Origin of the sequence: Archangium violaceum Cb vi76, assembly GCF_000733295.1 — a bacterium.
Taxonomy (GTDB): Bacteria; Myxococcota; Myxococcia; order Myxococcales; family Myxococcaceae; genus Archangium; species Archangium violaceum.
In genome coordinates, this window is the sequence record NZ_JPMI01000305.1 from 1 (window position 1) to 57,002 (window position 57,002).

The following is a 57,002-nucleotide window of genomic DNA, read 5'->3' on the forward strand; positions in this document are numbered from 1 at the left end:
CGTGGAACACGGGTTCAACCCGGGATGCGTGGCACCCTCACCCCGTCCCTCTCCCGGTGGGCGAGGGGATATGGGCGCAGTGGCAGCGCATTGTCCGGGGGCACACCTTCGCGGACCTACTGGTCAGGTAACGACCCTCACCCCCCGCCCTCTCCCAGAGGGAGAGGGAGCACCGGCAGGAAGACCTGGAACGTGGTCCCCTTCCCCGGCTCGCTCCTCACCGCGATGCGCCCGCCCAGCTCGGTGATGATGCCGTGGCAGATGGACAGGCCCAGCCCCGTGCCCACCCCCGCCGGCTTCGTGGTGAAGAAGGCATGGAACAGCTTGTCCAGGTTCTCCTCCGGAATCCCCACTCCCGTGTCCCTCACCTCCACCACCACCTGCCCCTCCTCGTACCGCGTGGACACGTGGATCTCGTTCCCCCCGGCGTCCCCATGCGGAATCGCCTGCGCCGCGTTGATGAGCAGGTTGAGGAAGAGCTGCCCCAACCGTGACTCGTTGGCCCGCACCGGTGGCACTCCGCCGTAGTCCTTCACCAGCTTCGCGCGGTGGCGGATCTCGCTCCACGCCATGTTCCCGCACAGGTCCAGCACCGCCTGGATGTCCACCGGCCCCCGCTGCTCGTCACTCCCCCTCGAGAACGTCTTCAGGTCCTTCACGATCTCCACCACGCGCTGGCCGCCGGACAGCGCCTCCTTCAGCGCCTCCCGCACCTCCTCCCCCCGCGCCCCCTCGAGCCCCTCGCCCGAGCCCGCCATCGCCGACAGCTCGTCCTCCATGAAGTTCAGGTTGCTCAGCATGTACGACAGCGGGTTGTTGATCTCATGCGCCACGCCCGCCGCCAGCGTCCCCAACGACGCCATGCGCTCGGCGGCCATCAGCTTCTCCTGCACCTGCCGGCGCTCCGTGATGTCGCGCGCGATGGACACCGTGGCCGGCTGCCCATCGAACCGCAGCGGAATCGTCACCACCTCGCCCAGCACCCGCCGGCCCTCGTGGTGCCGGAAGAGCACCTCATGGGGCACGCTGACGGGGGACGGCTCGGTGAGCCCGGCCTCGCTCCCGGGCTGCACCAGCTCCGCGATGGGCCGGCCCCGCAGCGACTTCCCGCCTGCATGGCCCAGCAGGCCCGCGGCCGCGGAATTGGCGAAGACCACCGTACCCTCCCGGTGGATGAAGATCGCCTCCGGGCTGCGCTCGATGAGGGTGCGGAAGCTCTCCGCCGAGCGCCGTTGCTCCTCCTCCGCCTGGCGCCGCCGCCGCTCGCCGCGCACGCCGTGGAGGATGGCGCAGCACGTGGCCAGCAGGGGCCTCAGGAAGGTGATGACTCCCTCGTCGTAGCCCTCCGGACGGTTGGCGATCCCCACCACCCCCACCAGCTCCGTGGCCGAGCGCAGCGGCAACCCCAGGAAGCCACGCGACACCACCGGCTCGCCGCTCGTCATCACCGCCTCGAAGAGCGTCTCGAGGTGGGAGGGCTCGATGTGGGTGCGCGCGAGGGTTCGCAGGAAGGGCGTGCCCTCGGACGTGCGCAGCACTTCGCCGATGAAGCCCTCCTCGCTGTCCGTCACCTTCAACAGCACCGACAGCAGCTTGTCGAAGAGCTGGGGCACCTCGCCCCCCTGGATGAACTCCGTCTGGACCTCCGTGAGCGCCTGAAGCAGCAGATGGCTCCCCGCCCTCCAGAAGGAGTGGGGCCACTCCCTCCGTCCGCTCAGCTGCTCCCGCTTTTCCCGGCTTCCCTGAATCTGATGGCGGACGTCATGCATCGAGCACTCCCCCTCCTTCCTCTATTGGCGGTTGGGGAACATTCTGGATCTGAACAACTAAAACCTTAGTTGCGAATCAACTAAGACCTTAGTAGTTTGGTCTCCGGGAGGTGACGGAGCGTGTCCAAACCGCCGCAACACGAGGAGTCCAAGCCGCTCACGCCGGTGGAGCTGGAGCTGATGCACATCGTCTGGCGCAAGGGAGAGGTGGCCGTGACGGATGTGCTGGAGGCGCTGCCGCCGGAGCGCAAGCTGGCCTACACGTCGGTGTCCACGGTGCTGCGCATCCTGGAGCAGAAGGGAGTGCTCCAGAGCCGGAAGGTGGGCCGGGGGCACCTGTACTCGGCGCTGCTGCCGCGCGAGGCCTATGAGGTCCAGAGCGTGCGCCACCTGGTGGAGACGGTGTTCGACGGCACGCCCTCGGCGCTGGTGGAGCGGTTGGTGGAGGCCGTGCCGCTCTCGCCCGAGGAGGTGGAGCAGCTGCGCGCCCTGCTGAGCAAGAAGGGGACCCGCTCATGAGCACCGCCCTGCGGGCACTGGCCACCGGCTACGTGAGCGTGGCCGTCCTCCTCACGGTGGGCTTCGTGCTGCTGCGCGCCGCCCTGGCGCTCATGGGGCGGTGGGGACTGCCCCTGTCGGCGCGGCAGACGCTGAGGGCCGGGCGCGCCACGCTGGCCCTGGCGCTCCTGCTTCCTCCCGTGTGCATGGCCGTGCGAGGCCTGGTGCCCACCGGTCCGCTCTTCACCTTCGAGCGCTCCGTGGTCCGCCTCACCACGCGGCTGCCCGAGCCGGCCTGGAGCCCGCGTCCGGCCGCCCCCGCTCCCCGGAGCCCCGGCACGCCCGCGTCCTTCCCCGTGGGCACGGCCCTGGCCCTGTTGCTCGGCACGGCCTCGGCGGGGCACTGCGCGCGGCAGCTCCGGCAGCACGTGCGGCTGATCCGCCGGCTCGAGTCCCAACCCCGCCTGCGCCAGGTGGGCCGCGTGGCCGTGGTGCTCCGCGACACCGAGGGCACCGCCTTCTCCACCTGGTTTCCCCGGCGCGCGCCCCACCCCAGCGCCTGGGTGGCCGTGCCCTCGAGCCTCCTGGAGGACGCCCAGGGCCTGCGCCTGACGGTGCTGCACGAGCTCCAGCACCACCGCCAGCGCGACACCGTGCTCGCCTACGTGCGCCTGGCGCTCGGCGCGCTCTTCTTCTGGAACCCCGTGGTGCGCGCCTTCGAGCGGTGGCTCGCCACCTGCCAGGAGCTCGCCTGCGACGAGGCGCTCGTCCGCGGCGGCAAGGCCTGCCCGCATGACTACGCCCGGTGCCTGATCGAGGCCGCGCTGCGCGCCACCCACGCCCCACCTCTTCCCGCCGGAGTCACCGGCATGGCCCATCCCACCAAAAGGAGGATCGAAATGCTGTTCCAGCCGCGTCCCAGCCGTCCCCACCGCACCGCCGGGCTCGTCGCCGCCGTCGCCCTCACCCTCGTTCCGCTCGCCCTCTGGGCCCAGAGCGCCACGCGCGGCCGCGCGGTGACGCTCGCCGAGGCCCAGGCGCTCGCCCGGTCCTCCCAGCGCCAGGGAGACCTCCCGGTGGTGGTGGACGAGCAGGTGGTGGAGAAGCTCAACCAGCTGGTGACCACGCCCAAGGGCCGCGCCTTCATGAAGAAGGCCCTGGACAACCTGGGCACCCACCGCGAGGCGCTCACCCGCACGCTGCATGCCCGCAAGCTTCCCGAGGGCCTGCTGGCCGTGGCGATGATCGAATCCGCGGTGACCAACATGCCGGAGGCCTCGAACCTGCCATCGCTGGCGCCGGGCATGCGGGGCGCGGGGGTGTGGATGTTCATCCCCTCCACGGCGCGTCAGTACGGCCTGCGGGTGGACGCGGAGGTGGACGAGCGGCTGGACGTGGCACGTGAGACGGAGGCCGCCGCGGCCCTCTTCTCCGACCTGCACGGCCGGTACAAGGACTGGCGCCTGGCGCTCGCGGCCTACAACCAGGGCGAGAAGAAGGTGGACCGGGTGCTGAGCGAGACGGGCGTGCGCGACGCGAGCGAGCTGGCCCGCGCCGGCCACCTCAACGACTACGTCAGCACCGTGCAGGCCGGGCTCCTCATCCTGCGCAACCCGCACCTGCTCGACTGAGCCCGTATCCGGGCGGACGCTCCGGAGGGAGCCCGGCGTTGATACTCCGGGCTCAAAGCGTCTCACGGTGGGTGCCTGCGAGCACGGGGGGCATTCACCGGAGCCCCGGGTCCCGTCCTAGAATGGGCGCGTTGAGCCCCCTCATGGACAGCGTGCCCTCCTCTCCGATGTCGAACACCTCCCGTGGTCAGTCGTCCGATGCCCTCGACGAGCTGCTGCGCCACTTCCAGGCCACCTTCGAGCAGGCGGCCGTGGGCCTGGCGCACGTGGGCATCCAGGGCCAGTGGCTGCGCGTCAACTCACGCCTGTGCGACATCGTTGGCTACCCGCATCAGGAGATGATGGGGCTGACGTTCCAGGACATTACCCACCCGGATGACCTGCAAGCGGATCTGAAGCAGGTCCAGCAGGTGCTCGCCGGCGAGCGCTCCACCTACTCGATGGAGAAGCGCTACTTCCACAAGTCCGGGGAGATCATCTGGATCAACCTCACGGTGTCCCTGGTGCGCAAGCCCGATGGCACCCCGGATTATTTCATCGCCGTCATCGAGGACATCTCCCGGCGGCGCCGTGCCGAGCTGGAGCGGGACGCGCTGCTCTCGCGCGAGCTCCAGGCCCGCACGGAGGCCGAGGAGCAGGTGCGCCGCCGTTCCGCCGAGTTGGATCTGACGCGCAACGCGCTCATCCAGGCCGAGCGGCTGGCCACGGCGGGCCAGCTCGCGGCGGGTGTGGGGCACGAGATCAACAACCCCCTCTCCTACGTGCTGGCCAACGTGTCGTTCGCGCTGGAGGAGCTGGCGGAGCGGGAGCTGGACGAGACGATGAAGGAGGTACAGGACGCGCTGCAGCAGGCCCGCAGGGGCGCCGAGCGCATCCGGGGCATCGTCCGGGATCTGCGCACGTTCGCCAGCAGCAAGTTCGACTCGCTGGGGACGGTGGACGTGCGGGATGCGTTGGAGTTCGCCGTCTCCATGGCGGAGCACCAGTTGCGCCTGCGCGCCCAGCTCCTGCGCGACTACACGCCGGTGCCCGCCGTGGTGGGAAACGAGTCGCGCCTGGGCCAGGTGTTCCTCAACCTGCTGCTCAACGCCACGCAGGCGATCCCCGAGGGGGCGGTGTCGAGCAACCAGGTGACGCTCACCATCCGGCCCCACCAGGAGGCGTGGGTGGCCATCGAGGTGCGCGACACGGGGTGCGGCATTCCCTCGGAGAACCTCCCCCGCCTCTTCGAGCCATTCTTCACCACGAAGCCCATTGGCGAGGGGACGGGGCTGGGTCTCTCGGTGTGCCACGGCATCGTGGTCAGCATGGGAGGCCAGCTCCAGGTGGAGAGCACGCCGGGCCGGGGGAGCACGTTCCGCGTGCTGCTGCCAGTAGCGGGCAAGGCCGTGGCCACCGAGCCCTCCGGTGACGGGCGCGTGCGGCGCCCCGGGGAGCCTGGCGCCCGCCGCGTGCTGTTGATCGACGACGAGCCCGAGGTCCTCGAGGCACTTGCCCGGACCATCGGTCCATCACACACCATCGAGCGGGCGACCAGCGGCACCCGCGCCCTGGAGCTGCTGGCGCGGGACACGGGTTATGACGTCATCTTCTGCGATCTCATGATGCCGGAACTGACGGGCATGGACCTGTACGAGGTGATCGCCTCGAAATACCCGGAGCTGGTCGAGCGGATGGTCTTCATGACGGCGGGCGGATTCACGCCACGTGCCATCGCGTTCGTGGATCAGCACGCCCCGAGGTGCATCGAGAAGCCCTTCAGCCCGGAAACAGTTCGCGCCTGCCTGCGATAGTCCATTGCCGAAGGACCGGCGTTGATCTTGAGTGCCCGGTCCCATGGTTGGCCTGCTCCTCACCCTCGTCCTCACCACCACCGCCGGGCAGCTCCCGGTACCCACCTCGCCCGGGGAGCTCCTGGGAGAGACGGTGGAGCTCACGGGGGACGTGCGCGTCGAGACCGAACCCGGCGTCCTCGTCATCGCCCGGAAGAACGCGGTGCTGCGCTCGGGAACGTCGGTCATCCGCGCGGATGAGATCTCCTACAACCACACCACGCAGGTGGCGGAGGCCCGTGGGAACGTCCTGCTGGTGATGCGCGGCCTGGTGGGCTTCGCCGAGCACCTCACCCTGGATCGCCAGACGCGCACCCTGACGGCCGAGAACGCCAACGGCGAGGGCGCCGCCTTCGTCCAGAAGGAGAACGTGAGCCCGGAGGCGCTCGCCGGCCTGGAGACCGCCGAGCAACTGGCCAAGGCGGGCAAGAACGCCTTCTCCTTCACCACCCGGGGCCTGCACATCCGGGAGGATGGCGCGTACGAGCTGGAGGGTTCGTCCTTCACGCCCTGCGACTGCGACGTGCTCACGCCGACCTGGCGCATCTCCACGAGCGGCGCGAAGTTGACGCCCGACGAGAGCGCCACCCTCACCCTGCCCGCGGTGTACGTGTACGGCGTGCCCGTGCTCCTGCTGCCGTGGGTCTACCTGCCCCTGTCCCAGCGCGCGAGCGGCCTGCTCCTGCCCGAGATAACGGGCTCGGGACTGAGCGGGTTCCAGCTGGACCAGCCGCTCTTCCTCACGCTGGGGCGGAGCTACGATCTCACGCTCTCCCCGGGGTACGCGTTCGGCACCGAGCCGGTGGATCCCACCCAGGGCTCGCTCGGCGTGAAGGGCCCGCGCCTGTCCACCGAGTTCCGGTACGCGCCCCTCGCCGACCCCGAGGGCAATCCCGCGATGGAGGGCCGGCTATGGACGCAACTCATCTACGACCTGAAGCCGGAGCGGGATCCGCTCAACTACAGCGTACTCGCGCCCGGCGCGCCCCAGCGGGGACTGCGCGGCTGGGGCCTGCTGGAGCACCGGCGGAAACTGGGCAACGGCTTCTTCGCGCGGGCGGACGTGAAGCTCTTCTCGGACGGCTTCCTCTTCGCGGACACCACGACCAACTCCGCGTTCGCCCGCTCGTACTATTACGTCCCCTCCACGGCCACCGTGTACCACCGGGGCACGGACGACTACGCGGGGCTCGCCCTCGCCTACCGCCAGGACATCCGCTGGGGCTACTCCCTGTTTGGCGCCGGTGACGTCCCGCGCCCGCCCGTCTTCCAGGAGCTGCCCACGCTGCGGTACGCGCTGCCCACGAGGCCGCTGTTCGGCCCGCTCAACGGTGGCGTGGAGGTGGAGCTGTCCCGGCTCTCACCGCTCGATCAGCTGTTGGGGGACGAGGGCACGGATGGCATCTACTGGCCGCTGCTGCCGGATGCGGATGGCACCCAGGGCAATGGCCGTTTCGATCCGGGCGAGCGTCAGGCCCGCACGCGCCTGGACGTGATGCCACGCGTGAACGCCACCTTCGACCTGGGCGGTGTGCTGCGGCTCACCCCGTACCTGGCGGTGCGCGAGAGCCTCTACCTCCATGAGGTGACCCGGGAGACGAGCCACCGGGGCTACGGGATGGTGGGCGCGTACATGGACACGGAGCTGTCGCGGGTATTCGGGGAAGGAGCCACCGCGATCCGCCACAGCATCATGCCCTCGGTGGAGGTGCGCGCGGTGCCCCATGTCTTCGGCCAGGGCTCGCCCCAGATCTATGACGAGGTGGACGCCGCCGTGCCCGAGAACGGGTTCTTCCAGGGACAGGTGGCGCTGCGCCAGAAGCTGCTCGCCCGCGCCGGGCCCTCGGGGACGCGCGAGCTGGGGCGGTTGGACGTGGTGCAGGGCGTGGACTTCCTGGAGCGGCGGTTGGGCGAGACCTCCGGGCGCATCCTGGCGGTGCTGGGCCCGGTGACGGCGGAGGCCCGGGGCCGGTTGGATCTCTTCACCCCCGACACGGAGGAGCGGCTGACCCAGCTGTCGGCGAGGATCGGCTGGAGCATCATCCGGGACAGGCTGAGCGTGAGCGCCGGATACGAGCGGGCCCTGGCGAGCTCGGAGCAGGTGCGCCGGCCCATCGACATGCTGCTGCCCCCTCCCCTCGCGCCCCAGGTCGCGGACCCTGGAACGGCGGTGTCCTGCTCGAGCGATACCGCGTTCGCCAACAAGCCCATCGACCGCGTGCTGCTGGGCGCCGAGACGCGCCTCCCATTCGGCTTGAACCTGGGCTACACGGCCGAGGTGCAACGCAAGGATCCGGCGCGCTGCGATGTGACCGAGCTGTTCTCCCAGATGCTGAGCGTCTCCTTCAGCCCCTCGTGCGACTGCTGGCGGCTCAACGCCTGGGCGCGGGTGGGAGTCGGGACGACCTTGGACGGGGGCCTGAGCGTGACGATCCTGAACCTGGGCACCTTCGGGCGCTGAGCCCGGTGGCCCCGGAGCGCGCCCGGGAGGTCCCTCCAGCGGTCACGCGACGGACTGGGTCGCCCGCTTCTTCCGGGAGCGGCCCCGGCCACCCTCATCGCGCGGACCGAGCACCCGGTCGGCGGGCAGGCCCGCGTCGAGCGCCTCGCGCAACCCGGGAGATAGCCCGTCCATCAGCAGCACCACCGAGGCGTTCGTCCACGCGAAGCCCAGCGTCCGCTCGGACCTGGGTGCCATGAGCGCTCCGCGATCCGCGCCCTGGTTGCCGTACTCGACGGCCACCTCGGCCGACCGCCTCACCACGTCGTACTTCTCCTTGATGAGGCCGTTGTGACTCCCCGCGATGTCCAGCACCATCGACAGCCAGCGGTAGGCCACCGCGTCCGCCTCGGCGTGGAAGCCGTAACGGCGCAGGCCCTCCACCGCGATGATCTGGTGCGGCGCCCAGCCGAACGGCCAGTCCCACTGCAGATCCTCTCCGCCCGCCGCCTCGCGCGAGGCGCGGCTGCTCGAGGTCAGGCCTCCGTCATGCAGGAAGCGCGGAAGCGCCGCGGCCACCATGGCGGCCTCCTCCCTCGAGGCCCAGCCCGTCCACAGCGGATAGAAGGCCGCCAGGCACTCGTAGCGGGAACGGCGTCCGGACACGAAGTCGTAGTCGAAGAACAGGCCGTGCTCCGCGTCCCAGAAGCGCGTGCGCATGGTGCGCACCCGGGCCTTCGCCGCCCGGGCGTACCGGGCCGCCTTCAACGAGGCCTCCCCTTCCACTTCGCGGAGGATCCCCGCCACGTCCATCTCGTACTGGAACAGCAGCGAGTTGAGGCACACCGGCTCGTGGTGGTGCGTGGCCTTGCCGAAGCGGTGGCACATGTCCCAACCGCTCTCGCGGATGGCCCGGTCATGGCGGTGGAACCCGGCGTCGTCCGGCCGCGCGTCCGCGTAGAACCTCGACAGGTCCTCGGCGTCGGGCCCCTCGGCGTCGTCCTTGTAGCGGGAGAGCCCGCTCTGGGTAGCACGGGGCCCCGTGCGGAAGACGGTCTCGAGCTCCTGCTCGGCCGCGCGGGCCACGCGCTTGAGCAGGCGCCGGTCCGCGCGCACCGCGTGCAGCGCCAGCGCCAGCCGGGGCATGAGCGGCGGCTGGGTGCGCGACAGGTGGTAGCTGAGATTCGAGTTGGGAATCTTCCCGTAGTGCTCGATCTCGTAGAGCTGGTTCTCCAGCATGTCCCTCGCGAGCCCGTAGTGGCCGGAGGTCAGGGCGCCGCGAGCGTTGAAGTAGCTGTCCCAGCCGAACATCTGCACGAAGCGGCCACCCGGAACGATGTACGGGCGCGGGAGGTAGAGCATCCCGGGCTGGCGCATGAGCGCCTCCCAGTCCCCGGTAGCGCGAGGCTTCTGGAGCGGCACCATCTCCAGGCCACCGGAGCGCCGGGCCTCGGCGCGCAGCTTCTTCAGGGCCTTGCGGTCGCGCGCGGGCACGTACACGCGTTGCTTGCCGTCCGGCTCCTTCACCGGCATCACCTGAAGGGCCTTCTTCAGGTCCTCGGCGCGATCCGAGCGGCGGACGAGTCCCCGCCAACCGTCGTCGATCAACCGGCGCAGCGTCTGGGTGCGCGGCTCCAGCATCCGCTCCACGGGCAGCCCGATGGCCTCGCCGCGTCCCGCGAGGATCTCCTCGGCGAGCACATCCGCGGCGTGCGAGAGCCGCTCCGCTCCGGCCAGCTCCAGGCGCGCGCCCGGGGCGAGCTCCAGGTCCACCGCGAAGCGCAGTCCATCCTCGCGGGCGCGTCCGGCATCCCGGTCCGTGAGGCGGCCGTCACCATCGAGATCCAGCGCCATCAACACCTCGAAGGCGAGGCTCGCGGTGGACGTGGTGGCGGACAGGACCCCTGGCGTGTCCAGGGTCCGCGGGGCGCGCTCGCGGGCAAGCCGCTGCGACAGCCGATTCTGAAGGGTGATGGGGGAACGGGAGAGGCGCGAAGACGGCGTCCGGGTAGGCACTCTGTCGACCTTCGGAGAGGAAGCTCCGTGCAAGGTACACGAGTCCGTCCCGGCGCCAACATGCACTGCGTGAAGCCGCCCGCTTCTCCGCCGGACGGATGCCTGAACTCATTTGAGTTCAAACGTCTCAATGCATACACAGCCGGAGAGAGGGCGCCACGGACGCATGTGAGCACCGCGCGCACTGATTACCCTGGTCTCCGTTCCACCCCGACCCCACACCCTTGGAGACCCACCGTGGACCTCCTTCCGTCCTTCCTCCGTCCCTTCACCACCTCCGCACTGCTCCTGGCCGCCGTGGTGCTCGCCCCACCCGCGCGCGCCGACGAACCCCCTACCCCGCTGGAGGACAACCAGCGCATCACCGAGGGCTACATCGAGATCGCCTATGAGCTGGGCGGCCTGCTGGATCCAACGCTCCAGCCCGGCGGGAGCAGCAACGTGCGGCCCAACTGGTTCGTCTTCGCACCGCACGCCTCCCGCACCGGCGGCGAGGGCATGCTCGCCGCGGCCCTCGCGCGGCGGTTGATCGAGACGGCCCGGGGCCAGCCCTCGCTGTCACTGCTCCACGCGCTCGACCGGCTGGGCCTCGTCGGCACCGTGCGGCTCACCGTGGAGAACCTCTCCCTGGAGCTCATCCTCCGGGGACTGCCCACCGACGCGGCCGCCTCTCTGGCCTCGCTCATCACCGCCATGAATGGCGGGGCGCTCGCGGATTCGCGCACCCTCACCACCACCGCGTCGCGCTTCGCCTCGCTCTACTGGAGCGCGCCGGGCTCCCTCCCGCTCGACAAGGCGGAGTCCGTGGTCATCACCCTGGAGCGCACGCTGCACGAGGGCAACCTCGCCATCTTCACGGACATCGGCGGCTCGGCGATCCTCTACCTGGACTGGCGCCGGAGCGTCACCGGTGCCATCACCCCCGCGCGCGTGCTGTCGGAGTTCTCCCTCCCGGACGCCGTGTCGCAGGAGGCCCAGCTCGCCTACACGTACGCGGTGGCCCACGCCAACGACACACCCCGGCCCTACCAGTTCGCCAGCATCTTCCCGGGCATGCACTGGAAGAGCCTGCTGGTGGCGGCCTTCGCGCTCTACGAGGAGGCCCGCCTGGCGCCGACTCCGGCCGCGCGCGACGCGCTCATCGCCATGGGCAACAACTACGTGGCCTGGCGCGAGCAGCATGACATGGCGCAGCCCGTCTTCTCCCCGGCCGTGGCCTACCCGGACGAGGTGTCCCGCTCCGCGCTGCTGCAAGCCCTCACGCCCATGCTCAGCACGGACTTCGGCACCCTCACGTGGAACTACTCCGACTACGCGTACAGCCAGCCGGATCGGGACGGCAGCATCCTCACCTCGCCGCCCACCGAGTACAGCTGGGCCGTCTTCTGGGATCGCTGGACGGGCATCCTCTACGCCTTCGAGCAGGCCTACGGCTCGCCCTCGGCGCTCTGGGTGATGCCGGAGCCGATCGTGGATCCCACCACGGAGCCGTCCGGCACCTGAGTCCCTTCAGGCGCTCGGATGAGCGGAACAGTCTCCGTCCGCCGCCCGCCCGGAGTCCATCCAGGCGAGCCCGGTCCCGGGTGGGAGTAGACCCGAGTCCTCGAACGGACACGCCGCCCCGGCCGGGGTGTCCAGGAGACCCGCACCGGTGGCAAACTGGAGTAGACCCACATCTCTGCTACCGTTCCCTTCATGCTGGCGTCTCCGCCCCCCCGCTTCCGGCTGCTGTTCCCCGCCCTCGTCTGCGCCCTGGTGATCCACGGCGCCTACGGGGCCAGCCGGATGGGACCCCCCGCGTTCGCCGCGTTCGTGCTGCTGGTGCTCGCCATCGCGGCGATGCGTTGGCGCCATGGGGCCCCCCTCGCCTTCCCGGCTCGCGGCGCGCGCGGGAGCGGTGCCCTCCCGGAGCACGCCCTGGCGAGGCTCGCGCATGAGGAACCGTCCCGGCAGTATCCGGCGCAGCGCGGAGCCACCTCCACGTCCTTCCCCCCGCGGCGCACCTTCTGGTCGCGGGTGAAGATCTGGTTCAGCAGCGCGGGCCTGCTGGTGTGCGGACTGTGGTGGATGCTGCTCGGCGCCATGCTCTTCACGCCGGATCCGTCGCCCGCGCTCGATGGCCTCTTCACCAACTCCAGCCTGACACTCATCACCGTGTCCCTGCTGCTGACGGTGCTCTTCGGGGTCATCCTGCGCTCGGGTCTGCGTGGGCCGTCGGATCCGCTCGCGCCGAAGGACTGGCGCCACAAGGACGGCCTGCGGGATCAGCCCTACGTGCCGCACTCCCCTGGCGCCTACCCGAGCGCTCCGCGCCACGGAAAGCGCCACCTGCGGCTGGTACGCGGCAACGCGCCCTGACCTCGACAGTCACGGGGGTGGCCACTACTGTGCCGCGCCATGACTGGCTCCGTGACCGATCGCAATCTGTTCAGCCCCGACAACCTGCGCAATCCCTACCCGCTCTACGCGGAGCTGCGGGAGCACGACCCGGTCCATTTCGTGGAGCCGATGCAGTCGTGGTTCATCACCCGCCATGACGACGTGATGGAGGGTTTCCGGGACCCGCGCCTGAGCGCCGCCCGAGGGCAGCTCTTCGAGTACCAGCTCCAGGGGGTGGACCCGAACGTCGCCCGGGAGTTCCTGGGGACCATCCAGCACCAGATGTTCATGAAGGATGGCCCGGAGCACGTGCGGCTGCGCCGGCAGACGCTCACGGGCTTCTCCAACCAGAAGCTGGACGACATGCGCCCCACCGTCCACCGCATCATGCGCGAGCTGCTGGACGAGGTGATTCCCCAGGGTCACATGGATCTGCTCAAGGACATCGCCTTCCCGATGCCCGCGCTGGCCCTGGCCGAGCTGCTCAACATCCCGATCGCGGATCGTGCCCGCTTCAAGCGCTGGTCCGAGTACCTGGCCGATTTCAGCGCCCCCGCCGTGGGCGCCAACCCGGTGGAGCTGGCCACCCGCGCCAACCAGGCCATGGTGGAGATGAAGCAGTTCCTGCTGCCCATCATCGAGGATCGCCGCCGCAACCCCGGGACGGACTCGCTCAGCCTGATGCTCCAGGCGGAGGCCGAGGGCCGGATGACGCCGGAGGAGCTGGTGGCCAACATCTGCCTCATCATGTTCGCCGGGCACACCACCACCACGGATCAGCTCTGCAACGGCGTCCATGATCTGCTCACCCACCCCGGCGAGCTCCAGAAGCTGCGGGCGGACATGGGGCTGATGAAGTCGGCAGTGGAGGAGATGCTGCGCTACACCACGGCGGTGCCCTCCATCACCCGGGTGGCCGCCGAGGACTTCGAGTGGCACGGAAAGCGGATCCGCAAGGGCCAGCTCATCTTCCTGGTGATGGCCTCGGCCAACCGGGATCCCTCCGCGTTCCCGGAGCCGGACCGCTTCGACATCACCCGGGACAGCACGAAGCAGAAGCACGCCTCGTTCGGCTTCGGGGCGCACCACTGCATGGGGGCCGGCCTGTCCCGCCGCGAGCTGGAGATCGGCATCACCCTGCTGCTGGAGCGCTTCCCCGCTCTGCGCCTGGACGAGACGCGGCCGCCGAAGCTCAAGTGCCACAGCCTGACCTTCCGCGGCTTCGACTCCCTGCCCCTGCGCTGGTGAGGAACTCACCGATGACCAGGGCGCTCCTCCTCTGTCTGGCGGCTGTTCTGGGGCCAGCCCTATCGACTGGTCGAGTGCAAGGCCCGCCAGGAGATGTCCCTCACCGGCAACTTGAAGGCCATGATCGAGTACGTGGAGCAGTACGGTGGGCACCTGGAGCTGTGGATCCGCTCAGCGAAGCATCCCGAGGGCGCAACGAAGCTTTCCGGCCCGCTGCGAAAAGCCTTGGATGAGCTTCGTCGGCAAGGCAAGGGCTTGATCAAGAGTTCCCCCTGAACAGCCATGCGCTCACGGCCATTCACCACGTACATCAACCTGCCACCGGGCCCACTCGAGAGTGACCTCTTGCGAGAGGTGCTTCATCTCATCCTTTCCGAGTTCCGCTGGTTCGAACCCAGACGCTTCGGTCATGCCGACATGGAGTACCCGATTGTCACAGGCACGCTCGATCTGGCCCCACTCCTCGCCTACTACGAGAAGAAGAAGGGACGACACCTGTTCGTGGGAGCCAGGACGGACCGCGATTACGTCTGCTTCTTTCCATCGGGACCGAACGACCTGCCCTACGTGAGCTACTTCTCCTGGACGACCTCGCTCGCGGACACCGCCCAGCCCGCCTGGCGCCAGCGCCACATCGAGCAGGTCGCGACCTTGATGCGGCTCGTGCGCTCCCCGCTCGCCACGGCCGCGACGGAAGACGACTGGGACCGGAAGACCCAGTACGAGGTGCAAGAGGAACACTCCAGCTATCAGGAATTCACCATCCGGGACTACAGCGAGGGTCTGCCCGGTCTCTTCTGGCGCAACTTCCTGGGCCCGCCCTTCGTGCGCCTCTTCGGCGAGCGCCTGGACTCCCTCCCGCCCGGTCGTGCACAACGCCTGGGGGATGACCTCGTCCTCCTCCAACCCTACGAACTCCCCTCCCAGGCCAGCTCTCCGGAGGCCGATGCCCAGGAACGGGAGTTGATCGCCCTGCTCGGTTCCGAGTGCTTCTACGACCACGAGCGGCGGCAGAAGCCCACCCGCCGACCGGTGCTCGACGAGATGGCCTCAACGAAGGCCTGAACATCCACGGCTCAGAGATCCACGAGCCCCGCGCGCAGGGCCAGCACCACGGCCTCCACGTGCGAGTTGACGCCCATCTTCCGGTAGATGTGCGAGAGGTGCGTGCGCACCGTGCGCCGCTCCAGCGTCATCACCCGCCCCACCTCGGCGTTGGACAGGCCCTTGGCCACGTAGCGCAGCACGTCGAACTCGGCCGGCGTCAGGCCCCACGGGTTCTGCTTCTCCGCCTCGGGCGGCTTCGCCTGGATCGACTGGAAGTAGTTCCAGAAGCGCCGCGCGATGAGGGGCTCAAGCACCGTGCCCCCCTCCATCACCTCGCGGATGCCCGAGCGGATCTTCTCCGGCCCCACCCGCTTCACCAGGTACGCCCGAGGCCCCCGCTTGAATGGCCTCGTACACCTTCTGCTCGTCCTCGAAGGACGTGAGGATGAGCACCTCCACCCCGGCCGCGCGGCGCTTCACCCGCCGCGTCACCTCGATGCCGTTGAACCCCGGTAGCTCCAGGTCCAACAGCACCAGTTGCGGCATCACCCGCACCACCTCCTCCACCGCCTGCTCTCCATCCTGCGCGCTGCCCACCACCTCCAGCTCGGGAAAGCTCCCCAACACCTTGAGGAGGTTGCGCAGCAGGTTCGGCTGATCCTCGACGACGAAGACGCGGGTCCGGTCCATGGCCTCAGCGATAGGGTGAAGTCTTGAAGATCTGCTCCAGCTTCTTGTGCTCGCCGCGCTCCAGGCGCACCTCGAACAGCTCGCGCTGACGCGGAGTACCGATCGTCTCGATGATGATCTCCCGGTTGCCCGGCTTCACCGGATAGCGCACCAGCGGCAGGTTGCGCTTCACCCGCACGCCGTCGATGTAGACGCGCGACAACTGGTTGGCGCTGATGGACAGGTACGCGAGGCCGCTCCTGGGCGTCTCCTGGGCCCCGTCGGAGGAAGCGTCCACCACGGGATCCGGCGGTGCGGTGGGCTTCGACCGCCCGGGCTCGGGAGGCGGCGAATCGGGCATCTGGAGGTACTGCTCCACGGCGCCACTGACCGCGGACACCTTGGGATCCGTATCGAGCTGGGGCCGTTGCGAGAACCGCCACACCGCGAAGGCGAAGCACACCACCCCCACCAGCGCGATGCCACCGGCCACGGCCAACATCTTCCGCCGGTGCCGCCGATCCGCCAGGAGGTTGCGCTCCTCGGTGAACAGGCGGCGCTGGGCCACCGCCGCCTTCACCTCGGGCGACGTGGGCGGCGGCATGGGGATGTACGAGCGATCCGGCTCGGCCGCCGACGGCTGCTCGGACACCTGGCCCCGCACCAACGACGGAGGAATGCGCGCCCGCGTCTGCGTGCCCTCGGAGGGCGGCTGGGGAATGCGCGCCCGCGCCTGCGTGCCCTCGGAGGGCGGCTGAGGCATACGCGCCCGCGCCTGCGTGCCCTCGGAGGGCGGCTGAGGCATACGCGCCCGCGCCTGTGTGCCCTCGGAGAGCGGAGGACGGAGGCGTACCCCCGTCGGCTCGATCTTCGCGGTGTCGATCAGATCGTCCGGATCCACCGGAGGCTTGTGGGGCTCGGGCTCGGGCTCGGGGCGGGAGTAGTCCTCCACCATGCGCAGGCGGGGATTCTTGCCAATGCGCGTGACCTCGCGGGGCGCGGCGCCTCCCGGCAGCACGGGGGAGCGGCGCGGCTTGGGCGGAGCGGCCCCGGGAGGAGCCACCCACGTCTGCTCATCGTCTCCCGGAGGTTGCGAGCGGCCGGACTCGGGGGCGTCCTTGGGCTCGACCCGTTCCTTGGGGGGGTCGACCCGGGTGACCTGGGTGCCCTCCTTCAGCCGGGCACGGACCTGGGTGCCGTCCTTGCCGAAGTGGGTGACCTCGGCGGCCTCCTCCCTCGGCCCGACGTAGGTGGACTCGAGCACCTCCTTCGCGGCCTCGGCCCCGAGCACCTGGGTGGAGTCCATCATCGCCCTGTCCAGCATGGGCCCGGGCGCCACGGTGGGCTCGGGCTGGTACTCCTCGAAGGCGGGCGGGGCCTCCATGGTGTCGGCCTCGCTGAGCGCCGGGCTGAACGAGGGCCGCACCACCACGGACTTCTCCAGCGCGTCCGCGCCCACCTCGGCCAGCGACACACCGGAGATGGGCGTGAGCGTGAAGCGCTCGGAGAACGGCACCGGGCCGAGCGCGGGCCCCGCGGCCATCTCGTTGGGGAAGAGCTCGGACACGAAGCGGCGCGCGTCCTCGGCGCCGGGCAGGCCACCGTGGGTGGACAGGAAGTTGCGCAGCGAGGCGGCGAACTCGGCGCAGGAACGGTAGCGCCGCGAGGGCGTGGCCTCCAGCGCGCGCAGGATGATCGGATCCAACCGCGCGTGGAGGCGGCGATCCAGGCGGCTGGGCGGAGGCAGGCCGGCGCGGCGGGTGCTGACGCCTCCATCGGGGATGACGGCCTCGCGCAGGGTGAGCAGCTCGTAGGCGATGGCGCCGATGGAGTAGATGTCCGAGAACACGTCCGGGGGATCGCCCCTGCCCACCTCGGGGGCGCGGTAGGCGCTGCGGCCCCGGCCGGCGAAGGCGCGCTTGAGCTCGGGCACGGACAGGAGCGCCTGGAGCGCCCCGAAGTCGCACACCGAGGGCAGTCCGCCGCGCGAGAGCAGCACGTTGCCCGGGGTGATGGAGCCGTGGATGACACCGGCCGCGTGGGCGCGCTCCACGGACTCGAGCAACTGGATGATGAGCCACAGCGCGGTGGCCGGCGGGAGGAGGACCTCCTTGGTGTTGAGCCGGTAGAGCGCGATGCCCAGGGAGTGGCCGTCAACGGCCTCGCGCACCACGGCGAGCCGCTGCTTGACGAAGCCCATGTCGAGGACGGGGACGATGCCCTCGGGGTTGAGTGGATTGAGGACGCTGTAGACGCCGGCGAGCACGGTGGCGTAGCGCGGGTCGGACGTCTTCGGGAGGAAGAGCTTGATGACGACCCGGGGCCCACCGGGCTCCTGGACGGCCTCGTACAGCTCGGCGAGATCTCCAGCCTCGATGCGGCCGGTCAACCGGTAGGCGGTGCTCATCCCTTCCTCTTCCGGGACCGGACGGCGTCGAACTGGAACCCGCACCAGACGCACGCCTCGCCCTTGCGCCCGGGGGGCAGCTCCAGTGTACAGCCCGGGCAGCGCGGCTGGGGCCGATTGCTCGTACGGGGAGCGGCCGTCTTTTGACGCACCGGGCCCACCGGGACACGGACGCGCCGCGCCACGGCGCCGCCGCGCACCCGGACCTCGAGCTGGCGGACACGGTCCTCCAGGGCCTCGATGCGGGCGGCGAGCCGCGCGTGGAGCTCGGCGTCGGACGGGGGGGAACGTCGGGCGGGCGATCTCATTGCGGACCCGCGAGCGTGCCATGCCCGCTCGTAACCCCGCAAGGTGGACAACCCGTATGAATGGTGGCGCGTGAGGGGCGCGTGTTATGTCTTGCTGTCCAGTGGCACAGAAACTCTCACCGACCGGACCCATTCCGGGGAGCCCGACGACCGCGGATCCCCTTCACGGCAGCTTCCGCTCCTCGCTCAACCGCGCCCAGGCCGAGCAGGCCGAGCGCCGTGCCGAGCAGCTCTTCGCGGACCCCGAGCTCGCCCGCCTGCTGAGTGCCCCCCGGGCGCCCCTGCGCCAGGTGCCTCGCGCGCGCGACATCTTCGTCAACCGCAACCTGCGCATGGCCGGAGTCGATCTCATCGGCTTCGACATGGACTACACGCTGGCCATCTACCACATGCGCCGGCTGGAGCAGCTCGCCTATGACATGACGCTGGCGAAGCTGGTCAGCGAGCGGGGCTACCCCACGGCCATCGGCCAGTTGCAGTACGACCACCACTTCGTGATGCGCGGGCTGGCGGTCGACAAGGCGAACGGCAACCTGCTGAAGATGGACCGTTTCGGCTACGTGGGGCGGGCCTGGCACGGGCTGCGGCCGTTGGATCGCGAGGTGTGGAAGAAGCTGTACCGCAACCAGCGGGTGAAGCTGAAGGATCCGCGGTTCGCGTGGATCGACACGCTCTTCGCCCTGCCGGAGGCGTGGCTCTTCGCGGGCATCATCGAGCTGCTGGAGTCGATGGGCCAGCGGGTGGACTACGGCAAGCTGTACGACGACATCCGGGACGCCATCGACACGGTGCACCGGGACAACTCGCTCAAGCGCGAGGTGCGCAAGGAGCTGGAGCGCTACATCTTCCAGGATCCGGAGCTGGGCCCGGCGCTGCACAAGCTGCGCTCGGGAGGCAAGCGGCTGTTCCTGCTGACGAACTCGGCGTGGGACTACACGGACGCGGTGATGCGCTACCTGCTGGACGGGCAGTTGGCGGAGTACCCGAGCTGGCGCAACTACTTCGACTACATCGTGACGTTGGCGGCCAAGCCGGCGTTCTTCACCGAGCAGCGGCCGTTCCTGGAGCTGGAGACGGCGGGGCCCGGCGAGGAGGCGCGGGTGGTGGGCGAGGCCACGAGCGTGGAGCGCGGCAAGGTGTACCAGGGCGGCAACCTGGTGCAGTTCGAGCAGCAGACGGGCCACGCGGGCGAGTGCGTGCTGTACGTGGGCGATCACATCTTCGGGGACATCCTGAAGTCGAAGAAGTCCTCGCTGTGGCGCACGTGCATGGTGGTGCAGGAGATCGAGGACGAGATCACCTACACGGACGGCCAGCGGGAGCGGATCCTGCGGCTGTCCAACGTGGAGCTGGCGCGGGAGCGGCTGGACGACGAGGTGGCGCACCACAAGGGCCAGTTGAACATGCTGGACCGGAAGCTGGAGCGCGGGGACGTGGGGCCGGAGGAGACGGCGCGGGTGGAGGAGGAGCGGCGGAGGGTGAAGGCGGAGCTGGACAAGCTGCGCTGGGCGCTGCGGGAGGCGACGGAGATCGCGGACACGCTGGAGTGCGAGGTGGAGGAAGGCTTCAACCCGTACTGGGGCCTGCTGTTCAAGGAGGGGCACGAGAACAGCCGGTTCGGCGAGCAGGTGGAGCGTTACGCGTGTCTGTACACGAGCCGGGTGTCGAACTTCCTGCACGACTCGCCGATGCAGTACTACCGCTCGCCGCGGGAGCTGATGCCGCACGAGCACGCGGGCGCATGGACGGCGAAGCTATCGCCGGTGGGCAGCGAGGGACCGCCGAAGGGCGATCCCTGATAACCACCCCTCTCCCCCCGGGAGAGGGACGGGGTGAGGGTATCGATCATCCCAGGTTGAACCCCGTGTCCACCGGCCGTTCGCCCCGTCTCCGCCGCCGTGCCTGGCGTGGACCCCTGCTCGGGTTCCTGCTCACGAGCCTCGTGGCCCACGCGGCCTCTTCGGAGCAGGAGGCCGAGCGGTGGTTCGCGCTCGCCCACCAGCCGCCCGCGGAGTTCGAGCAGCGGGTGGCCCAGGTGGGCTGCGACAAGGTCCACTGGCGGGGGAACGTGCTGCGCGACGATATGTTCGGCTTCAAGAGCAAGGGGAGCCGGCTGGAGGAGCATTTCGGGTGGATCGCCCGCCGCTGCCCGGAGGATGCCTGGAACCTGCTCGTCGACGAGGAGACGCATCTGTCTCCCGGGCTCGCCGAGCAGGCCCTGTCACCCGAGCAGCTCCGCCGGTTCCGCTTCCGGGGCAACCCCGAGTGGGCGCTCGGGGAGCTGATCACCTCCTGGGAGCGCGGGTCTCGCCTCACGCCGGAGTACGCGCGGGTGGTGGCCCGTGCGGTGGCACGCGAGGTGACGGGCGAGACGGACCGGGGGCCCTGGCTCGTGCGAAGCCTGGCGAGGCTGAAACTCCCTCCCGATGAGCTCCGGGAGACGGTGGCGCCCCTGCTCGCGAGTGCGAAGCCCCAGGTGAGGACGGCCACGGCGGCGCTGCTCGCGCGGACCGGGGCCGGGGAGATTCCGCGTCCGGTGGCGCTGGCCTGTGCCCGGGAGCACGAGGCCCTCACCACGTGTGTCCAGGACGCGATCCGCGCCGTGGGGCCACGTCCGGGCTCTTCGCAGGGCCTCACCCTCGTCCCTCCGGGCTCGGATCCCTTCTACGGCAAGGGCCCTCCCACCGAGGCGTTCTGGTGCGAGCTCATGAACTCGCGCCTCGAGGAATGTGAATGGAATCCCTGCACGGGGAAACCCCTCGCGGGCGAGGCCCTGTCTCGACTGGCCGCCGCGGCGGGCATCTCCGCGCGGAAGGTTCCGGAGCCTCCCCCTCCCTGCGCCCGGCGGAAGGCCGACTTCCTCCAGGAATACGATCCGCTGCCCTGGAGTGGGGAGGGCATCTTTCTCCAGCTTTGAGAGCGAGGCTCCGGGCGCACAAGGGGATGCGCCCGGATTTGCCTCGGATTATCCATGGGTGCGCCGCCAGGGTTTTCCCCCTCTCCCTGGAGGGCTCCTGCCCCGGGCTCGGAGACGACTTCTCCGTGTCCCGGGGCAAGGTTTTTCGGGGGGCTCGGGGACCTACCCGTACGAGGCGCCCGGAATGCGCCCCCAGATGACGGAGGTGTAACGGGAGCCGGGCTCGGCCTCGAGTCCCAGCTTCTTGAGATCGTCCGAGTACTTCGAGCCCTTCACCACCACCCACCGCCGGGCCACGCGCCGGGCCTCCGCCAGCGTCTCGGGCGAGAGTGGAGCGTGCTCGGCGAAGCGGCGGAGCATCTCGAAGGCCGGCTGGGACTTCTTGGGCTTCTCGAACATCGGATCGAAGAACACGACGTCGAACGAGCCCGAGGGCATCGAGCGCAAGTACGTGTGCGAGTCCGCATGCACCGGCTCCACGTGGCATGACTGGGGGCCGTAGTCGTAGGCGGCGAGACCCTCGGAGATGACGGCGTAGAGCGCGAAGCTCTTCTCCAGCCCCACCACCCTGCCCTCCGGCCCCGCCACCAGCGCGGCCACCAGCGCGTCCTGCCCGAGCCCCAGCGTGCAATCGAGGAAGTGATCTCCCGCGCGCAGCTCGGCCACGCGGACGAGGGCGTCATCTCCGCCCTCCTGCCCCGAGAGGATCCGCAGCCGGCGCAGGTGCGCCATGCCCGGGTTGAAGCTGAAGGAGCCCTCGCGATCCCACAGCGAGACGCCCTCGCGCTCGAAGACGATGAAGGCGTCCGCCACGGACTTCAGCAGCGGACCGATGGGCTGCTTCATGCGCCTCGGGACGAACGGCAGGTTCCACGTGCGCGCGGCCTCGCGGGCCCGCTTCACCACGGACTCCTCGGGTTTGCCGCTCGTGGTCACGGCGAGGGGGACACGGGTCTGCTCCTTCACTCCAGACGCTCCTTGCCAACCCGGGGCCCGTGGCACCCTCACCCTGTCCCTCTCCCGGCGGGAGAGGGGTTCTTCTCAGCCCTCGACGGCCTGGAGCTTCCGGCCACCCTGCGCCTCGGCCACCGTCACCGACTGGTTCCGGCCGTGCCGCTTCGCGTAGTACAGGCACTGATCCGCCTGCTCCACCAGCACCAGCTTGTCCGTGCCGTGATCCGGCGCCGTCGCGATGCCCAGCGACAGCGTCACCTTCAGCGGGCCCATCTCCGTCTGGAAGACCTCGGCCTTGATGGCCTCGCGGATGCGCTCGGCGATGATCTTCGCGCCCTTGGCGTCCGTCTCCGGCATCAGGATGGCGAACTCCTCGCCGCCGTACCGCGCGACGATGTCCGTGTCCCGCGCCTGCTCGCGGAGGATGCGCGCCACGCCCTTGAGCACCTGGTCTCCCGTCAGGTGGCCGTAGGTGTCGTTCACGCTCTTGAAGTGGTCCACGTCCGTGAGCATCAGCGAGCACTTGCGCCCGTACCGCCGCGAGTGCGCGAGCATCTCGTCCGCCTTCGCCTGGAAGGTGCGGTTGTTGTACAGGCCCGTCATGCCGTCCGTGGTGGCCATGCGCTCCATGGCCTCGTAGAGCTGGGCGCGCAGCACGGCCTGGGCCGCCTGGATGGCGATGACCTCCAGCATCCGCAGCACGTCATGATCCAGCGCGGCCTTGCGGCGCGAGCCCGCCACCAGCGTCCCGAGGATCCGATCACCCGCCGTGAGCGGGAAGATCTTCAGCGCGGCGAGGCCCCGGAGCTGGGTCTCCTCGTCGAAGATGACCTGGCGGTCCATGGCCTTGATGTCGCGGCCGGGCAGCGGCGCGCCATAGCGCACCACGTTGGCCACCAGCCCGTTGTTGTCCGCGAAGGAGCGGCCCTCGAGCGCCTTGCTCCCCTGCGCCGTGACGCCGAGCATCCGCGCCACCTTGTGGAGCCGCTTGCCCTCCTGCTCGTTCACGATGGTGACGGCGCAGAAGTCCAGCCCGGCCAACTGCCGTGCGCTCTCGAGCACCGCCAGGAACACCTGATCCGGGCTGCCGGCGCGGTTGAGTTCCTCGATGGCCCGGAAGAACCGGTCCTTCTCGTCGCGCGTCTTGCGGATGTACGACATCACCCGCTCCACCTCGATGGAGCGCAGCACCTCGGCGGCGATCGTCGTCAGCAGCTTCTCGTCGTCGTCCGAGAACGGGTTGTGCGTCACCCGATCCGCCACCAGCACGCCGCGCACCAGCCCACTGGCCGCCTCGATGATGGGCACGGCCAGCACGGCACCGAGGGTGGGCGCGCTGCCGTCGTACCAGGTGATGCCCTTGAGCCCGTGGGCCGAGTGCATGCGCACCGGGGCGCGGCGCTTGAGCACGCCACCGAGCATGCCCTCGCCGGCGTTGAAGCGCTCGCGCTGTACGCGATCCGAGGCGCTGCGGCAGTCGTACAGCTTCAGGCCCTTGTCGTCGGACGCGAGGAGGAAGGCCGCGCAGGTGTGGGTGTGCAGGGCCGTCTCGGCGATCTCCAGGGCGGCGCCCACCGCGCCCTCGATCTCCTTCACCGAGGCGAGCAGCCACTTCTCCTCGTCCTTCACGTCGGGCGGGTTGTCGTGGGAGCCGGAGCTGACGAGCCGGAAGGTCCGGGCGCGCTCCTCGACCTCCTTGATCCGCTTCTCCACGGCGGCGTTCTCCGCGCGGCGGGCGGCGGCGATGCGGGCGGAGAGGACCAGTTGGTACAGGCCGGCGAAGAGCGCGAGGAAGAGCGCGTGGGTGAGAAAGGAGGTGACGCTGCGCTCGGGGCCCTGGAGGACGATGACCGCATCGAAGGCGAGCGCCACGCCGAGCAGCGTGAGGCCCGCGTTGCGCGGCAGGAAGGCCACGAGGAAGGCCATGACCAGGTAGACCAGGGGGAAGATGGCGCCCCCGGCGATGGCCACGACGATGAAGGCCGAGGCGATGAGCACCGCGCCCAGCTCCAGATCATCCCGGAGGTAGAGCGGAGCGCCCACGGCGCCGCGGGTGAAGCGCCGCCAGCCCATCACCCCCAGCCCGGCGAGCAGGAAGAGGACGAGGGAAGCCTCGGTCCAGCCGAGCGTGTGCAGGCCGCGGAAGCCGCCGCGCGCCAGGTGCGTGAAGGCGGCCAGCACGGCGGCGCAGGGGATGGCCCGGATCAGGGAGTGGAAGAGCTTGGAGACTGGAGGGATGGCCGAAAGAGCGGACACGGTTACTCCAGGTGGAAGACGAGCTCGCCCGGCTTGACGTAGCCGAGCTCCTCGCGCGCGGCGCGCTCGAGGGCGGCGGGATCATTGCGCAGCGCGTTGATCTCGCGAAGAAGGGTGGCGTTCTGCTCGGACAGGACGCGGTTGCGCTCCTGGATGGCCTCGACGTCCTGGCGCAGACGCAGGTAGCGGCGGAAGCCCTTCGCGTCCACCGCTGAAACCAGCGTGAGGACCGCGGCCACACACGCCGCTATACCGAGGAGCTTTCGCCGCACCGTCATGAGTGGGCGGAAGGTACCAGCGGCGACCTCTCCGGCAAGAAATCCGCTCCAGGCCTGTAGCGAGCCGTCCCTCTTTCTCACGGAGGACAGTCGCCCCTCGTGGACAGCGTCCCATGGCACGCCTCCTGCCAACATGCGGTCCCCTCGCAAGGAGCCGGATGCCCACCCTTTCCCCCACCCCACCACCCGCCTCCCGGAACCCGAGCCGGTGGCGCCGTCCACTCCTCTGGGGGCTCGGGGTGTTCCTCGTGCTGGAGGTGCTCCTCAACGGCGTGCTCGCGACCGGGCTGCTGGAGGCGCTGATCAACCGCTCCGCGCAGAGCCTGAACGTGGAGTGGGACCGGGCCTGGAGCGTATGGCCCGACTCCATCCAGGTCCGGGCGCTGAGGATCCGGAACGAGGAGGCGGGCGGCGGCTACTGGGAGCTCGCGATGGAGTCGGCCGAGCTGGATCTGTCCCCGTTCGCCCTGCTCGGATTGAAGGTGCAGGCCGAGCAGGTGAACGTCGAGGGCCTGAGCTTCCGGCTCCACCCCGGCGATCCGGGAGCACGGGGACCGGAAGGCCCGGGGGAACCTCCGCCCTGGGAGCTGCAACTGAAGGGCATACGGGTGCACGGGGTGCGCGAGCTGTCGGTGGGCGCCCTCCGGCTCACGGGCGTCACGGACGCCACCGGGGAACTGGCGCTGGTACCCGGACATCGGCTCACCGTGAACGGGGCCCGGGTGCGGCTCGGCGAGGGCGAGCTGACCCACGAGGGGAACGGGGTCGCCCACGTCGAGAAGGGCACGGCGGACTTCGACATCGACGCGAGGCGTGACGCCGAGGGGAGGCTCGACGTGGCCAGCGGCCTGGGAGGACGGTTGCGGGTGAGCACCACCCTGCCCTCGCTCACCACGTTCCAGCGGTGGGTACCGCAGCTCGCCGAGGCCGAGCTGGGGGGAGGCGCGGGACGCCTGGAAGCGGATGTCCGGTTGAAGGAGGGCCGATTCGCCCCGGACAGCCGGCTGGAGGGCTCGGGGAGTCCCATCGTCATGCCCCTGGGCCTCGTGCGCGTACGAGCCCCCTGGCGGCTCCATGGGGAAGTGCGCGCGAACGAGGACGGGGCGTCACGAGCCGGGCTCCGGCTGGTGCTGAGCCCCGTGAAGCTGGAGGGGAAGCGCGGACAACTGCTGGAGACGTCGGAGGCGACGGTGTCGCTGAGCGCGCCAGCCCCGCGCCTGGGTGAGCCCCCGCGTGACGTCCACGCGGCGCTGCACGTGGCGGCGAGCAATCCGTTGGAGCTCCGGGTGCTCAACGACTGGCTGGCGCCGGCCATCCAGGTGGAATCGGGCCAGGCGAAGCTGGTGGCGGTGAGCCACGCGGATGCGGCGAAGGGCCGGGGGAAGGCGTCGCTGGAGTTGAGCACGGACGACGTCCGGGCCCGTTGGGGCAACACGCTGCTGGGCGCGCGGCTCGTGCTGGACGTGGACGCGCGGAAACTGGCGCTGCATCGCGACACGGTGACGTTCGCCGGGAGCCGGCTGCTGCTGCGCGACGCCACCGTCCAGAAGGGTGACAAGCCCCAGGTACACGGCTGGGAGGGCACCCTGTCCTTCCCCGAGGCCACCCTCGCGCTGTCCCCCGCGGTCCTCTCGGGGCGCTTCGCCGGAAGCTTCACCAACGCGGCCCCCTTCGTCGCCCTGCTCACCGACAAGACGGGACTGCCCCACGTGTTGTCTCCCCTGCTGGAGGCGAAGAACCTGGAGCTCTCCGGGACGGTGTCGCTGGGAAGTGGCGGCGTGAAGCTGGAGAAGCTCCACGCCCAGGGCGAGGGGCTCGAGCTGCGCGGGAAGGTGGAGCTCTCCGGCGCGTCCACCCAGGCCGTGATGCTGGTGAAGGTCAGGAGCCTCCCGCTGGGGGTGGAGGTGACGTCCGAGGGCGTCCATCTCCAGCTCCTCCACCCCACCACGTGGTACGAGCAGAAGCTGGGGGAGCGGGTGGACTGAGCGCCTCAAACGGGCCGCACGGACGCCTCGCCCAGCGAGATCCCCTCTCCCCGGCCGCTCTCCGCGGGGCGCTGGGGGAGGTGGACGGTGAAGGTGGCGCCCTGACCCGGGGTGCTCTCGGCCACCACCTCTCCGCCCATCGAGCGCGCCACGTACCGGGTGAGGAACAGCCCCAGGCCCATGCCGCCGTAGTGCCGATCCGACACGCCTCGCGAGAAACGCTCGAAGACGTGCGGCAGCAACTCCGGCGCGATGCCGATGCCATGGTCCCGTACCGTGAGCCTCGCCAGGCCCCCCTTCGCCTCCACCCGCAGGAGCACGGGCCGCCCCGCGCCGAACTTGAGGGCGTTGGACAGCAGGCTCGCCACCACCTGCGCCAACCGGCCCGCATCCCACCAGCCCACCACCGGCTCGGGCGCATCCACCTCCAGGTTGCTCCCCGTGCGCCGGGCCACCGGCTCGAAGCGCCGGGCCACCTCGCGCACCAGCGCCGACAGGTCCACGTCCTCCAGGCTCAGCACCAGCCTGTCCGAGCCCCACCGGCTGGCGTCCAGCAGCTCCTCGATGAGCCGCGTCATCCGCTGCACCTGCTGGTGCCCCGCCTCCAGCCGCTGCGCCACGCGGCGGGCGAAGGACTGCTCCGGGTGCGCCCGCGCCTCGCGCAGCACCACCTGCAGGTTCAGGTTCAACGGCGTGAGCGGCGTGCGCAGCTCGTGGCTGGCCACCGAGAGGAACTCCTCGCGCAGCCGCAGCGCCTCCCGCGCCTCGGCCAGCAGGAGCACCCGCTCCTCCTCCAGCGTCTTCCTCCGGGTGATGTCCTCGATGGCCGTGAGGATGTACAGGGGCCTGCCCGCGTCATCGTGCACCAGCGACGCGGAGAAGTTCACCCACACCACCTCGCCGCCCTGGCGCAGGTAGCGCTTCTCGTACGTGAAGGAGGAGAGCTCCCCGGCGAGCAGCCGGCGCACGTGCGCCTCGTCCCGCGCGAGATCCTCGGGATGGGTGAGGTCCGCGAAGCGCCGTCCGAGCAGCTCCCGCTCGCCGTAGCCGAGGATGTCGCAGAAACGCGGGTTGAGCAGCACCCAGCGCCCGTCCATGGCCACCTGGGCGAGCCCCACCGCCGCCTGGTTGAAGGTGGCGCGGAAGCGGGCCTCGCTGCGCAGCACCCGCGCCTCGGCCTTCCGGTGCTGGCGCAGGCTGCGCACCAGCAGGACCCCACAGAGCCCGGCGGTCAGCACCGCGCCGAGCATGGCCATTCCCAGCCGGGTGATGGCGCGCAGCCGGGTCCACTCCTGCTGGCGCACGGCCTCCTGGAGCGACTCCTGCTGGAGCTCCACCAACCGGGAGAGCTCCTGATCCAGGCCCATCCGCAGGGGGCGCAGCTCCGCCTCGTACCGGACCCTCCAATCCTCTTCGCGGACCTCCTGCTCGCTCCGGGCCAGGAGGCGATCCATGACGGCCTGGATGGCGTGTTGCCGCTCACGGATGCGGGCCAGCAGCGCCTGCTCCTCCTTCCCCGAGAAGGACTCCTCGAGCTCCCGCAGCCGCGTCTCCCACTCCTGGCGGGTCACCTCCAGCTCATGGCGGAGGCGCGGCTCCGGGGAGAGCAACCAGGAGCGGGCATGGCGGGCGCGCCGCTCGCTCAGCACCAGCAGGAACTGCACGGCCTCCAGGGTGGTGGCTTCCCGCACCAGGGTCACCCCCTGCTCGCGGGTGACCGAGCGCAACGTCAGCACCGAGGCCACCCCCACGCCCAACGCGAGCAGGATCGCCAGTCCCAGGGCCACGAACAGCCCCCGGGTGAAGGAGGGCGCGCTCATCCAGCCCCCCCGCGCCTCGGGAGGACACACCCGGGCCCCTGCGCCACCGGGGACGGGCGCACACGAGCCATCCGGCTGTCCGTTGCTTCCGTCACCGCGTTGCGCCTCCCGTGTCCGGAGGCATGCACATCCCCCGGACCCGGGTGCAAGTCACGGAGCGGTGGCAGTCCGACCAGGAAACAGAAGGCCGCGTCCGCGCTTCAGCGCCGCAGGAGTTTTTCCACCGCCCGGGACACGTCCGAGTGACCAGCCATGCCCTGCCACGCACCGGCCACCTGGCCCTCCTTGTCCAGCAGGAAGGTGGCGGGCAGCGAGGGGATGAGCCCGAAGGCGCTGCGTCCGTTCTGCATGGGCGCGTCGGACACCAGCACGGGGAAGTTGAGCGCGTAATGCTCGGCGAAGGGCTCCAGCACCTTGACGCCGTCGATATCCAGCCCCACCAGCACCACCTGGAAGCCCTGGGGGCCATGCTCCTTCTGGAGGGCCTCCAGCGTGGGCAGCTCCGCCAGACACGGGAAGCACCAGGTGGCGAAGAAGGACACCATCACCACGCGCCCGGGCAGCCGGTTCCACTCCAGGGGCGTGGGTCCCACCGAGGGCAGTGCGAGCGCCCGCAGGTACGGGGAGACCCCCGAGCCCCACGCGGGCTCCTCGGGCACCGTGCGGCATCCGGCCAGCGCCAGCACCAGGGCGCACCCCACCGCCAGGGCCGCGCGCCTCATGCCTCGCTCTTCACGCCCTGCCGCTGGCAGTTCCGGCACAGCCCGTACAGCTCCATCTTGTGCGACGTCACGGTGAAGCCGTGCTTGCGCGCCACCGCCTCCTGCATCTGCTCGATGCGCTCATCCTCGAACTCGACGATGGTGCCGCAGTGGGTGCAGATGAGGTGATCATGGTGGTGCCGGCCGGCCGCCGCCTCGTAGCGCGTCTGCCCGTCACCGAAGTTGCGCGCATGGGCCAGGCCGCACTCGTTGAGCAGCTTCATCGTCCGGTACACCGTGGCCACGGACACGCGGGTGTCCTGCTCACGCACCCGGTTCCACAACTCCTCCACGGACAGGTGCCCGCCCACGGAGAAGAAGGTGTCGATGATGAGGCTACGCTGGCGCGTGCTCTTCAGCCCGTGCTGCGCCATGTACCGCTGAAGCACCTCGTCCATGTCCTGATTCATCACGGCCCGCCTGCCTCCCGAGCCATCCGGATGGCCCCTCGTCCCTTCGAATGTCCACCGGCCGAACGTACCGGGCCCCTGGTGCCCCACCCGGGTGAGACACCGACTTGCATCATCCTCTGGCTGTTTAGATTGGGGCCCGTCGGATTCATTGACACCCGTCCGCCAGCGAAGATAGAGGCACCCGGCCTCGTAAACGAGCATTTTTCCGCAACTTTCATGAACAGTCACTGGCAGAGACAGCGGCAACCCGATGACGTGCCCACCCCGGTGGCAGTAGCGGTCTCCGACTACTGCAGGCGAGCCAAGGCTCCCGCAACCCCCACCGAGGTCCGCGAAGCGCTCGCCCTGCTGTCCGAGGCCGACGATTTCCGGGTACGTACCTTGACCGACACCGAGCCGGCGGCCACGCCCCTCGGACCCTTCGCGGTGGTGGACGTGCTCAAGGGCACGGCCCCGGCGCTCGCCGCGGCGCGGCAGGGGTGCGGTTTCTACGACGTGGTGCAGGAGCTGGCCCGGGTGCACGAGGAGAAGCGGCCACCCGCCCCTCCCCCCGCCCCCGAGGTCCCCACCTTCGCCACGCCCGCCCCGCGAGCCGGCGTACCAGCCCCCGTGCCCGCGAAGCCGGAGCAGGCCCCGAAGTCCCGGGGCGAGACGGTCCAGGCGCGGATCGCCCCTCGCAAGCGCACCGCCCCCGAGGCGGCCCCGCCCGAGTCCGAGGAGTGGGAGGAGACGTCGACCTTCCTCAAGCGCGACCTGCCCAAGCCCCGCGGCCGCTTCACCCGCCTGGATGCTCCCAAGACGAGCTACCAGGAGCTGACGCGCTCGTCCGGAAAGGACGTGCTGGAGGCGGCGGTGGGCTCGCACGAGCACCGGTTCGCCCTGCTCCAGTCCCTGGCCCAGCAGTACAACGGCGGCCGGGGGGACCTGACGCTGGGGGAGCTGGAAGGAGTGCTGAGGGCTCACGGGTTGATGGAGGCCATGGAGAAGCGCGAGCACACGGCCATCCTCAGTGCCTTCACCGAGCACCGCGGTGCGTCCGGCCGGGTCGGCTGGGCGCTGGGCCTGAGTCCCTCCGAGCTGCGTCAGCTCGAGGCCAAGGCCGGCATCTCCCGGGAGGTCGAGGAGCTGCGCGAGCGCTTCCGCCGCGAGGCCCTCACCGCGCGCAACCTGACCCAGAAGTTGGATCTGCTGGGGCGGGAGAAGTACCTGGTGGATCTGGGAATCAAGAAGCGTTTCACGGACATGCTCCGCCGGGAGCTCGACGTGCTGGTGCGCGACGAGCTGCCGGGGGTCAAGACGCTCTCCGAGCTCGCGGACGTGGTGGCCCGCAAGCACGGCGCCCCGTCCGAGCTCGTGCTCCGTGCGCTCGAGCGCCTGGGAGTGGCCGAGGGCCTGCGCAAGCGGGGCTCGGAGCACTCTCCTCATTCCACGCCCTGAGTCTTAGTGAAGAGGTCAAGCCATGCCCATCTACGAGTACGCCTGTAAGACCTGTGAGAAGACGATCGATGTCCTGCAGAAGGTGAGCGACCCGACTCCCGAGACCTGCTCCGCCTGTGGAGCCCAGGGCTCGCTGAGCAAGGTCGTCAGCCGCTCCAGCTTCGTCCTCAAGGGAGGGGGCTGGTATTCGGACCTCTACAGCTCCACCAAGAAGGACGGGAGCGGCTCCAGCGCGTCCTCGAGCAGCTCCAGCGCTTCCAGCGCGTCCTCGAGCAGCTCCAGCGGCTCGTCGGACTCGGGGTCGAGCTCCTCCAGCGCCAGCAGCACCCCGAGCGCCCCGGCGGCGGCGGCCGGCAGCAAGAGCTGAGCGGCTGAAAAGTCGCGTGGGTGGCGGACCGGAGGGAGAGTGGCCACGTGCCATTTCCTCCCTCCAAGCGTCCCCCCCGCCGTTGCGTGCTCTGTGGCCATCCAGAGCTGACCGACGCCCGTGGTCTGGGCCGTTTCCTGCTGGTGCCGGACCCCGATGGCCGGGGCCCCGTCTGTCCGCCCCTGAAGGGCTGCGGAGAGCAACGGCGCGCCCGCGACAACGCATCGCTGACGCCGAGCCCCCGCTGAGCTAAGGAAGGCGCCCTCCCGCGTATCCACGCCGAGGTGCGTCAAATGCTCGCTTCCCTGCTGCTCGCGTCGTTGTTGGCCACGTCCCCCTCTTTGGAGTCGGCTTTCGCCGCCGATCCGACGGTGTCCTTCTCCCACGCCATGGAGGACCGCCACGCGCGGCTCCTGGACGAGGGGCAACTGGCGGCCCCCTTCCACCCCAACCTCACCCCGGAGGGATTCACGGACGCCCTGCACTACGGCCGTCTGCGCGAGCCGCTGCGCCAGGAGTCCGGAGGCCGGGGCGGAGGCGCCGTGAGTGGCGAGGTGCGGCAGGTGCTCGCGCTGGTGCTGGGGCTGTTCATCGGCTTCGGCACGGGCCACCTGCTGGCGAGGGACACGGATGGCTTCCTCCTGTTCCTCGTGGTGGACGTGGCCATCATCGTGGTCAGCTCCGTGCTCCGGTTCGCCGTGGGTGGCTGGTTCTGGGGCCTGGGCGGCGCCGCGCTGCTCGTCTCGCACCTCATCCAGGGCATCGACGCGCTGGCCAAGGCGGGCGGGCCGCGGATCGTCGAGCTCACCCGCCAGCGGGCGGTGCAGGTGGCGGACGTGTCCGGCGGACGCGACACCCCGGCGATCACCACCCGGGCCTTCGCCTTCAACTTCTGACGGAGACCGATTCATGAAACAACTGCTCGCCCTGCTCGTCCTCGTCCCCGCGGTGCTGGCCACGGGTTGCGCCAGCCAGACGCTGCTCAGCGCGGAGGATCGGACGAAGCTCCAGTATGATCTGACCACGGGCCCGGCCGCGGTGCGCTACCTGCAGGCCTCCAGCTACGTCACGCCCTTCTTCGGGGACGCGTCGAAGCGGCTGTTGACGCCCTACCCTCCCGAGGAGGTGCGGCTGCTCAACGACACGAAGGGCAACCCCATCAACCCGGGCGCGATCCAGGCGATGGCGCCCGCGGGCACGAAGGTGCGGGTGCTGAAGGTGGAGTTCCCCACGGCGTGGGTGATGGCGGAGCGGGTGCTGTACTCGCCGCGCACGCAGCCCTGGGTGTACCTGGACATCGAGGGCGTGCCGGCGGGGCCGCCGGTCATCCTGGTGCTGCCGCCGCAGCTCAAGACGCCGCAGGACGTGCGGGCCGAGCTGGATCGGCACCTGGCGGAGCATGATCCGGCGCCGAAGGTGGCGAAGTTCCAGCAGCGCTTCCAGGAGGCCATCCGGCAGAAGAAGGTGCTCGAGTACATGCCGGAGGGGGCGGTGCAGATGTCCTGGGGGCCGCCGGAGCGCATCCGCCGCACGCTGGACGGGACGCAGGTGCACCAGGAGTGGATCTACCCGGGGGAGAAGCGCAAGGTGTTCATCACCGACGGACTGGTCACCCGGGTGGACGAGGGTACCCCCGCCGCGACGAAATAACCGCGCACGGAGAACTCGCTGCCCGCGAGCAATCCCCTCTCCCCCTGGGAGAGGGTTGGGGTGAGGGTCGGCCGCTAGCGACGACGCCGCCCGCCACCGCCGCCCCCGCCACCCCGGCGCTTGCCACCGCCGCGGGAGGCCTGGGCCTCGCCCGGGCGGGTGAGCCGGGGCAGCTCGCCGGCCATGACGGGGTAGAAGTCCCCGGCCAGCAGCGCGGCCACGAGCTGCTCCTGCGTCTGCACGGGCTTCTTGAAGAAGGTGGCGCCATAGCCCACCTCGTCCAGGGAGCTCCGGGCGTCACTGCCACCGGTGCACGGCAGCTTGAGGACCTCGGCGGCCTCCACGGCGAGGTCATTGGCCGTCTGCTTCACGCGGGCGTTGTAGCCCTCCACGGCGCACAGCACGCCGCCGAGCGAGCGGACGTAGTCCATGGCGGGGTTGGGCGAGTCCCGGTCAAAGGGCCGGGCGGCCACGATGGCGGCGCCGAGCGAGCGCACCTTGGGAAGGCACTCGGCGGCGCTCCAGGGCTTCTCGCGGTTGCTGCCCCACATCTGCACCGGCTCGGGGGCGCGCTCGGGCTTCGGGAAGAAGCAGAGGTACTGGCCCCGGTCGGTGACGAGCTCGAGGCCGACGAAGACCTTCACCTTGGATTTGGCGCCGATCTCGAAGAGCTCGTCACAACCGTCCTGGGTGTTGGTCTCGGTGAAGGCCACGCCGTCCAGACCGAACAGCGCGGCACGATCCAGGACCGCGCGCGGATCCAGGTCGCAACCCTTGGAAAGGTAGGAATGCGCGTGCAGATCGATGAGCATGGGCGCCGGTCCCTAGCAGGCTCCCGTGGGAGCTGTCGAGTCTCGGCGCACCCGGCCCCGCCGGAAAATCAGGCGAAGGCGTAGCCCTGGAGCCCGGTGGGCTTGGACTGGCCGTTCTTCTCCTCGTGGGTGCGGATGAGGTAGCCCATCAGCATGAGGGAGGAGGTGTTCTCCAGCACCCGGGAGGGGTCCTTGGAGATGAGGTTGGCGCTGTAGTTGAGGAAGAACTGGGCGAGGTCCTCGCCTGCCTCCTTGACGATCAGCGCGTTGAGCGCGGCGGGATCCATGGTCCGGATCTCATTGATGAAGTCCACCGCCAGGTCCTTCTTCGTCTTGACGTCCACGGCCATCCCCCTTCGCCCAACCCCTTGCCGAGGGCCCGTCCCCCGGGCTTTCAGATCCAGCGACCCAGGGAATCTAGGCATGGGGCCCCCGGCGGGAAGCCCCTGCCTACATGAGGCCCCTACAGGTAAGGTTTTTTGACACCTGCGAATAGCGCGAGATAACCTTCCTCACACTCAGTACCAGTACAAAACACAGCGCAAGGAGTGGAAGGCGATGTTCACGGGCGTGAAGGTGTTCTCCGCGACGAAGGCGAAGGAGCGAGAGGAACTGGGTGAGAACGTCACCCGCTGGATCAAGAGCAACTCGGATCTGGAGATCGTGGACCGGGTGGTGGCCCAGTCGAGCGACAACGAGTTCCACTGCTACACGCTGGTGCTGTTCTACAAGCACAAGTCGCAGCCGTAGTCGCCGCTGTAGCCGTCCCGGGCCCCATGACCGGGAGAAGTCCCCAGACCTACCCCTGAGCAAGCAGCTCGCCAGGGGCGTCCTTGCTTTACCCCTCATCGCGAACCGAGGCTGGCTCCAGGAGCTGGTGGCGACCCGCTCTCCGGGTATCAGCCCCCTCCCCCGCCGCCCGGGCGCTTCCCGAGCATCCTCTCCGTCAAGCCGGGCTGGGAGTCATGACGAGCCAGCTCATGCGGCGTGCGGCTCGAACGCATGCACGAGGAACTTCATGTCTCGAGCAGGAGCGAACTCGTACACGTGGACACGATAGGAGCCAGGCTCCAGCTCCAGTTCAAGAGTGTCACCGGGGTGCTCGCCAGGAGCTCCGGCATCCATGAGAACCAGCGGAGAACTGTCGATATGGATGGCGACGGACGCCAGGGGACCTCGCAGGTGCAGGGGCAGCATGGCCGCAACAGAGGATTCCGCGACGCTAATTGAGGGTGCGTAGACCCATCGCACCAGACAAGGCCTTCTGTTCAAACGGGAGACCGTGGTCTGGAGCGGTTCGTCGCCAAGCACGAGAATCTGGCATCCCGCCTTTTCGATGACCCCCGCGTAGCCCTCGACACCACAGGCCATCTCATAGTCGGAGGACACTCCGCACGTCCCCTGCCATCGCGGTTGCAAGCTCTTGGGGATGAGCACCAGCGGACCTCCGGCAGAAGCAATCCACTGCATGAACTCCCCCTTCACTTTCACGGAGACGACTCCGTGCGGGGAGCCACCTCGACTTCGTGACCGTCGTACTCCCCTGAATGCTCTTGCGCGAGGCGCTCCAGGGTCTCACGCACGGAGTCCAGGTCCGGTGTATCCGGGCCCACCGTGTGCCCGGCCAGCACGAGCCAGTTCTTCCCCTCGGCGCTCTTGCGGCGCTCTACCGTGAAGCCCTGCACGGAGAGCTGGTCCGCCACCACCTTGCTGGCCTTGGCCGTCGGGAAGTACAGGAAGTGCCGGACGCGCTGCGGCGCCGAATCATCCACGGGCTTCGGTGACTCCGGCGTGGGGGCCGGTGCTTGCCGTGCTGGGGGGATGCCAATGTCGTGCTCGGGCCGCCATTCCTTCTCCAAGGCGGACACCAGGGAGTCATGAAGAAAGATGGAGAAGATGGGCAGGTAGCGCTGCTCCTCGCTGAGTTCCCGCACCAGCGTCTCCTTCGTCCCCTCGCAGATGCGCCAGGCCAGGACCCTGCCCTCCCGGCTCCTTGCTCCGGCCCACCGGTATACGGCCGGGAACGCCTGGTCGGGAGACACCGGATGGTGGGCAACGATTTCGACGAGTCCTTGGGAAACAGCCGGTCGCACCGGATAGAAGGCGAAGAACGCCTTCGGATGGTTGACCAGGTCCGTGAAGTCCACAGGGCGCGTGTCGAAGAAGCCCGGCAGCACGCGGATGACCTCGAAGTAGGGCCTATAGGTGAAGTAGGTGTGATGGATATAGGCCAGCCCCCTGGGTGTGCTGACCTCCAGGACATCTCCAATGCGGGCCCGTTTGCGGCGCTTCGCCATGTCACTTCCCTGTGTAGCCGATGGATTCGAGAAGCTCCAATCCTCGACGGAGCGCCTCGGCGTATTTCGGATTGGAACGGGCGATGCTGTTGATGCGGTTCATCAGCGTCCCTCCGTTCTTGCCGAGGCCATGAATTTCAATCAACGCCTGCTCAACAGCTCGTGCATCCTCTCTCGATAGATTCTTCATGAATTCTTCAATGCGGATGCCCTTTTGCCTGAGCTGCTCAGCGCCGCGCCTGGCGATGTCATCGGTGATGCCTGCATATTGGACATCTCCAGTGACTTCATTCTTGGAAATGTAAACGGACGTCGTTCCGGAAGAAGTGCCCCCACCGCCCGGACCCTGGGCCGACATGGCCACCGCCCCCGGCGCCAGGGCGAGGGTGAAGCTCCCCTCCGCGGACACGGCCACGGACCGCACCTCGCCCACGGCGGCCCACTGGAAGCCCGCCTGGGACTCCGCCAGCACCGCCGCCCGCGAGGCCCCCGGCAATCCCGGCCCCTTCACCGCCAGCACCGCCGTGTTCCCGATCGCCGCCGTTGTCAGGAGGAGGAAGACGCGCGCCGAGTTCTTCCCCATCACCCGGCCGAACCGCTCGCCCGCCGCGCGCAGCTCGGCGAAGGTGGTGGCCCGGTCCGCCTCCGCCACCAGCAGCCTCCAGCCCTGGATGAGGCTCCAGACAGTGTCCACGCCCAGGTAGGCGATGAGTCCGGCCGTCAGGCTGGCAGCCAGGCCCTTGCTCGCTGGCTCGGGAATCGACCAGAGCATCAGGTACATGGCCATGGCGGACACGAGGGTGGCCCGCACCGCCTCCGGACTGGCCATGTCCTTGAAGGCCTCCTGCGTCTCGTTCCACACCACGCCGAGCGCCAGTTCCATGGCCACGACGTACCGGCCATCCGCATCGAGGACAGGCCCGTGCTTCAGCAGCGACAGGCAATCTCGGGAGCGCCCCTGGCGCTCACACCAACGACCGTAATCGTGCGTCAGCGCCAGGCACTCCTGGGCCGCCCGTCGCGCCGTTTCTCCCTCGGGGTCCAGCTCGAGGCGCCGCCCCGTCCACGTCAGGTACACCTCCTCGTGCCAGAGGGAGTCGAACATCAACCGCCGAGCGTGCTGCAGGGGGTTGGCCACAGGCCGCACCTCCCGCGCCAGCTCGGCCAGGGATGCCTTGAACTCGCCCTCGCGCAACTGTACCGGCGGCTCGCCGCGCGGAGTGACGACGAGGGGCTTGCCCTCACCCGTGTCCAGGCGCACGACCCGTGAGGCCGTGCTGCACCCAACGAGCAGCACCAGCAGCAGGCCCGCCAGCGCGAGCATGATGACGCCGGGAGGCCACCGCGTGTCAGACGGACGCAGACCAAAGAACTGGATGAACAAGCCGCACCTTCTTGAGTTCGCTGAAGGGGCCGGAAGTCGAGCCTCGTGGGAGTACAGGAACGAATCCACGGCCTGTCAAACCCGCCAGCGGCACAGCCATGTGCCCCGCTCTTCTCCCACCTCCCACCCCACTGGAAACAATCAGGTGGTCACCAGGGCCGTGAAGTCCGCCCGTGTTTCCAGCACTATCCATCGCGATGAGCAATCACGACTGGCGCCCTCGACTCACCACCATTGATGATCCCATCGCGGAGGATCACTGGTCCCACACGACGCAAGAGGGAGAAACAAAGGTCTCCAGGATTGTTGTCGGCCGTCCGCAGCCACTCCCAGGTGAAGCGGATAGAGCCTGGTACTGCCCGCTCTCCATCGAGGGCTACCTGCCCGGCATCAAGTGCGTCATGGGGGTCGGCCCCGTTGATGCGCTCATGAACGCCATGACGCTCGTGCGGAGGTTCTTCGAGGAACACTCCGATGTCGCGCCCAGGGCGGGAGTGCCGCCCAGGCAGGAGTCCTAGTGTCGGATGGGAGGGCCGAACTCGGCGCGGCAGAACACCTGGCACGCGGCCTTCCCCGCGTAGATCGCCGACCAGCACAGAGCCTTTCGCTTCTTGTTGTCGTCAGGAAGGTTCCGGCAGAAGTCCTCGGCCTCGTCGATGCTCGCATTGCAGGCCTTGAGGCACTCGAAGACGTTCTTCATCTCGATGGGACCACCATCCGGCCGTTCTTCCTTCGGCTCATCGGCCAGCCCCCATGAAGGATTCAAGAGGAGTCCTGCGATCAGCACCGCTCTCCATGGCATTGGGCGTCCACCCGTCCTCTGATTGCTGAGAAGGCCGGACGCTGAACCGGGACCCGCCTGCCCGTCAAACCACCTGGCGTACAGCCAGGAGCCCGCCGCCCCACCACCCCGCCCTGCCCGCCCGGCACGAGTGCCGGACAGGGGAGCGGCCCATCCCACCCGGTGTGCACCGTGCGGAGCCATTCCTAACGTTGACGGGCCAACGAGCCGGACGCCTGGAGCGTCCTGAATCAACGTGTGGTGAAAAATAGCGCCAGGGCAGCGCGGCGCGGGGACCTATAGAGGCCACCTGTCTTTATGAGCGAAAGAATCGGAAGCACGGTCATCGAGAACGTCCGCCCCCAGCTGGACGCCGGACGATGGCCCGTGAAGCGCGTCGAGGGCGAGTCCCTCACGGTCAAGGCCGACATCTTCAAGGAGGGCCATGACGTCCTGGTGGCCGTGGTGCGCTGGAGGCAATCCGCGCCCAAGGAGCAGGTGACCGAGTGGGCCGAGGTGCCCATGGTCTCCAAGGGGAACGATCTCTGGGAAGCCGAGTTCCCCCTGGCTCGCAACGGCCGCTACGAGTTCACCGTCGAGGCCTGGCCGGACCTCTTCGCCACCTGGGTCACCGAGATCAAACGCAAGGTGGACGTGGGCCGCGACGTGCGCAGCGAGCTCCTCGAGGGCGGCGCCATGCTCCGCGCCCACGCCGAGCGCGCCCAGAAGGCCGGCAGCCCCGACGAGGCCAGACGCCTCACCGAGGCCGCCGCCCTCTTCGACAAGGGCATGAGCCCCAACGCCATCGCCGCGGCCATGGATCCGGGGCTCGCCCTCACGGCTTCCAGGTACGTGGACCGCACGCTCGCCACCCGGTACGACCGCGTGCTCGAGGTCTTCGTGGACCGCGAGCGGGCCCAGTTCAGCTCCTGGTACGAGTTCTTCCCGCGCTCGGCGCTCCGGGACGGCCGCACGCACGGCACCTTCCGGGACGCCGAGAAGTGGCTCCCCTACGTGCAGTCACTCGGCTTCGACGTCATCTACCTGCCGCCCATCCACCCCATCGGCCGCACGGCGCGCAAGGGCAAGAACAACAGCCTCACCGCGGGCCCCGAGGACGTGGGCAGCCCCTGGGCCATCGGCGCCACCGAGGGCGGCCACAAGGCCGTGCACCCGAAGCTCGGCACGCTCGAGGACTTCCGGCGCTTCGTCCAGGCGGCCAACGCGCTGGGCATCGAGATCGCCCTGGACCTGGCGTACCAGTGCTCGCCGGACCACCCCTACGTGAAGGAGCACCCGGAGTGGTTCCTCCACCGGCCCGACGGCACCATCAAGACGGCCGAGAACCCACCCAAGCGCTACGAGGACATCGTCAACTTCGACTGGATGGGCCCGGGGCGCACCACGCTCTGGCCCGAGCTCAAGTCGGTGGTGATGCACTGGGTGGAGCAGGGCGTGCGCATCTTCCGCGTGGACAACCCGCACACCAAGCCCCTGCCCTTCTGGGCCTGGCTCATCCGCGAGGTGCACTCCGTCCGGCCCGACATCGTCTTCCTCTCCGAGGCCTTCACCCGTCCCAAGGTGATGAAGGCCCTGGCCAAACTGGGCTTCCAGCAGTCGTACACCTACTTCACCTGGCGCAACTTCAAGCAGGAGATGGAGGAGTACCTCACGGAGCTCACCTCGCCGCCCGTGGCCGACTTCATGCGCGGCAACCTCTGGCCCAACACGCCGGACATCCTCCCCGAGTTCCTCCAGCGCAGCGGCCCCGGGGGCTTCCGCCTGCGCGCCGCCATGGCCGCCACGCTCTCCAGCACCTGGGGCATGTACTGCGGCTACGAGCTGTGTGAGGGCACCCCCGTCAAGCCGGGCAAGGAGGAGTACCTCGACTCGGAGAAGTACGAGCTCAAGGCGTGGGACCTGGACCGGCCCGGCAACATCCGCGACTACATCGCGAGGCTCAACGCCATCCGCCGCCAGCACCGCGCCTTCCAGCTCTACTCCAACCTGCGCTTCTTCCCCTCGGACAACGAGCAGGTGATGTTCTCCCTGAAGCGCACCCCGGACGGCTCCAGCCAGGTGCTCGTGGCGGTGAGCTTCGATCCCTACCATGCCCAGGAGTCCGTGCTGCACGTGCCTCTGAAGGAGCTGGGCATCCAACCGGACGAGACGTATCAGGTCCACGAGCTGATGACGGACGAGCGCAGCCTGTGGCAGGGGCCCACCGCGCACGTGCGTCTCACTCCCGAGCAGCCCGCGGCCATCTGGGCCGTGTATCGTTTCCGCCGCAGCGAACAGGCGTTCGACTACTACGAATGACACCCCAGCGAGCTTATGACCCGGACGGACCCGCTCTGGTACAAGAAGGCAGTCATCTACGAACTGCACATCCGCGCGTTCTATGACTCGAACGCGGATGGGCACGGGGACATCCCCGGTCTCATCGAGAAGCTCCCGTATCTGCAGGACCTGGGCGTCACCTGCCTGTGGATCCTGCCCCACTACCCCTCGCCCCTGAAGGACGACGGCTACGACATCGCGGACTTCTACGCGGTGCACCCGGACTACGGCACGCTCGCGGACTTCCAGCGCCTGGTGGACGAGGCCCACAAGCGCGACATCCGCATCATCAGCGAGCTCGTCGTCAACCACACGAGCGATCAGCACGCCTGGTTCCAGGAGTCGCGCAGGGATCCCAAGAGCCCCAAGCGCGACTACTACGTCTGGAGCGACACGGACGAGAAGTACCGGGGCACGCGCATCATCTTCACCGACACCGAGCGCTCCAACTGGACGTGGGATCCAGTGGCCAAGCAGTACTTCTGGCACCGCTTCTTCAGCCACCAGCCGGACCTCAACTACGACAACCCCGAGGTCCAGGAAGCCATGCTGGACGTCATGCGCTTCTGGCTGAACATGGGCGTGGACGGCTTCCGCTGCGACGCCGTGCCCTACCTCTTCGAGCGCGAGGGCACCAACTGCGAGAACCTCCCGGAGACGCACGCCTTCCTCAAGAAGCTGCGCAAGACGCTCGACGCGGAGTACGGCGGGGACAAGATGCTGCTGGCCGAGGCCAACCAGTGGCCCGCCGACGTGCGCGTCTACTTCGGTGACGGCGACGAGTTCCACATGGGCTTCCACTTCCCCGTGATGCCCCGCCTCTTCATGGCGGTGCGCCGCGAGGACCGTACGCCCATCGTCGAAATCCTCCAGCAGACGCCGGACATCCCCGACAACTGCCAGTGGGCCATCTTCCTGCGCAACCACGACGAGCTGACGCTCGAGATGGTGACGGACGAGGACCGGGACTACATGTACCGGGAGTACGCCACCGACCCGCGCATGCGCATCAACCTCGGCATCCGGCGCCGGCTCGCCCCGCTCATGGACAACGGGCGGCGGCGGATCGAGCTGATGCACGCCCTGCTCTTCACCCTGCCCGGCACCCCCGTCATGTACTACGGGGATGAGATCGGCATGGGGGACAACATCTACCTGGGCGACCGCAACGGCGTGCGCACCCCCATGCAGTGGACGAGCGATCGCAACGCGGGCTTCTCGCGGGCGGACTACGCGCGCCTGTACGCCCCCATCATCGCGGACCCCGTCTACGGCTACCAGTCCATCAGCGTGGAGGCCCAGGAGCGCACCCGCTCGTCCATGCTCAACTGGATGAAACGGCTGCTGCGCGTGCGCCAGCGCTACCCCGCCTTCGCCATGGGCAGGCTGCGCTGGGTCAACCCCGACAACCGCAAGGTGCTCGCCTTCACCCGGGAGTACGAGGGACAGACGATCCTCATCATCTGCAACCTCTCGCGCTTCGCCCAGCCGGCGGTGCTCGACATGCGCGAGTGGGAAGGCCAGGTGCCCGTGGAGCTCATCGGAGAGACGCCCTTCCCGCGCATCTCCGGCATGCCGTACCAGCTCACGCTCGGCCCCTACATGTTCCTGTGGTTCCGCCTCGAGAAGCTCGCGCCCGGGAGAGGAATGCCGTGACCGCCCCCATCGACCTGACGAAGCTGCCGGACTACCTCCGCAACCAGCGCTGGTTCGCCGGCAAGGCCTGGCCCATCAAGGCCGTGTCCGTGGTGGACCATGCCCGCGTGGAGCTGCCCGGCGGACGTGACTTCACCCTCGCCGTGGTGGAGGTCACCTATGAGCTCGGCAATCCAGACCGCTACCTGCTCCCCGTGGAGAGCAAGGACGACGGCGTCCAGGACGCGCTCGACGACGTGGAGGTGCTGCGCGGCCTCTTCAACCTCATCCGCGAGAAGCGCGTCCTCCCCAGCGCCTCGGGCAAGCTGTGTGGCGAGTGGCTGGACACCCCCGAGGGGTTGATGGCCCTGCCCTCGCCCCTGCCCGTGCGCCGGCTCCAGGTGGAGCAGAGCAACACCTCGGTGGTGGTCGCCGAGAAGGTCATCTTCAAGGTCATCCGCAAGCTGGAGGCCGGCATCAACCCCGAGTACGAGGTGGGCCGCTTCCTCGCCACGAAGACGTCCTTCCGGGCCACGCCCACGCTGCTGGGCGCGCTCCAGTCCGAGGGTCCCGCGGGCGCCACCCTCGCCGTCGTCCACCGCTACATCCCCAACGTCACCGACGGCTGGCTCTACACGCTGAAGCACTTCCGCGCCGGCCCCCGGCTGACGGACGCCTTCATCGGCGAGCTGCGCGCGCTGGGCCAGCGGCTGGGCGAGCTGCACCATGCGCTCGCCTCCAATCCCGATGAGCCCGCCTTCTCCCCGGAGCCCATCCACGCCGAGGATCTGCAGCGCTGGAGCGCCTCCATCGTGGGGGAGATGGGCGTCACCCTCAACGAGGCCTCCCGCCAGTTCCCCGAGCTGGAGAATCGCCGCGAGGGCCTCATCGGCCACGCCACCCAGCTCGCGCAGGTGCCGCCCTCGGGGCAGAAGATCCGCATCCACGGGGATCTGCACCTCGGACAGGTGCTGCGCACCGAGGGCGACTGGCTCCTCTTCGACTTCGAGGGAGAGCCGGGACGCAGCTTCGCCCAGCGGCGCGAGAAGTACTCGCCCCTGCGGGATGTCGCGGGAATGTTGCGCTCCTTCGACTACGCGGAGGCCACGGTGGGGCTGGAGGGCCAGGCCGCGGGTGAGCGCGTGGGCCCGGCACGCAAGGCCTTTCTCGAGGGCTACCGCTCCACCACGCGCGGAGCGGCCTTCCTGCCCAGGGACGATGCGTCCTTCAATTCGATGCTTGACGCCTTCGAGCTGGAGAAGATGCTCTACGAGGTGCGCTACGAGTTGCAGAACCGGCCGGACTGGGTGCGCATCCCCGTCCAGGCACTCATGAGGATGGAGGTTCGCAAGTGAAGAAGCCGATGGATCGGCAGCAGGTGGATGCGGAGCTGCAGCAGATCGTGGAGCTGAGGCACCCCGAGCCGCACCGCGTGCTGGGCATCCACCCGGATGGGGACGCGATGGTGATCCGGGCCTTCCGCCCCGATGCCGTGGCCATCCACGTGCTGCCCGAGTCCGGCGGGCGGATTCCCATGACGCACCGGCTCGGAGGTGTCTACGAGGCCCGGCTCAACGGGAAGACCCACACCTTCAACTACCTCATCGAGGTGGAGTACCCCGGCAACAAGACGTTCACGTTGAGGGATCCCTACAGCTTCCTGCCCACGCTGGGAGACATCGACCTGCACCTTGCGGGCGAGGGCCGGCACGAGGAGGTGTGGAAGCGCATGGGAGCCCACCCCGTGCACCACAACGGCATCAGTGGCGTGGCCTTCGCGGTGTGGGCGCCCACGGCCGCCGGTGTGTCCGTGGTGGGTGACTTCAACAGCTGGGATGGCCGGCTGCACGCCATGCGGCGCATGGGCTCCTCGGGCATCTGGGAGCTCTTCATCCCCGAGGTGGGCGAGGGCACGCGCTACAAGTTCGAGATCCGCCCGGGCCACGGCGGCCGTCTGCTGAAGTCGGACCCGTACGCCTTCCGCACCGAGGTGCCTCCGGCCACGGCCTCGGTGGTGCACGACCTGAACCACTTCCAGTGGACGGACGAGCAGTGGATGACGGCGCGCCGCGGGATGAACGTGGACCATGCGCCGTGGAGTGTCTACGAGGTGCACCTGGCCTCGTGGCGGCGCGTGGTGGAGGACGGGGATCGCTCGCTCACGTACCGGGAGATGGCCACCGCGCTCGCCGACTACGTGAAGCAGATGGGCTTCACCCACGTGGAGCTGATGCCCGTGTCGGAGCACCCCTTCGGCGGCTCCTGGGGCTACCAGGTGGGCAACTACTACGCGCCCACCGCGCGCTTCGGCCACCCGGATGACTTCCGCTACCTCGTCAACTACCTGCACGAGCAGGGCATTGGCGTGCTGTTGGACTGGGTGCCCGGACACTTCCCCCGGGACGCGCACGCGCTGGGCCAGTTCGACGGCACGGCCCTCTACGAGCACGCGGATCCACGCCAGGGCACGCAGCCGGACTGGGGCACCTACGTCTTCAACTTCGGCCGCAACGAGGTGCGCAACTTCCTCATCGCCAACGCGCTCTTCTGGCTCGAGGAGTACCACATCGACGGCCTGCGCGTGGACGCGGTGGCCTCCATGCTGTACCTCGACTACAGCCGCAAGCATGGCGAGTGGGTGCCCAACCGCTGGGGCGGCCGCGAGAACGAGGAGGCCATCTCCTTCCTGCGCGAGCTCAACGACACCGTGCGCCGCAAGTTCCCCGGCGCGGTGATGATCGCCGAGGAGTCCACCGCGTGGCCCAAGGTGAGCCAGCCCACCCAGGAGGGCGGACTCGGCTTCCACTTCAAGTGGAACATGGGCTGGATGCACGACACGCTGACGTACTACTCGAAGGATCCCATCTACCGTCAGCACCACCACAACCAGCTCACCTTCGGCCTGCTGTACGCCTTCAGCGAGCACTTCATGCTGCCGCTGAGCCATGACGAGGTGGTGCACGGCAAGGGCTCGCTGTTCGGGAAGATGCCGGGGGACCACTGGCAGAAGCGCGCCAACCTCCGGGCGCTGCTCGCGTGGATGTGGGCACATCCGGGCAAGAAGCTGCTCTTCATGGGAGGCGAGTTCGGCCAGCCCGCCGAGTGGAACAATGACCGGAGCCTGGACTGGCACCTGCTCGGGGAGCCGGGCCATGGGGGCATCCAGGCGATGATGAAGGACTTGAACAAGCTCTACCGGAGCCACCCGGCGCTGTACGACGCGGACAGCGAGCCGTTCGGCTTCCAGTGGCTGCAGCCGGACGCGGCGGCGGCCAACGTGTTCGCCTTCGTGCGGCGCTCACGGCAGCCAGGGGGCCACGTGGTGTGCATCGCCAACCTGTCGCCCGTGCCCCGCGAGGGCTACCGCGTCGGCTTCCCCCGGCACGGCAGCTACGTGGAGTTGATGAACACGGACGCCCGCGACTACGGTGGCTCCGGCATCGGCAACATGGGCCGCATCCACACCGAGTCGTATGGCTGGGACGGTCAGGAGGCCTCGGCCACGCTGACGCTGCCCCCGCTGTCCGTGGTGTGGTTCACCCCGGGGTAGACGTCAGGGAGCCGGAGCTGGGGTGGACTTCGTCACCCAGAGCAGCCCCAGCTCGAGCGGCTCGGCGTCGAAGGGTTCGGCGCGGACGACTTCCTCGCCCCCGTGACGGGCGGCGAGCCGCCAGCCCTTCCTGCCTCGGCGGTACACCTCCAGGGTGTGGGCTCGCGGGTTCAACAGCCACGCGTGGCTCACCCCCTCCTGGTGGTAGACGTCCAGCTTGCGCCCCCGGTCCAACGCGGCCGTGGACGGCGAGAGCACCTCGCAGACCCAATCAGGCGCCAGCTCGAAGAAGGGCTCATCCCGATCCAGCAATCCGGGCACCCGCTCCCGCCGCCAGCCCGCCAGGTCCGGCACCAGCACCTGCCGCCCGAAGTGCAGCTCCGGCTCGACCAGAATCCACCAGCCCCCTGGACCGTCCTGCCCGATATCGAAGTCCCTCAGCAGCATGCCGAGCCTCGTCGCCGCCCGCCCGTGCCACGCCGCCGGCCGTGGAAAGGCCCACAGCTCGTCGTCGATGATCTCCCCCACCCACCCTGTCGGCAGTGCCTCGATGTCCTCGTAGGTGGCTGGACGCTTTCCCCGACCCATGTTCGCGCTCCTCCCGCTGGCGCTCCGGCCAGACCGCTCCCATCATACAGGAGGAGGTGACATCCGAGGTAGGGTGCACGGAAGACAGCGCCCGGGCGCTCACCCGCCCGCCCGCGGTCTCATTGCCCCGGGCGCACCGGATGCGAAGGGTTGCCGCAACCACACCGCATTCGGAGGGGATGAATGGCGACCACGACCCTGATGGCACTCGAAGGCCAGTTGGCGAATCACTCGGCGCTTCCGCTCCGGGCCACCCTCGGCTCGACGATGCTCTACCACGGCCTCTCCAAGCTGAAGCCAGAGGGCCTGGAGCAGACCTCGCAGTTCTTCGACAGCCTCGGCCTCAAGCCCGCGCGGCCCCTGGCGCTCGCCACGGCATGGACCGAGACCCTCGCCGGCGCCCTCTCCCTCCTGGGCATCGGCACCCGCGTGGCGGCCCTCTCCATCCTCGCGACCCAGGCCGTGGCCATCGCCAAGGTGCACGCCTCCAAGGGCTTCGACAACCTGAAGGGCGGCTACGAGTTCAACCTGTCCCTCATCGCCGCGGCCCTCGGCCTGCTGCTCGGCGGCCCCGGCAAGCTGTCCGTCCACCAGGCCATCCGGCCCCACCGCCACTGGAGCCTGCTGCGCCGCAAGAGCCTCAGCCCCCTGGGCCGGCTCGCCCTGCTGCTCGGATGAGGACTCCCGGAGGCCCCGCTCCGCCAGGGGCCTCTCCTGCCTCACGCCACGTTCGCCAGGAGCGGCTCGTCCTCCGCCGATAATGACGCCTCGGCCTGCCGCTCCGGCTCGGACGGCCGGGACAGGCTCCGCAGTGTCGACAGCATCTCCTGGGCCGGCTCCTTGCCGCGCCGCATCGACACGAACAGCCGCCCTTCGACTCCCGCGCCCTCCAGGCACGACTCCAGCGAGTGCTTCACCAGCGGATGCGGGCTGATCTCCAGGAAGGCCTCGTGTCCCGCGTCGAGCAGCGTGTCCACCGCCTCGCGGAACAGCACCGGCTCGGCGAGGTTGCGCACCCAGTAACCCGCGTCGAACCGCGGCCCCGCCAGCGCGCCTCCCGTCACCGTGGAGACGATGGGCCGCCGCTCCGAGCGCGGGCAGATGTCGCGCAACAGCCCGTGGAGCTCCTCGCGGTACGGATCCACCTGCGGACAGTGCGCCGCCACCTCCGAGTCCACCCGGCGCGCCGGCACCCCGCGCCGGCGCAGCGCCGCCAGCACCCGATCCAACACCTCCGGCTCCGCGGCCACCACCGTCCACTCGGGGCTCGCGTGGATGACGCGCCACACCTGGCCCGCGAACTCGGGCAGGGCCTCGCCCACCCGCGCCCACGGCAACCCCACCACCGCCATGGCCCCCTTCCCCTTCAGCTTCCCCACCGTGCGGCCCTGGTGGCAGATGACCCGCATCGCGTCCTCCAGCGACAGCACTCCCGCCACGTGCGCCGCCGCCACCTCGCCGATGCTGTGCCCCACCACCGCCGCCGGCTCTATCCCCCACGAGCGCCACAGCGCCGCCAGGGCGATCTCCATGGACACGATGGCCGGACAGCTCACCTCGATGTCCCCCAGCCGCGCGTCCTCCGCCGTCAGCGCCTCCAGCAGCGACCAGCCCATCAGCCGCCGCACCTGCACGTCACACGCCTTCAGCACCAACGCGAACACCGTCGAGCGCTCCAGCAGCGCCCGGCCCATGCCCGTCCATTGCGAGCCCTGCCCCGAGAACACGAAGACCGGTCTGCACGGACCCTCCCCCGAGCCCGTCTGGCCCTCGTGACGCATCCGGGACTCCTTGGAGGTCCACCGCATGCCCCACTTCCCCTCCGGGGCCGCCTCGATTCCACCAACAGGGAGGGTCGAAACAGCCCCACCGAATCAATTCAGTAGAGGTGTATTGTTACTTTGTTTTCCAGGGAAAGTGAAGTGCGGATTTCACGGCTGGTGGATTCTTCGGTTTCTACCATTCTCTCATGGGGTGGAACTCACACCCTGTGGCTGGCGGTGGGAGGCCGGTAGCCGTAAAAATCGGGGATCCATGAGCCAGGTTCATTACCAGTCACTGGGTCCCATGATGCCAGGAGAGGGCTCGCGCCCGTTCCTGGCGTTGGCGCTGGAAGAAGGAGTCGCGCCGCGACCGGTGGTGTTGGTGTGGGCTCCAACCGAAGTGGTGCAGGACGCGATGCAGCGGGCGCGGCTGGAGCGGGAGACGGAGCGCGCCGTCGTCTTCGAGCATCCCAACATCCTGCGGGTGCACGGGCTGACGACGCTGGACGGCCGGCTGGCGCGCGTGACGGAGTACGCGGATGGCGAGCCGCTGCGCCAGGTGTTGGACGCGGCCGCGACCCAGCGGTTGCCGCCGGCGTTCGCGGCGCTGGTGGCCGCGGACGTGGCCATGGGCGTGCACTACGCGCACGTGGCGGGCAATGACGATGGGACGCCGCTGATCCACGGAGACCTGCGCCCGGAGACCGTGATGGTCTCGTTCCACGGCGTGTGCAAGGTGTCGGGGTACGGCGCGCTCGGGGTGGCGCCGCGGGAGCGCAATGGACGCCGCGTGCGCAACCGGCGCCTGTACATCGCCCCCGAGCAGCTCATGGGAGGCCGCGAGGCGTCCTCGGTGCTGACGGATGTGTTCCTCCTGGGGCTGCTGCTGTACGAGTGCCTCTCGGGGCGCAAGCCGTTCCAGGATTCGATCGAGCCGGACAAGGCGATCCTCAACCGTCCGTTGCCGCCGCTGCCGCCCGAGATTCCCCTGCCCTACAACGAGGTGGTGCGCCGCGCGACGGCCAAGCGCTCCGGAGACCGGTACCCGAGTGCCCTCGCCTTCCGCGAGGCCCTGGTGGCCGTCTCGGGCGAGCTGCCCTCGTCCACGGCCTTCGCCGAGCTGATCGCGAAGCTGATCCCCCCCGACAACGAGCTGCGGGCCGCCCGGAAGCGGACGATCGACAAGGGACTCGAGGCGCTCGCCCGCGGGGAGCTCGCGCCCATCACCGGGGCCGCGCCCATCATCGCGCCCGAGCCCATCTCGGTGCGCACGCAGAGCCCCATCACCGGGTCCGCGCCCGTGGTCCCGCCCGCGCGCTTCACCGGGTCCACGCCCGCGGTGGCGCCCATCACCGGGGCCGCGCCGATTGTCGCCCCCGCGCGCCTCACCGGGCCCGTGCCCGTGGTCGCGCCCGAGCCCGTCTCCGCCCGCACGCAGATCCCCATCACCGGGACCGCGCCCATCATCGCGCCCGAGCCCGTCTCCGTCAGTGCGCAGATCCCCATCACCGGGACCGCGGCGACAGTGGCTCCGGCGGCGTCCGCCCCGAGCGAGCCGGCTCCGAGCGCGGCACCGGCCGCCGGAGCCGAGGTCCCCGCTGTCGCGGCTCCGCCTCCGGTCATGCCCGAGGACCGGCCCGTGCGTGCGCGCCGCTCGTCCACGCCGCTCGCGGTCGCGGTGGGGGCCGTGCTGCTCCTGAGCGCGGTGGGCGCCGTCTGGAGCGTCCGGAAGCCCCCGCCCGGCTCCGAGGACATGGGAATGGACGCGGGCGAGGAGCTGCGGTTCGACACGCCCGTGCTGCTCGAGGCCGCGCCCCAGTCCCCGCCAGATTCCGGAGTGCGCGTGGCCGCGGCCCCGGCGGCGCCGACCGTGCCACCCACGCCGGTGGAGATCATCGTGAATCCCGACGTGACGGTCTCCGTGGATGGCAAGCCCATGGGCCGCTCGCCGCTGACGGTTCCGCTCGCGCCGGGCCGCCACATGCTCAACTTCCTGGATGAGGCCCGGGGATTGAACTCCGCGCGGATGATCGACGTGCGCTCCACGCCGGACACGGTGACGTTCCGCATCCGCCTGGGCATGGGCTCCATCCTGGTGCATGCGCCTTCGGGCTCGAAGGTGACGCTCGACGGGCAGGACCTGGGAACGGCGCCGGTCTCCGAGAAGACGCTGTTCGAGGGCGAGCACCACCTGCGTGTCACCCAGAACGACGCCGTCTGGGAGAAGAGCTTCGTGCTGCCGGGAGACCAGCGCATGGTCTTCAACGTGGACTTCGAGGCGGAGGAGTAGGCCGGCCCGGTGCCCAGGTCCCCGAAGCGACAGGCGCGAGGCGGTCGTGGCTCGCGAGTGCCGGCGGACCCGGCCCCCGTGGATCCGCGGGTCCACCGCAGCCGCGCCATGCTCCGCGACGCGCTCCTCGCGTTGATCCGTGAGCGGGGCTTCGATGCCATCAACGTGCAGGACATCACCGAGCGCGCCCAGCTCAACCGCAGCACCTTCTACCTGCACTACCGCGACAAGGACGAGCTGCTCACGCACATCATGCGGGACATGCTCTCCGAGCTCTCGCGCAGGAGTCAGCCGCTGGGGGACTCGACCGAGCGCCTCCATCGAACCCTGACGGACTGGTTCCAGCACGCGGACGAGCACGCCGAGCTGTACCACCTCATGCTCGGCCAGAGCGGTATGCGCGCCTACCAGATCCAGTTGCGCAACATCCTCGAGCAGCTCATGAGTCGAGAACTGGAGGGAGCCGCCCTTCCTCCCGGTCTCGAGGGAGTGCCCCTCCCCGTCGTGAATCGCTTCCTGACCTCGGCATTCCTGGGGGTGCTCGAGTGGTGGTTGGACCGACGCTCGCCCCATCCACCCGAGGGCATGGCGCGGTGGCTGGGAGCACTCACCTCCCTGCTGGTGAAGCCACCAGCGGACGCGCCTCGGTCGCCCCGAAGCCGGTAGTCCTCCCCGGACTTCTTCGACATTCGCGAGCGCGTGTCGATTAAGCGGCGCCCCGTCAGGGAGTGTCGGTTGTGCGCCACTCTCCGCGATGTCACATCAGCATCATCATGATGCTGACCGAGGCACAGAAAGACGATCTGGCGAGGCTCCTCCGCCCGGTGGCTCCGCCGCTCGAGGTGGACGATGTCTATTCACGGGACCAGCTCCAGCGGTTGCTGGGGGTGGTGCGGAGCAGCGGGCCGCACAAGCTGATCATCGCGCAGCATTTCGCCTCCGCCGAGGAGCTCATCGCCACCTCCGCGGGTGGGGTTCCCGAGGGAGTGATCCCGACGCTCGAGATGTTCCTGTCGCCCACGTTCCGCAACTTCTACGGGAACCATGCGACCTGCCTGTTCCCCGAGATCAACGACTGCTTCTACAACGACAAGTTCCTGCGGCTCGCGAAGAGCTACTGGGGCGCGAAGTATGCCCGGCCCCAGATGATGCTCTTCAATGTGAACGGCCCGTGCGGCAATACGGACCCCGGACACCTGGACTCCCCGAGCTTCCGTGGCATCCGCTACGAGAACTCGCCGACCTGGCTCTGCAGCGTCATGGGGAAGTCGGGGCTGTTCCGCGACCACCTCATCAAGATGGCCCAGGTCATCACCTGGTTCTCACATGATCCCGAGAGCGGCTTCACCTATTGGCCCGATGGGCCACGCGCGGCACCCAGGCGCGTGAAACCGCCCATCTACAACCGGGGCGTCGTCGTCCAGAACGAGATGATGGTCCACCGCGGCGAGGCCAATGGACCCGTGGAGCAGCAGTTCCCCGCGGGGCTGGACTTCCACAGCGTGTTCGCCGGAGCGCCTGACAGCCGCGAGCACTGGATCGTGAAGACCGGTGACCAGGAGATCGCGCGCTACCACACGGATGAACTGCGCTTCCTGGTCCACTGGTCGGCCGAGGTGTACGAGGACTTCGCCGAGCTGAAGAAGAACATGGACCACACCGAGGACCTGACCTTCGAGCGGGTCTTCGACACGCTGATCAAGGACGTGCGCGCCAAGGGGCTCCAGGTCGAGACGCCCACGGATCCGCTGCATGACCCCGTGTTCATCCGCACCATCAACGCGGCCTACGACATCGGCCGTCCCACGCTCTACCCGCCCGAGGCACCCGTCACGCGGTTCCGCACCGCGGCTTGAGGACCACACCATGCCCGACCTTCCCTCCTCCTCCCTGCCCACGCTCCCCGAGAATCCCTCGCTGTCCACCCGCCTTCGTGTGGGCCTTCAGGCGCTCAAGGTCCTGCAGGTCAATCCCACGGACCCCGCCTGGGGCGCCCTGTTCTACGACAGCGTGGAGATTGGTCTGTGCGCGTCGCTCGCCCGGGACTTCTCCCTCCACGAGGAGGGCCGCCACCTGCTGGCCGAGAGGCCCTCGTTGAAGGCCTCGGCGATGGACCTGGATGCGCTCGAGAAGCTTCCCGCCGGGTCGCTCGGCCACACGTTCGCGCGCTACTTCCGGGAGCAGGGGCTGACGCCGATCGACACCCTCACCCCGCCGAAGAACGATGCCCAGTACGTCGCCACGCGCCTGCGGGAGACGCATGACCTCCACCACATGGTGACCGGCTACGGCACGGATGTCCTGGGAGAGATGGAGTTGCAAGCGTTCACCCTGGGCAACCTCCACCTGCGCACCTCGCTCCTCATCCTGCTCCAGTCGGGGAAGGCGTCCCAGCAGGTCCCCGGATTCGATGCGGCCCAATACGCCCGGAAGCTGTGGACCGCATTCCGGCGCGGCAGCCAGTCCCGGCAGCTCGCCAGCTTCCGGTGGGAGGACCACTGGGCAACGCCACTCGCCATGCTGCGTGAGCAGCTCGTCGCGCCCGCGAGGCAGTGGAATTGAGGCAACCGCTGGACGTCCGCGACCCGATTTCGTAGGTTAGCTGGCCGTATGCGGAACTTCCTACCTCGGCAGTCTACCCTGCTGCTCGTCCTCGTGGCGTCCATGGCTGCGGCCAAGGGCCGCGAGCCTGCCTCCCGGAGCCTCTACCTTCCGGATGATCCACGGGAAGCGGTACACCCGGTGTACGTCGCCGGTGAGATGGGAACCGTGCTCCGGTTCGCGCAGCCGGTCGATCCCGCCAGGACGAAGATGCTGGGTTGGGAAGGCCGCTTCGAGCCCTTGCTCGCAGGGGGTCATCTCGTCGTCGTGACACCACTCAAGGAGCTCGACCCGGAGGATCGGTTCCTGCTGGTCGTGACGCTTCAGAATGGGAAGGAACTCCCCTTCACCGTCACGGCGCAGGAAGCGCGGTTCGATCATCAGGTGAATGTGTTCCCTGTCGAAGAAAGCCCGGAAGCGCTCCGGAGCCGACTGGCTCATCACCAGACCCGGGAACGGATTCTCGAGGAAGAGAATGAGCGCTACCGGAACGAGGAGACCTCGATTGACCACGCCATCGCCGCACTCCTGACCAGGGGGGCGGCGAAGATGACGTCGATGCGTCCGAAGGTGGCTCATTTTTTCAAGAATCCCCAGGGCGTTGAGTTCCTGATAACCGTTCTGGCCAGCAAGAAAGACAACAAGGTCGCGGTCGTCTTCGACGTGAAGAACAACAGCCCGACTGAGTCTTGGAGTCTGTTGGAAGCGCGCCTGGTGACCGAGGCAGGAGGAGAGAAGAAGCCTTTTGCACTGCGTGCCACCCAGGAGTACCTGGCACCGGGAGGAATGAGCGGGACCATCGCCGTCGTCATGGACGCGGGCGTCTTCGACTCGAGCAATGGCCCCGAGCGGCTCGTACTTGAGCTCTTCCGTCGAGGAACCGGGCTCCGAGAGGCTTGGGTTCTTCTGGATCGACAACTGTTGCGCTAGTACATGCGTACCCACATGGCTCCGACCCACGTGCCACTTCTTGTCTCCGTCGTCCTGCTGTGTGTGTGCTCAGGTTGTGTGACTGCCGGAGGCGTGTCCCTTCGCGCAGATGGGAGCCCAGGCCCGCAGGAATGCCCGGAAAAGGCGCTCGAAGTCATGCGAGTACTTCACCTGAATGTGGGGGACGGCTCGATCGTTGAACTGGACACCAACCAGACCGACACCAGCCCCATCACCCTGTATGACGGGCCCGTGGAAAGCATGCTGGACAAGAGCCTCGGGCCCCTTCCACCCGTTACCCGTCTTTATGGCCGGGTGTGGACGGGTGGCCCGCAGGTCGTCATCCGGTATTACGAGGCGCACGTGCCCGACGAAGAGCCGATGCCCATTTGCGCTGTGGCTCGGCTCGGTCGTGGTCAGTTGCAGAAAAAGCCCGAGTCCAAACCCGGAACGGCCATCGTTGAGTTCTCGCGTGCTGGCGTCTTCGTGGTGAATTCGTTCCGGTGAGCGGGTTGTCTGCAGGAGCAGGAACATCCACCGACGACCCACGACTGAAGAAGGAGTCCGCATGGGACGGGTGTGACGGAAGGAACCCGGGCGCCAACCCGCTCTCCTAGGCACCAGGCAGGGAGGTATGCGCCTCCAGGCTGTCTCCCCGGGAGATGATGAAACACACGCGGGGAATGGGTGTGATCACGTCGAACGTGTGCGGCGCGCCCGTGCCGAAGTCGAGCAGCGACAGATCGAAGCGGGAGATGTTGTTGACCAGCAGCCCGTGGCTCTCCGTCGAGAAGCCCACCAGATCCACGCCCTCGGAGCCCCACGTGCGCCGCACCTCCTCCAGCAGCGCATGGCTGCGGAGGAAGTCCTCGGCGCTCGCGGACTGGAGCCGCGCCCGGATGCGGGCCGCGAGCGCTGGCACCGGAAGCGTCGTGGCCTCCTCGGGCGAGAGCGGCACGCGCAGCGGCAGCCCGGCATTGCCGAAGTACGACGCCGGCAGCAGCCTGGGAACGCGCCGGAAGTCGAAGACCGTCCCCAGCTCCGGCTCGGCCCTGGGCCTCCGCTCGGGCTGCCGGCGGTAGTGCCGCCACAGGAGGGCCGCCAGCACGTCGCCCGCCGTCACCTGGGGACGGCTCACCCGTGCATCCCGCAGCAACGTCTCCACCTCCTCGCGAGCGAAGCGCCGGATGTCCCAGCGGTAGTCCTCACGGACGCGGGGGGACGGGGGCACCCGGAGCCCGAAGCCCGCACGCCGCAACTGCGCCTCCAGGGGCAGGGACTTGTCCAGCGACGGCGCCGGAGGAAACTCGGGCTCGGAGGCGGCCGGCAGCACCGGGGCCTGCCCGCGCACGGCCCGCGCCCACGCGCTCAGGAAGAGCACCAGGCTGCCCCCATCGCCGAGCCCGTGCGACATGCTCGCCCCGAGGCACCCTCCTCCCGAGGTGAACCGGGAGATCTTCACCCGGCACCGGGGCGGCCCGGAGCCCGGCCGCACGGAGTCGAAGAGCACGGCCCGGGAGATCTTGTCCTCGGGGGGCTCGGCGACCCCCGCGATGTCGAGCAGCGCGACCCCTTCCCCCAACCGCGGGAACGCGGGCAGGATCCGCGCCAGCCCCTCGGCCAGCACCTCCGCCGCGGGCAACCGCTCGTAGAAGAAGGCGAACTCGATGGGGAGATCATCCGGCCCCGCGAAGAACTCATCCAGGGCCGACAACGACACCGGTCCGCTCATGGCCCTCTCAGGGGAAACGGTAGATCACTCCACCCGAGTGCAGCCCCGAGCCCACCCCGAGGATCAACGCGGTCTGCCCGGACTCGTGGCGCCCCGCCTGCAGGAAGCCGTGCAGCACGAGCCCCAGCGAGGCCGCCGCGCAGTTGCCCTGCTCCTCCATGTTGAAGAACGACTTCTCCTCGGGGATGCCGGTGCTCTTGAGCCAGCGCCGCTGCAGCTGCGCGTTGCTCATGTTGAAGAGCACCCAGTCCGCCTCCTTCATCTCCCGGGCGGCGAGCACCTCGGTGTGCAGCCGCGAGAACGCCTGGTTGATGTTGTTGGGGACACTCCGGTAGTCGATGACGAAGTGGTCCTCCAGCAACTCCTGGATGTTGTCGCGGGTGGGCACGTGCTTGGAGCCGCCGAACTTCTTGTGCACCACGTCCCGGCCAGGCTCCGTGTGCATGTGGAAGGAGGAGAAACCCACCGGCTCCTTGCTCCGCTCCGCCGACAGCACGAACGCCGCCGCCCCATCTCCGAAGATGGTCGCCTGCAGCCAGATGCGATCCTTGAGCTCCGGCTTGCAGTACGAGGACATGGAGCTGGCCGCGCACACGAGCACGTTGCGCGCCTGGCCCGAGCGGATCATCGACGTGGCCAGCATCATCGCGTTGAGCGTGCCCGCGCATCCGGCGATGTGCGTGAGCGCCATCACGTTGGCGGGCGCCCCCAGCCGCTGGTGCAGGATGCACGCGGGATCCGGCGTGCACACCGTGGTGGGCGTGAGGGTCACGAACAGGATGACCTGCACATCACTGATGTGCATCCCCGCGTCCTTCAGCGCCTGCTTCGCCGCCTCGTGGACGAGATCGTCCTCGTCGAGATCATCGAGCCGATCGTGCTTGTAGTCGTAGCGGGTGTGCCGCGTCCTGACCCCGAAGGTCTCGTAGACCCAGTTGGGATCCCGCCGACCATGCCACTCGCAGATGTCCTCGTTGGTGAAGGCGAGCGGCGGCAGCGCCATTCCGCTGCCCCGAATCACCACGGAGGGAGAGACGTCGTTCCGGAAAGAGCTCGACGGGACCATAAACCGTCCTTAGCAACCCGAAGGGTGGAGTGAGTCGAGGGGTTCGATGGGCGGCTTCATGGGACAGCCATCGAGAGCCCATCCGATGAATTCGTGAGGAACACGCACGCCGGGCTGACCACGACAAGAGTACTACAGCCGCGAGCTACTC

General features: G+C 69.1%; 49 protein-coding genes and 2 pseudogenes. 29 read left to right on the forward strand and 22 right to left on the reverse strand.

Going from position 1 to position 57,002, the window contains the following annotated elements:
• Positions 1–137 precede the first annotated feature (137 nt).
• On the reverse strand, positions 138–1,769 hold the full coding sequence (locus Q664_RS42385) for an ATP-binding protein (RefSeq protein WP_052519361.1): 1,632 nt from the start codon (positions 1,767–1,769) through the stop codon (positions 138–140).
• 120 nt (positions 1,770–1,889) lie between these two features.
• Here Q664_RS42385 and Q664_RS42390 point away from each other — a divergent pair, with 120 nt between their 5' ends.
• The 4 genes from Q664_RS42390 to Q664_RS42405 all read left to right on the forward strand — a co-directional run bounded on the left by Q664_RS42390 (position 1,890) and on the right by Q664_RS42405 (position 8,191).
• Positions 1,890–2,288: a BlaI/MecI/CopY family transcriptional regulator gene (locus tag Q664_RS42390; protein WP_043409999.1), complete on the forward strand. Its 399-nt coding sequence runs from the start codon at positions 1,890–1,892 to the stop codon at positions 2,286–2,288.
• Positions 2,285–3,898: a M56 and MltD domain-containing protein gene (locus Q664_RS42395; RefSeq protein WP_043410001.1), complete on the forward strand. Its 1,614-nt coding sequence runs from the start codon at positions 2,285–2,287 to the stop codon at positions 3,896–3,898. The genes Q664_RS42390 and Q664_RS42395 overlap by 4 nt, the downstream gene beginning before the upstream one ends.
• Before the next feature lie 167 nt (positions 3,899–4,065).
• On the forward strand, positions 4,066–5,691 hold the full coding sequence (locus Q664_RS42400; RefSeq protein ID WP_160174625.1) for a hybrid sensor histidine kinase/response regulator: 1,626 nt from the start codon (positions 4,066–4,068) through the stop codon (positions 5,689–5,691).
• A 43-nt stretch (positions 5,692–5,734) separates the two neighbouring features.
• Positions 5,735–8,191 (forward strand): LPS-assembly protein LptD, encoded by a 2,457-nt coding sequence (locus tag Q664_RS42405; RefSeq protein WP_043410003.1) that lies wholly within the window; start codon positions 5,735–5,737, stop codon positions 8,189–8,191.
• Positions 8,192–8,233: 42 nt separating this feature from the next.
• On the opposite strand, the gene Q664_RS42410 is transcribed toward Q664_RS42405, so the two are convergent.
• Complete coding sequence (locus tag Q664_RS42410; protein ID WP_084610824.1) at positions 8,234–10,186, reverse strand: trehalase family glycosidase; 1,953 nt, start codon at positions 10,184–10,186, stop codon at positions 8,234–8,236.
• A 237-nt stretch (positions 10,187–10,423) separates the two neighbouring features.
• Between Q664_RS42410 and Q664_RS42415 the strand changes: the two genes are divergently transcribed.
• From Q664_RS42415 to Q664_RS42435, 5 genes are all read left to right on the forward strand, one after another.
• Positions 10,424–11,689 carry a hypothetical protein gene (locus Q664_RS42415; protein ID WP_043410006.1) on the forward strand — a complete coding sequence of 422 codons (1,266 nt, stop codon included), beginning with the start codon at positions 10,424–10,426 and terminating at the stop codon, positions 11,687–11,689.
• Positions 11,690–11,881: 192 nt separating this feature from the next.
• Positions 11,882–12,544, forward strand: a complete 663-nt coding sequence (locus Q664_RS42420; RefSeq protein WP_043410008.1) for a hypothetical protein — start codon at positions 11,882–11,884, stop codon at positions 12,542–12,544.
• A gap of 51 nt (positions 12,545–12,595) precedes the next feature.
• Positions 12,596–13,813, forward strand: a complete 1,218-nt coding sequence (locus Q664_RS42425) for a cytochrome P450 (RefSeq protein WP_235217090.1) — start codon at positions 12,596–12,598, stop codon at positions 13,811–13,813.
• 111 nt (positions 13,814–13,924) lie between these two features.
• Positions 13,925–14,089, forward strand: a complete 165-nt coding sequence (locus tag Q664_RS59605; RefSeq protein ID WP_160174626.1) for a hypothetical protein — start codon at positions 13,925–13,927, stop codon at positions 14,087–14,089.
• A 6-nt stretch (positions 14,090–14,095) separates the two neighbouring features.
• On the forward strand, positions 14,096–14,878 hold the full coding sequence (locus tag Q664_RS42435; protein ID WP_043410014.1) for a hypothetical protein: 783 nt from the start codon (positions 14,096–14,098) through the stop codon (positions 14,876–14,878).
• 11 nt (positions 14,879–14,889) lie between these two features.
• Here the strand turns inward: Q664_RS42435 and Q664_RS42440 are convergent.
• The 3 genes and pseudogenes from Q664_RS42440 to Q664_RS42450 all read right to left on the reverse strand — a co-directional run bounded on the left by Q664_RS42440 (position 14,890) and on the right by Q664_RS42450 (position 18,244).
• Positions 14,890–15,550: pseudogene (locus Q664_RS42440) on the reverse strand (response regulator).
• A gap of 4 nt (positions 15,551–15,554) precedes the next feature.
• Positions 15,555–17,936, reverse strand: coding sequence for a serine/threonine protein kinase (locus Q664_RS60335; protein ID WP_043410017.1), 2,382 nt, complete (start codon positions 17,934–17,936; stop codon positions 15,555–15,557).
• Entirely contained in the window at positions 17,933–18,244 is a 312-nt protein-coding gene (locus Q664_RS42450) for a hypothetical protein (protein ID WP_043410020.1), read from the reverse strand. Before Q664_RS42450 ends, Q664_RS60335 begins: the two co-directional genes overlap by 4 nt.
• Before the next feature lie 86 nt (positions 18,245–18,330).
• On the opposite strand from Q664_RS42450, the gene Q664_RS42455 reads away from it, so the two are divergent.
• Both Q664_RS42455 and Q664_RS42460 read left to right on the forward strand, forming a co-directional pair.
• Positions 18,331–20,043, forward strand: a complete 1,713-nt coding sequence (locus tag Q664_RS42455) for an HAD-IG family 5'-nucleotidase (protein ID WP_043410022.1) — start codon at positions 18,331–18,333, stop codon at positions 20,041–20,043.
• A 65-nt stretch (positions 20,044–20,108) separates the two neighbouring features.
• Positions 20,109–21,161 (forward strand): hypothetical protein, encoded by a 1,053-nt coding sequence (locus Q664_RS42460; RefSeq protein WP_152622649.1) that lies wholly within the window; start codon positions 20,109–20,111, stop codon positions 21,159–21,161.
• 162 nt (positions 21,162–21,323) lie between these two features.
• On the opposite strand, the gene Q664_RS42465 is transcribed toward Q664_RS42460, so the two are convergent.
• The 3 genes from Q664_RS42465 to Q664_RS42475 all read right to left on the reverse strand — a co-directional run bounded on the left by Q664_RS42465 (position 21,324) and on the right by Q664_RS42475 (position 24,649).
• Positions 21,324–22,127, reverse strand: a complete 804-nt coding sequence (locus tag Q664_RS42465; RefSeq protein WP_043410027.1) for a class I SAM-dependent methyltransferase — start codon at positions 22,125–22,127, stop codon at positions 21,324–21,326.
• A 75-nt stretch (positions 22,128–22,202) separates the two neighbouring features.
• Positions 22,203–24,371: a sensor domain-containing diguanylate cyclase gene (locus tag Q664_RS42470; RefSeq protein ID WP_043410029.1), complete on the reverse strand. Its 2,169-nt coding sequence runs from the start codon at positions 24,369–24,371 to the stop codon at positions 22,203–22,205.
• A gap of 2 nt (positions 24,372–24,373) precedes the next feature.
• Positions 24,374–24,649 (reverse strand): FtsB family cell division protein, encoded by a 276-nt coding sequence (locus tag Q664_RS42475; protein ID WP_043410032.1) that lies wholly within the window; start codon positions 24,647–24,649, stop codon positions 24,374–24,376.
• A gap of 158 nt (positions 24,650–24,807) precedes the next feature.
• On the opposite strand from Q664_RS42475, the gene Q664_RS42480 reads away from it, so the two are divergent.
• Positions 24,808–26,634 (forward strand): AsmA family protein, encoded by a 1,827-nt coding sequence (locus tag Q664_RS42480; RefSeq protein ID WP_043410033.1) that lies wholly within the window; start codon positions 24,808–24,810, stop codon positions 26,632–26,634.
• A 5-nt stretch (positions 26,635–26,639) separates the two neighbouring features.
• Here Q664_RS42480 and Q664_RS53420 read toward each other — a convergent pair whose 3' ends face one another.
• The 3 genes from Q664_RS53420 to Q664_RS42495 form a co-directional block, all read right to left on the reverse strand.
• Entirely contained in the window at positions 26,640–28,454 is a 1,815-nt protein-coding gene (locus Q664_RS53420; RefSeq protein ID WP_052519365.1) for a sensor histidine kinase, read from the reverse strand.
• Positions 28,455–28,654: 200 nt separating this feature from the next.
• The gene (locus tag Q664_RS42490) at positions 28,655–29,176 is read right to left on the reverse strand and encodes a TlpA disulfide reductase family protein (protein ID WP_052519366.1); all 522 of its coding nucleotides are present in this window, start codon (positions 29,174–29,176) and stop codon (positions 28,655–28,657) included.
• Positions 29,173–29,625 carry a Fur family transcriptional regulator gene (locus Q664_RS42495; RefSeq protein WP_200883848.1) on the reverse strand — a complete coding sequence of 151 codons (453 nt, stop codon included), beginning with the start codon at positions 29,623–29,625 and terminating at the stop codon, positions 29,173–29,175. The genes Q664_RS42490 and Q664_RS42495 overlap by 4 nt, the downstream gene beginning before the upstream one ends.
• A gap of 219 nt (positions 29,626–29,844) precedes the next feature.
• Between Q664_RS42495 and Q664_RS42500 the strand changes: the two genes are divergently transcribed.
• Both Q664_RS42500 and Q664_RS62795 read left to right on the forward strand, forming a co-directional pair.
• Positions 29,845–31,065, forward strand: a complete 1,221-nt coding sequence (locus tag Q664_RS42500; protein WP_052519367.1) for a hypothetical protein — start codon at positions 29,845–29,847, stop codon at positions 31,063–31,065.
• 22 nt (positions 31,066–31,087) lie between these two features.
• Positions 31,088–31,186 (forward strand): annotated as a pseudogene (locus Q664_RS62795) (FmdB family zinc ribbon protein); the annotation flags it as partial.
• 74 nt (positions 31,187–31,260) lie between these two features.
• Here Q664_RS62795 and Q664_RS62800 read toward each other — a convergent pair.
• Positions 31,261–31,479 (reverse strand): hypothetical protein, encoded by a 219-nt coding sequence (locus tag Q664_RS62800; RefSeq protein WP_326938790.1) that lies wholly within the window; start codon positions 31,477–31,479, stop codon positions 31,261–31,263.
• Between the two features lie 246 nt (positions 31,480–31,725).
• Between Q664_RS62800 and Q664_RS42510 the strand changes: the two genes are divergently transcribed.
• Together Q664_RS42510 and Q664_RS42515 are read left to right on the forward strand one after the other, a co-directional pair.
• Entirely contained in the window at positions 31,726–32,328 is a 603-nt protein-coding gene (locus tag Q664_RS42510; RefSeq protein WP_043410040.1) for a hypothetical protein, read from the forward strand.
• Positions 32,329–32,341: 13 nt separating this feature from the next.
• Positions 32,342–33,082, forward strand: coding sequence for a hypothetical protein (locus Q664_RS42515; RefSeq protein WP_043410043.1), 741 nt, complete (start codon positions 32,342–32,344; stop codon positions 33,080–33,082).
• Positions 33,083–33,156: 74 nt separating this feature from the next.
• Here Q664_RS42515 and Q664_RS42520 read toward each other — a convergent pair whose 3' ends face one another.
• Both Q664_RS42520 and Q664_RS42525 read right to left on the reverse strand, forming a co-directional pair.
• On the reverse strand, positions 33,157–33,894 hold the full coding sequence (locus tag Q664_RS42520) for a PHP-associated domain-containing protein (protein WP_043410046.1): 738 nt from the start codon (positions 33,892–33,894) through the stop codon (positions 33,157–33,159).
• Positions 33,895–33,962: 68 nt separating this feature from the next.
• Positions 33,963–34,238 (reverse strand): hypothetical protein, encoded by a 276-nt coding sequence (locus tag Q664_RS42525; RefSeq protein ID WP_043410121.1) that lies wholly within the window; start codon positions 34,236–34,238, stop codon positions 33,963–33,965.
• A 214-nt stretch (positions 34,239–34,452) separates the two neighbouring features.
• Here Q664_RS42525 and Q664_RS42530 point away from each other — a divergent pair, with 214 nt between their 5' ends.
• Positions 34,453–34,644: a hypothetical protein gene (locus tag Q664_RS42530; RefSeq protein WP_043410049.1), complete on the forward strand. Its 192-nt coding sequence runs from the start codon at positions 34,453–34,455 to the stop codon at positions 34,642–34,644.
• Positions 34,645–34,872: 228 nt separating this feature from the next.
• Here Q664_RS42530 and Q664_RS42535 read toward each other — a convergent pair whose 3' ends face one another.
• The 3 genes from Q664_RS42535 to sitA5 are packed head-to-tail and all read right to left on the reverse strand — an operon-like array spanning position 34,873 to position 37,575.
• Positions 34,873–35,385, reverse strand: a complete 513-nt coding sequence (locus Q664_RS42535) for an Imm21 family immunity protein (protein ID WP_152622652.1) — start codon at positions 35,383–35,385, stop codon at positions 34,873–34,875.
• A complete protein-coding gene (locus Q664_RS42540; RefSeq protein ID WP_043410054.1) occupies positions 35,382–36,191 on the reverse strand; it encodes a ribonuclease E inhibitor RraB in 810 nt (269 codons plus the stop codon). The genes Q664_RS42535 and Q664_RS42540 overlap by 4 nt, the downstream gene beginning before the upstream one ends.
• 1 nt (position 36,192) lies before the next feature.
• The gene (gene sitA5 / locus Q664_RS42545; protein ID WP_052519369.1) at positions 36,193–37,575 is read right to left on the reverse strand and encodes a SitA5 family polymorphic toxin; all 1,383 of its coding nucleotides are present in this window, start codon (positions 37,573–37,575) and stop codon (positions 36,193–36,195) included.
• Positions 37,576–37,772: 197 nt separating this feature from the next.
• On the opposite strand from sitA5, the gene Q664_RS42550 reads away from it, so the two are divergent.
• Positions 37,773–38,093: a hypothetical protein gene (locus Q664_RS42550; protein WP_043410057.1), complete on the forward strand. Its 321-nt coding sequence runs from the start codon at positions 37,773–37,775 to the stop codon at positions 38,091–38,093.
• Here Q664_RS42550 and Q664_RS42555 read toward each other — a convergent pair.
• Complete coding sequence (locus tag Q664_RS42555) at positions 38,090–38,341, reverse strand: hypothetical protein (protein WP_152622654.1); 252 nt, start codon at positions 38,339–38,341, stop codon at positions 38,090–38,092. The genes Q664_RS42550 and Q664_RS42555 overlap by 4 nt on opposite strands.
• Before the next feature lie 333 nt (positions 38,342–38,674).
• On the opposite strand from Q664_RS42555, the gene Q664_RS42560 reads away from it, so the two are divergent.
• Genes Q664_RS42560 through glgB form a run of 4 tightly spaced genes read left to right on the forward strand, consistent with a single transcriptional unit; the run spans position 38,675 to position 45,881 of the window.
• Positions 38,675–40,675 (forward strand): alpha-1,4-glucan--maltose-1-phosphate maltosyltransferase, encoded by a 2,001-nt coding sequence (locus tag Q664_RS42560; RefSeq protein ID WP_043410062.1) that lies wholly within the window; start codon positions 38,675–38,677, stop codon positions 40,673–40,675.
• A gap of 15 nt (positions 40,676–40,690) precedes the next feature.
• A complete protein-coding gene (gene treS / locus Q664_RS42565; RefSeq protein ID WP_043410065.1) occupies positions 40,691–42,352 on the forward strand; it encodes a maltose alpha-D-glucosyltransferase in 1,662 nt (553 codons plus the stop codon).
• A complete protein-coding gene (locus tag Q664_RS42570; RefSeq protein ID WP_043410067.1) occupies positions 42,349–43,686 on the forward strand; it encodes a maltokinase N-terminal cap-like domain-containing protein in 1,338 nt (445 codons plus the stop codon). The genes treS and Q664_RS42570 overlap by 4 nt, the downstream gene beginning before the upstream one ends.
• A complete protein-coding gene (gene glgB / locus Q664_RS42575) occupies positions 43,683–45,881 on the forward strand; it encodes a 1,4-alpha-glucan branching protein GlgB (RefSeq protein ID WP_043410069.1) in 2,199 nt (732 codons plus the stop codon). The genes Q664_RS42570 and glgB overlap by 4 nt, the downstream gene beginning before the upstream one ends.
• 3 nt (positions 45,882–45,884) lie before the next feature.
• Here glgB and Q664_RS42580 read toward each other — a convergent pair whose 3' ends face one another.
• The gene (locus tag Q664_RS42580; RefSeq protein WP_043410073.1) at positions 45,885–46,469 is read right to left on the reverse strand and encodes a Uma2 family endonuclease; all 585 of its coding nucleotides are present in this window, start codon (positions 46,467–46,469) and stop codon (positions 45,885–45,887) included.
• A gap of 183 nt (positions 46,470–46,652) precedes the next feature.
• Here Q664_RS42580 and Q664_RS42585 point away from each other — a divergent pair, with 183 nt between their 5' ends.
• Complete coding sequence (locus Q664_RS42585; protein ID WP_052519370.1) at positions 46,653–47,147, forward strand: DoxX family protein; 495 nt, start codon at positions 46,653–46,655, stop codon at positions 47,145–47,147.
• A gap of 41 nt (positions 47,148–47,188) precedes the next feature.
• On the opposite strand, the gene Q664_RS42590 is transcribed toward Q664_RS42585, so the two are convergent.
• On the reverse strand, positions 47,189–48,277 hold the full coding sequence (locus Q664_RS42590) for an acyltransferase domain-containing protein (protein ID WP_043410076.1): 1,089 nt from the start codon (positions 48,275–48,277) through the stop codon (positions 47,189–47,191).
• 226 nt (positions 48,278–48,503) lie between these two features.
• Here Q664_RS42590 and Q664_RS42595 point away from each other — a divergent pair, with 226 nt between their 5' ends.
• The 6 genes from Q664_RS42595 to Q664_RS42620 all read left to right on the forward strand — a co-directional run bounded on the left by Q664_RS42595 (position 48,504) and on the right by Q664_RS42620 (position 54,560).
• Positions 48,504–50,522 carry a protein kinase domain-containing protein gene (locus Q664_RS42595; RefSeq protein WP_043410079.1) on the forward strand — a complete coding sequence of 673 codons (2,019 nt, stop codon included), beginning with the start codon at positions 48,504–48,506 and terminating at the stop codon, positions 50,520–50,522.
• A gap of 78 nt (positions 50,523–50,600) precedes the next feature.
• Positions 50,601–51,188, forward strand: a complete 588-nt coding sequence (locus Q664_RS42600) for a TetR/AcrR family transcriptional regulator (RefSeq protein ID WP_152622655.1) — start codon at positions 50,601–50,603, stop codon at positions 51,186–51,188.
• Positions 51,189–51,295: 107 nt separating this feature from the next.
• Positions 51,296–52,378, forward strand: a complete 1,083-nt coding sequence (locus Q664_RS42605) for a hypothetical protein (RefSeq protein ID WP_235217091.1) — start codon at positions 51,296–51,298, stop codon at positions 52,376–52,378.
• A gap of 10 nt (positions 52,379–52,388) precedes the next feature.
• Positions 52,389–53,084, forward strand: a complete 696-nt coding sequence (locus Q664_RS53425; protein ID WP_052519373.1) for a Coq4 family protein — start codon at positions 52,389–52,391, stop codon at positions 53,082–53,084.
• A gap of 102 nt (positions 53,085–53,186) precedes the next feature.
• Positions 53,187–54,053: a DUF2381 family protein gene (locus Q664_RS42615; RefSeq protein WP_043410140.1), complete on the forward strand. Its 867-nt coding sequence runs from the start codon at positions 53,187–53,189 to the stop codon at positions 54,051–54,053.
• 15 nt (positions 54,054–54,068) lie between these two features.
• Positions 54,069–54,560: a hypothetical protein gene (locus Q664_RS42620; RefSeq protein ID WP_043410081.1), complete on the forward strand. Its 492-nt coding sequence runs from the start codon at positions 54,069–54,071 to the stop codon at positions 54,558–54,560.
• Between the two features lie 106 nt (positions 54,561–54,666).
• On the opposite strand, the gene Q664_RS42625 is transcribed toward Q664_RS42620, so the two are convergent.
• Positions 54,667–55,785 (reverse strand): acyltransferase, encoded by a 1,119-nt coding sequence (locus Q664_RS42625; protein WP_043410084.1) that lies wholly within the window; start codon positions 55,783–55,785, stop codon positions 54,667–54,669.
• Positions 55,786–55,792: 7 nt separating this feature from the next.
• On the reverse strand, positions 55,793–56,788 hold the full coding sequence (locus Q664_RS42630) for a 3-oxoacyl-ACP synthase III family protein (RefSeq protein ID WP_160174627.1): 996 nt from the start codon (positions 56,786–56,788) through the stop codon (positions 55,793–55,795).
• Positions 56,789–57,002: the final 214 nt, after the last annotated feature.

Excerpts from the sequence above, each read along its gene's own strand:
- Q664_RS42515 (WP_043410043.1), top strand. The coding sequence starts at position 32,342 with ATGAAACAACTGCTCGCCCTGCTCGTCCTCGTCCCCGCGGTGCTGGCC.
- Q664_RS42585 (WP_052519370.1), top strand. The coding sequence starts at position 46,653 with ATGGCGACCACGACCCTGATGGCACTCGAAGGCCAGTTGGCGAATCAC.
- Q664_RS42395 (WP_043410001.1), top strand. The coding sequence starts at position 2,285 with ATGAGCACCGCCCTGCGGGCACTGGCCACCGGCTACGTGAGCGTGGCC.
- Q664_RS42530 (WP_043410049.1), top strand. The coding sequence starts at position 34,453 with ATGTTCACGGGCGTGAAGGTGTTCTCCGCGACGAAGGCGAAGGAGCGA.
- Q664_RS42495 (WP_200883848.1), bottom strand. The coding sequence starts at position 29,625 with ATGAATCAGGACATGGACGAGGTGCTTCAGCGGTACATGGCGCAGCAC.
- Q664_RS42615 (WP_043410140.1), top strand. The coding sequence starts at position 53,187 with ATGGCTGCGGCCAAGGGCCGCGAGCCTGCCTCCCGGAGCCTCTACCTT.
- Q664_RS42455 (WP_043410022.1), top strand. The coding sequence starts at position 18,331 with ATGTCTTGCTGTCCAGTGGCACAGAAACTCTCACCGACCGGACCCATT.
- Q664_RS42580 (WP_043410073.1), bottom strand. The coding sequence starts at position 46,469 with ATGGGTCGGGGAAAGCGTCCAGCCACCTACGAGGACATCGAGGCACTG.
- Q664_RS42550 (WP_043410057.1), top strand. The coding sequence starts at position 37,773 with ATGAGCAATCACGACTGGCGCCCTCGACTCACCACCATTGATGATCCC.
- Q664_RS42510 (WP_043410040.1), top strand. The coding sequence starts at position 31,726 with ATGCTCGCTTCCCTGCTGCTCGCGTCGTTGTTGGCCACGTCCCCCTCT.
- Q664_RS42590 (WP_043410076.1), bottom strand. The coding sequence starts at position 48,277 with ATGCGGTGGACCTCCAAGGAGTCCCGGATGCGTCACGAGGGCCAGACG.
- Q664_RS42385 (WP_052519361.1), bottom strand. The coding sequence starts at position 1,769 with ATGCATGACGTCCGCCATCAGATTCAGGGAAGCCGGGAAAAGCGGGAG.
- Q664_RS42405 (WP_043410003.1), top strand. The coding sequence starts at position 5,735 with ATGGTTGGCCTGCTCCTCACCCTCGTCCTCACCACCACCGCCGGGCAG.
- Q664_RS42475 (WP_043410032.1), bottom strand. The coding sequence starts at position 24,649 with ATGACGGTGCGGCGAAAGCTCCTCGGTATAGCGGCGTGTGTGGCCGCG.
- Q664_RS42450 (WP_043410020.1), bottom strand. The coding sequence starts at position 18,244 with ATGAGATCGCCCGCCCGACGTTCCCCCCCGTCCGACGCCGAGCTCCAC.
- Q664_RS42540 (WP_043410054.1), bottom strand. The coding sequence starts at position 36,191 with ATGGCGAAGCGCCGCAAACGGGCCCGCATTGGAGATGTCCTGGAGGTC.
- Q664_RS42420 (WP_043410008.1), top strand. The coding sequence starts at position 11,882 with ATGCTGGCGTCTCCGCCCCCCCGCTTCCGGCTGCTGTTCCCCGCCCTC.
- Q664_RS42595 (WP_043410079.1), top strand. The coding sequence starts at position 48,504 with ATGAGCCAGGTTCATTACCAGTCACTGGGTCCCATGATGCCAGGAGAG.
- Q664_RS42480 (WP_043410033.1), top strand. The coding sequence starts at position 24,808 with ATGCCCACCCTTTCCCCCACCCCACCACCCGCCTCCCGGAACCCGAGC.
- Q664_RS42605 (WP_235217091.1), top strand. The coding sequence starts at position 51,296 with ATGATGCTGACCGAGGCACAGAAAGACGATCTGGCGAGGCTCCTCCGC.
- Q664_RS42560 (WP_043410062.1), top strand. The coding sequence starts at position 38,675 with ATGAGCGAAAGAATCGGAAGCACGGTCATCGAGAACGTCCGCCCCCAG.
- Q664_RS42520 (WP_043410046.1), bottom strand. The coding sequence starts at position 33,894 with ATGCTCATCGATCTGCACGCGCATTCCTACCTTTCCAAGGGTTGCGAC.
- Q664_RS42630 (WP_160174627.1), bottom strand. The coding sequence starts at position 56,788 with ATGGCGCTGCCGCCGCTCGCCTTCACCAACGAGGACATCTGCGAGTGG.
- Q664_RS42620 (WP_043410081.1), top strand. The coding sequence starts at position 54,069 with ATGGCTCCGACCCACGTGCCACTTCTTGTCTCCGTCGTCCTGCTGTGT.
- Q664_RS53420 (WP_052519365.1), bottom strand. The coding sequence starts at position 28,454 with ATGAGCGCGCCCTCCTTCACCCGGGGGCTGTTCGTGGCCCTGGGACTG.
- Q664_RS53425 (WP_052519373.1), top strand. The coding sequence starts at position 52,389 with ATGCCCGACCTTCCCTCCTCCTCCCTGCCCACGCTCCCCGAGAATCCC.
- Q664_RS42400 (WP_160174625.1), top strand. The coding sequence starts at position 4,066 with ATGTCGAACACCTCCCGTGGTCAGTCGTCCGATGCCCTCGACGAGCTG.
- Q664_RS42490 (WP_052519366.1), bottom strand. The coding sequence starts at position 29,176 with ATGAGGCGCGCGGCCCTGGCGGTGGGGTGCGCCCTGGTGCTGGCGCTG.
- Q664_RS42625 (WP_043410084.1), bottom strand. The coding sequence starts at position 55,785 with ATGAGCGGACCGGTGTCGTTGTCGGCCCTGGATGAGTTCTTCGCGGGG.
- Q664_RS42500 (WP_052519367.1), top strand. The coding sequence starts at position 29,845 with ATGAACAGTCACTGGCAGAGACAGCGGCAACCCGATGACGTGCCCACC.
- Q664_RS42435 (WP_043410014.1), top strand. The coding sequence starts at position 14,096 with ATGCGCTCACGGCCATTCACCACGTACATCAACCTGCCACCGGGCCCA.
- Q664_RS60335 (WP_043410017.1), bottom strand. The coding sequence starts at position 17,936 with ATGAGCACCGCCTACCGGTTGACCGGCCGCATCGAGGCTGGAGATCTC.
- treS (WP_043410065.1), top strand. The coding sequence starts at position 40,691 with ATGACCCGGACGGACCCGCTCTGGTACAAGAAGGCAGTCATCTACGAA.